This window comes from Pseudomonas sp. FW305-20, from assembly GCF_058788075.1.
Genome location: NZ_JBYTAJ010000042.1, coordinates 1 through 48137 on the forward strand (window position 1 = coordinate 1; position 48137 = coordinate 48137).

General features: G+C 59.4%; 38 protein-coding genes and 1 riboswitch. Of the genes, 11 read left to right on the forward strand and 27 right to left on the reverse strand.

Going from position 1 to position 48137, the window contains the following annotated elements; translation table 11 throughout:
• Positions 1 to 83 precede the first annotated feature (83 nt).
• The gene (gene thiC, locus AC3WP4_RS25460; protein WP_102615336.1) at positions 84 to 1973 is read right to left on the reverse strand and encodes a phosphomethylpyrimidine synthase ThiC; all 1890 of its coding nucleotides are present in this window, start codon (positions 1971 to 1973) and stop codon (positions 84 to 86) included.
• 163 nt (positions 1974 to 2136) lie between these two features.
• Positions 2137 to 2242, reverse strand: a riboswitch (TPP riboswitch).
• Between the two features lie 192 nt (positions 2243 to 2434).
• Here thiC and AC3WP4_RS25465 point away from each other — a divergent pair.
• The gene (locus tag AC3WP4_RS25465; RefSeq protein ID WP_074873130.1) at positions 2435 to 3874 is read left to right on the forward strand and encodes a TolC family outer membrane protein; all 1440 of its coding nucleotides are present in this window, start codon (positions 2435 to 2437) and stop codon (positions 3872 to 3874) included.
• 56 nt (positions 3875 to 3930) lie between these two features.
• On the opposite strand, the gene waaA is transcribed toward AC3WP4_RS25465, so the two are convergent.
• Positions 3931 to 5211, reverse strand: a complete 1281-nt coding sequence (gene waaA, locus AC3WP4_RS25470) for a lipid IV(A) 3-deoxy-D-manno-octulosonic acid transferase (protein WP_102615337.1) — start codon at positions 5209 to 5211, stop codon at positions 3931 to 3933.
• Positions 5212 to 5222: 11 nt separating this feature from the next.
• Positions 5223 to 6125 carry a LysR family transcriptional regulator gene (locus tag AC3WP4_RS25475; protein ID WP_102615338.1) on the reverse strand — a complete coding sequence of 301 codons (903 nt, stop codon included), beginning with the start codon at positions 6123 to 6125 and terminating at the stop codon, positions 5223 to 5225.
• Between the two features lie 103 nt (positions 6126 to 6228).
• Here AC3WP4_RS25475 and AC3WP4_RS25480 point away from each other — a divergent pair, with 103 nt between their 5' ends.
• The 4 genes from AC3WP4_RS25480 (at position 6229) to AC3WP4_RS25495 (ending at position 9745) form a co-directional block, all read left to right on the forward strand.
• Positions 6229 to 6561, forward strand: a complete 333-nt coding sequence (locus tag AC3WP4_RS25480; protein ID WP_008027887.1) for a DMT family transporter — start codon at positions 6229 to 6231, stop codon at positions 6559 to 6561.
• Between the two features lie 198 nt (positions 6562 to 6759).
• The gene (locus AC3WP4_RS25485) at positions 6760 to 7935 is read left to right on the forward strand and encodes an NAD(P)/FAD-dependent oxidoreductase (RefSeq protein WP_074873120.1); all 1176 of its coding nucleotides are present in this window, start codon (positions 6760 to 6762) and stop codon (positions 7933 to 7935) included.
• Entirely contained in the window at positions 7932 to 8744 is an 813-nt protein-coding gene (locus tag AC3WP4_RS25490) for an aldo/keto reductase (RefSeq protein WP_102615340.1), read from the forward strand. Before AC3WP4_RS25485 ends, AC3WP4_RS25490 begins: the two co-directional genes overlap by 4 nt.
• Positions 8745 to 8776: 32 nt before the next feature.
• On the forward strand, positions 8777 to 9745 hold the full coding sequence (locus AC3WP4_RS25495) for a metal ABC transporter ATPase (RefSeq protein WP_074873114.1): 969 nt from the start codon (positions 8777 to 8779) through the stop codon (positions 9743 to 9745).
• Between the two features lie 112 nt (positions 9746 to 9857).
• Here the strand turns inward: AC3WP4_RS25495 and hldE are convergent, their stop codons facing one another.
• The gene (gene hldE / locus AC3WP4_RS25500; protein ID WP_074873111.1) at positions 9858 to 11282 is read right to left on the reverse strand and encodes a bifunctional D-glycero-beta-D-manno-heptose-7-phosphate kinase/D-glycero-beta-D-manno-heptose 1-phosphate adenylyltransferase HldE; all 1425 of its coding nucleotides are present in this window, start codon (positions 11280 to 11282) and stop codon (positions 9858 to 9860) included.
• Positions 11283 to 11517: 235 nt separating this feature from the next.
• Entirely contained in the window at positions 11518 to 13317 is a 1800-nt protein-coding gene (gene msbA, locus AC3WP4_RS25505; RefSeq protein WP_074873108.1) for a lipid A export permease/ATP-binding protein MsbA, read from the reverse strand.
• Positions 13318 to 13432: 115 nt separating this feature from the next.
• On the opposite strand from msbA, the gene AC3WP4_RS25510 reads away from it, so the two are divergent.
• Positions 13433 to 14074: a BUD32 family EKC/KEOPS complex subunit gene (locus AC3WP4_RS25510; RefSeq protein WP_074873105.1), complete on the forward strand. Its 642-nt coding sequence runs from the start codon at positions 13433 to 13435 to the stop codon at positions 14072 to 14074.
• Positions 14075 to 14116: 42 nt separating this feature from the next.
• On the opposite strand, the gene AC3WP4_RS25515 is transcribed toward AC3WP4_RS25510, so the two are convergent.
• From AC3WP4_RS25515 to glnE, 16 genes are all read right to left on the reverse strand, one after another.
• Positions 14117 to 15265 carry an O-antigen ligase family protein gene (locus AC3WP4_RS25515; RefSeq protein ID WP_083383348.1) on the reverse strand — a complete coding sequence of 383 codons (1149 nt, stop codon included), beginning with the start codon at positions 15263 to 15265 and terminating at the stop codon, positions 14117 to 14119.
• Between the two features lie 4 nt (positions 15266 to 15269).
• On the reverse strand, positions 15270 to 16037 hold the full coding sequence (locus AC3WP4_RS25520) for a glycosyltransferase family A protein (RefSeq protein WP_074873099.1): 768 nt from the start codon (positions 16035 to 16037) through the stop codon (positions 15270 to 15272).
• Between the two features lie 39 nt (positions 16038 to 16076).
• Positions 16077 to 17033, reverse strand: a complete 957-nt coding sequence (locus tag AC3WP4_RS25525; protein WP_074873096.1) for a glycosyltransferase family protein — start codon at positions 17031 to 17033, stop codon at positions 16077 to 16079.
• On the reverse strand, positions 17030 to 18460 hold the full coding sequence (locus AC3WP4_RS25530; RefSeq protein WP_102616453.1) for a PIG-L deacetylase family protein: 1431 nt from the start codon (positions 18458 to 18460) through the stop codon (positions 17030 to 17032). The genes AC3WP4_RS25525 and AC3WP4_RS25530 overlap by 4 nt, the downstream gene beginning before the upstream one ends.
• Positions 18461 to 18468: 8 nt before the next feature.
• Positions 18469 to 19365, reverse strand: a complete 897-nt coding sequence (locus AC3WP4_RS25535) for an antimicrobial resistance protein Mig-14 (protein WP_074873090.1) — start codon at positions 19363 to 19365, stop codon at positions 18469 to 18471.
• Positions 19365 to 20495 (reverse strand): glycosyltransferase, encoded by a 1131-nt coding sequence (locus AC3WP4_RS25540; protein ID WP_074873088.1) that lies wholly within the window; start codon positions 20493 to 20495, stop codon positions 19365 to 19367. Before AC3WP4_RS25540 ends, AC3WP4_RS25535 begins: the two co-directional genes overlap by 1 nt.
• Positions 20479 to 22236 carry a carbamoyltransferase family protein gene (locus AC3WP4_RS25545; protein ID WP_074873084.1) on the reverse strand — a complete coding sequence of 586 codons (1758 nt, stop codon included), beginning with the start codon at positions 22234 to 22236 and terminating at the stop codon, positions 20479 to 20481. Before AC3WP4_RS25545 ends, AC3WP4_RS25540 begins: the two co-directional genes overlap by 17 nt.
• A 176-nt stretch (positions 22237 to 22412) precedes the next feature.
• Positions 22413 to 22745 carry a YceK/YidQ family lipoprotein gene (locus tag AC3WP4_RS25550; RefSeq protein ID WP_074873081.1) on the reverse strand — a complete coding sequence of 111 codons (333 nt, stop codon included), beginning with the start codon at positions 22743 to 22745 and terminating at the stop codon, positions 22413 to 22415.
• Between the two features lie 221 nt (positions 22746 to 22966).
• Positions 22967 to 24418, reverse strand: a complete 1452-nt coding sequence (locus AC3WP4_RS25555) for a lipopolysaccharide kinase InaA family protein (RefSeq protein WP_102616452.1) — start codon at positions 24416 to 24418, stop codon at positions 22967 to 22969.
• A complete protein-coding gene (locus AC3WP4_RS25560; protein ID WP_074873074.1) occupies positions 24418 to 25170 on the reverse strand; it encodes a lipopolysaccharide kinase InaA family protein in 753 nt (250 codons plus the stop codon). The genes AC3WP4_RS25555 and AC3WP4_RS25560 overlap by 1 nt, the downstream gene beginning before the upstream one ends.
• Positions 25167 to 25901 (reverse strand): lipopolysaccharide kinase InaA family protein, encoded by a 735-nt coding sequence (locus AC3WP4_RS25565; RefSeq protein WP_102616451.1) that lies wholly within the window; start codon positions 25899 to 25901, stop codon positions 25167 to 25169. Before AC3WP4_RS25565 ends, AC3WP4_RS25560 begins: the two co-directional genes overlap by 4 nt.
• Positions 25901 to 26707, reverse strand: a complete 807-nt coding sequence (gene rfaP, locus AC3WP4_RS25570) for a lipopolysaccharide core heptose(I) kinase RfaP (RefSeq protein WP_102616450.1) — start codon at positions 26705 to 26707, stop codon at positions 25901 to 25903. The genes AC3WP4_RS25565 and rfaP overlap by 1 nt, the downstream gene beginning before the upstream one ends.
• The gene (locus tag AC3WP4_RS25575) at positions 26707 to 27828 is read right to left on the reverse strand and encodes a glycosyltransferase family 4 protein (RefSeq protein ID WP_102616449.1); all 1122 of its coding nucleotides are present in this window, start codon (positions 27826 to 27828) and stop codon (positions 26707 to 26709) included. Before AC3WP4_RS25575 ends, rfaP begins: the two co-directional genes overlap by 1 nt.
• Positions 27828 to 28889, reverse strand: a complete 1062-nt coding sequence (gene waaC / locus AC3WP4_RS25580) for a lipopolysaccharide heptosyltransferase I (RefSeq protein WP_074873062.1) — start codon at positions 28887 to 28889, stop codon at positions 27828 to 27830. Before waaC ends, AC3WP4_RS25575 begins: the two co-directional genes overlap by 1 nt.
• A gap of 1 nt (position 28890) precedes the next feature.
• Positions 28891 to 29925, reverse strand: coding sequence for a lipopolysaccharide heptosyltransferase II (waaF, locus tag AC3WP4_RS25585; protein ID WP_074873060.1), 1035 nt, complete (start codon positions 29923 to 29925; stop codon positions 28891 to 28893).
• Positions 29926 to 30240: 315 nt separating this feature from the next.
• Entirely contained in the window at positions 30241 to 33180 is a 2940-nt protein-coding gene (gene glnE, locus AC3WP4_RS25590) for a bifunctional [glutamate--ammonia ligase]-adenylyl-L-tyrosine phosphorylase/[glutamate--ammonia-ligase] adenylyltransferase (RefSeq protein ID WP_102616448.1), read from the reverse strand.
• 383 nt (positions 33181 to 33563) lie between these two features.
• On the opposite strand from glnE, the gene aceE reads away from it, so the two are divergent.
• The 5 genes from aceE to msrA all read left to right on the forward strand — a co-directional run bounded on the left by aceE (position 33564) and on the right by msrA (position 43873).
• Complete coding sequence (gene aceE / locus AC3WP4_RS25595) at positions 33564 to 36209, forward strand: pyruvate dehydrogenase (acetyl-transferring), homodimeric type (RefSeq protein ID WP_074873054.1); 2646 nt, start codon at positions 33564 to 33566, stop codon at positions 36207 to 36209.
• An 11-nt stretch (positions 36210 to 36220) separates the two neighbouring features.
• Positions 36221 to 38176 (forward strand): dihydrolipoyllysine-residue acetyltransferase, encoded by a 1956-nt coding sequence (gene aceF / locus AC3WP4_RS25600; RefSeq protein ID WP_102616447.1) that lies wholly within the window; start codon positions 36221 to 36223, stop codon positions 38174 to 38176.
• 483 nt (positions 38177 to 38659) lie between these two features.
• Positions 38660 to 40054 (forward strand): alkaline phosphatase D family protein, encoded by a 1395-nt coding sequence (locus AC3WP4_RS25605; protein ID WP_102616446.1) that lies wholly within the window; start codon positions 38660 to 38662, stop codon positions 40052 to 40054.
• A 289-nt stretch (positions 40055 to 40343) separates the two neighbouring features.
• Complete coding sequence (locus tag AC3WP4_RS25610) at positions 40344 to 43040, forward strand: putative bifunctional diguanylate cyclase/phosphodiesterase (RefSeq protein WP_074873041.1); 2697 nt, start codon at positions 40344 to 40346, stop codon at positions 43038 to 43040.
• Between the two features lie 185 nt (positions 43041 to 43225).
• On the forward strand, positions 43226 to 43873 hold the full coding sequence (gene msrA / locus AC3WP4_RS25615) for a peptide-methionine (S)-S-oxide reductase MsrA (protein WP_074873040.1): 648 nt from the start codon (positions 43226 to 43228) through the stop codon (positions 43871 to 43873).
• A 127-nt stretch (positions 43874 to 44000) separates the two neighbouring features.
• Here the strand turns inward: msrA and AC3WP4_RS25620 are convergent, their stop codons facing one another.
• The 6 genes from AC3WP4_RS25620 to AC3WP4_RS25645 all read right to left on the reverse strand — a co-directional run.
• A complete protein-coding gene (locus AC3WP4_RS25620) occupies positions 44001 to 44840 on the reverse strand; it encodes a 23S rRNA (adenine(2030)-N(6))-methyltransferase RlmJ (protein WP_076028900.1) in 840 nt (279 codons plus the stop codon).
• Between the two features lie 309 nt (positions 44841 to 45149).
• On the reverse strand, positions 45150 to 45473 hold the full coding sequence (locus AC3WP4_RS25625; protein WP_102616445.1) for a hypothetical protein: 324 nt from the start codon (positions 45471 to 45473) through the stop codon (positions 45150 to 45152).
• 475 nt (positions 45474 to 45948) lie between these two features.
• On the reverse strand, positions 45949 to 46365 hold the full coding sequence (locus tag AC3WP4_RS25630; RefSeq protein ID WP_076028902.1) for a hypothetical protein: 417 nt from the start codon (positions 46363 to 46365) through the stop codon (positions 45949 to 45951).
• A complete protein-coding gene (locus tag AC3WP4_RS25635; RefSeq protein WP_076028903.1) occupies positions 46365 to 46562 on the reverse strand; it encodes a hypothetical protein in 198 nt (65 codons plus the stop codon). Before AC3WP4_RS25635 ends, AC3WP4_RS25630 begins: the two co-directional genes overlap by 1 nt.
• Before the next feature lie 296 nt (positions 46563 to 46858).
• The gene (locus tag AC3WP4_RS25640) at positions 46859 to 47269 is read right to left on the reverse strand and encodes a hypothetical protein (RefSeq protein WP_076028904.1); all 411 of its coding nucleotides are present in this window, start codon (positions 47267 to 47269) and stop codon (positions 46859 to 46861) included.
• Between the two features lie 8 nt (positions 47270 to 47277).
• Positions 47278 to 48137: RHS repeat domain-containing protein (locus tag AC3WP4_RS25645; RefSeq protein ID WP_173860495.1), on the reverse strand; the 860-nt coding region annotated here is incomplete at its 5' end.

The window sequence follows — 48137 nt, forward strand, 5'->3', positions numbered from 1 at the left end:
CCTCTAGGGACGCTCCGCGTCCAGTGACGCGGAGCGTCACGGGCTGCATTCCCACGCAGAGCGTGGGAACGATCAGTACAGGATCAAACCTTCTTGTACAGCTGACTGCCTTCCTGCTTGAACCGCTCGGCCTGTTCCGCCAATCCCTGGGCGACTTCGGCGTCGACGGTTTCGATGCGCTGGTTGGCCGCATATTCGCGGACTTCCTGAGTGATCTTCATCGAGCAGAATTTCGGTCCGCACATGGAGCAGAAGTGCGCGACCTTGGCCGAATCCTTCGGCAGGGTCTCATCGTGATACGAACGAGCGGTGTCCGGATCGAGGCCCAGGTTGAACTGGTCTTCCCAGCGGAATTCGAAACGCGCCTTGCTCAAGGCGTTGTCGCGGATCTGCGCGCCCGGATGGCCCTTGGCAAGGTCGGCGGCGTGCGCGGCGATCTTGTAGGTGATGATCCCGGTCTTCACGTCATCCTTGTTCGGCAGACCCAAGTGTTCCTTCGGCGTCACGTAGCAGAGCATGGCGCAACCGAACCAGCCGATCATCGCCGCACCGATACCCGAGGTGATGTGGTCGTAGCCTGGCGCAATGTCCGTGGTCAGCGGGCCGAGGGTATAGAACGGCGCCTCGTCGCAGCATTCCAGCTGCTTGTCCATGTTCTCTTTGATCAACTGCATCGGCACGTGGCCCGGGCCTTCGATCATGCACTGTACGTCGTGTTTCCAGGCGATCTTGGTCAGCTCGCCGAGGGTTTCCAGCTCACCGAATTGCGCCGCGTCGTTGGCGTCGGCAATCGAGCCCGGACGCAGGCCATCGCCCAGCGAGAAGCTGACGTCGTAGGCCTTCATGATTTCGCAGATGTCTTCGAAATGGGTGTAGAGGAAGTTCTCTTTGTGGTGCGCCAGGCACCACTTGGCCATGATCGAACCGCCACGGGAAACGATACCGGTCACGCGTTTGGCGGTCAGCGGCACGTAGCGCAACAGTACGCCGGCGTGGATGGTGAAGTAGTCGACGCCCTGCTCGGCCTGTTCGATCAGCGTGTCGCGGAACAGCTCCCAGGTCAGGTCTTCGGCAGCGCCGCCGACTTTTTCCAACGCTTGATAGATCGGCACGGTACCGATCGGCACCGGCGAGTTACGGATGATCCACTCGCGGGTTTCGTGAATGTGTTTGCCGGTGGACAGGTCCATGACAGTGTCCGAACCCCAGCGAATGCCCCAGGTCAGTTTCGCCACTTCTTCTTCGATGGACGAACCCAAGGCGCTGTTGCCGATGTTGCCGTTGATCTTCACCAGGAAGTTACGGCCGATGATCATCGGTTCCAGTTCGGTGTGGTTGATGTTGGCTGGAATGATCGCGCGACCGCGGGCGATCTCTTCACGGACGAATTCAGGGGTGATGATTTTCGGCACGCTGGCGCCAAAGCTGTAACCGGCGTGTTGCTGGTCCAGCAGGCCAGCGGCGCGAGCCACTTCAAGCTTCATGTTTTCGCGGATGGCGACGTATTCCATCTCGGCGGTGATGATGCCTTTGCGCGCGTAGTGCATCTGGCTGACGTTGGCGCCGGCCTTGGCGCGGCGCGGGTTGTTCACGTGAGCGAAACGCAGCTTGGTCAGCTCTTCATCAGCGAGGCGTTCCTGGCCGAAGTTGGAACTCAGGCCTGGCAGGCGCTCGGTGTCGCCACGGGATTCGATCCACGGCGAACGCACATCGGCGAGGCCTTTGCGTACGTCGATGACGACGTTGGGGTCGGTGTACGGGCCCGAAGTGTCGTACACAACGACCGGCGCGTTGACCTCACCGCCGAAGTCGGTCGGGGTTACATCAAGGCTGATTTCGCGCATCGGCACGAGGATGTCCGGGCGGGAGCCCTGAACGTAGATTTTTTGCGAGCGGGTAAACGGCTGAACCGATTGCTGATCGACTTGGGCCGAATCACTCAGGTTCGTAGTGTTTTTTAGTTTTATCGTCATCACGGGCTCTCCAGACACATCCAGGCAGTGGATTTTTGTCGGAGCGAACCTGTAAACGAATGGACGCACGTGCGCTGGGGAAACCAGCTGTGCTGTGCTCAGTGCTCGAGGGGTGTTCGATTGTCGAACAACATCCCGGACGAAGCACAAGAGGACTCGCCGGGTGACGAGAAATCTTGTTCCCTACGCAGGCGCTAACCTGATCAGGTTCAACGGGATCCGAAATTATTCGATCTCAGCCTCATAGCAAGGCACCCCGACAAGAACCCGGCCAGTCTAGACACAACCGGCAAAGAACGCCAACACCGCGGTAAACACCGTGATGAATGGCGCAATTACAGGATTGTTGCGGTCGTTGCGCACAACTACACTCGCTACGCCATACCGCGCCTTGACGCTGTATGAGCCGCGCCGTAGCCTTGGCGCTCAAATTATCAGCGTAATTTTTTAGGGATGGCCTCATGCTGCGCAAACTCTCACTGGCCGTTGCCGTGTCTTGTGCTTCCAATGGAATGGCCTGGGCAGCAGAAGCGCCCTTATCGACCAAAACCGATCTGGTCAGCGTCTACCAGGAAGCGGTGGACAATAACGCCGACCTTGCTGCCGCCATCGCCCAATATGGCGCCCAGAAAGAAGTCGTGCCCCAGGCTCGCGCCGGGCTGCTGCCGAACCTCTCTGGCGGTGCCGAAGTGGCTAACGTGCGCACGTCGATCGATCAGCCTGCGTCCACCTTTACCCGCAATGCTCATTCGTATCAGGCAACGCTGGCGCAACCGCTGTTCCGGGCCGATCGCTGGTTCCAGTTCCAGGCTGCCAAGGACGTTAATGAACAGGCCGCCTTGCAACTCTCGGCGACCCAGCAAAACCTGATCCTGCAGACCGCCGAAAGCTACTTCAACGTATTGCGCACCCAGGACAACCTGGCCTCGACCAAGGCCGAGGAAGCCGCATTCAAGCGCCAGCTCGATCAATCCAACGAGCGCTTCGATGTCGGCCTGTCGGACAAGACCGACGTGCTGCAATCCCAGGCCAGTTACGACACCGCGCGGGCCAACCGGATCGTCGCGCAGCGTCAGGTGGATGATGCGTTCGAAGCCCTGATCACCCTGACCAACCGTCAGTACAACTCGATTCAGGGCATTGTCCACACCCTGCCGATTCTGCCGCCATCACCGAACGACGCCAAATCCTGGGTCGATACGGCGGCCAGGCAGAACCTCAATCTGTTGGCCAGCAACTACGCCGTTAGCGCCGCCGAAGAAACCCTCAAGCAGCGCAAGGCCGGCCACGCGCCGACCCTGGACGCCGTGGCGAAGTACGAGAAAGGCGATAACGATGCCCTGGGCTTCAGCAACCCGAATGTCTTCGGCTCGCCCTACAAGGGCGACGTTGACCAGACCACCGTGGGCCTGCAACTGAATATCCCGATCTACAGCGGCGGCCTGATCAATTCCCAGGTGCGCCAATCGTATGCACAGCTGGATCAGTCCGAACAGCAACGTGAAGCCCTGCGCCGGCAAATCGTCGAAAGCACCCGCAACCTGCACCGCGCGGTGAACACCGACGTCGAGCAGGTGCAGGCGCGCAAGCAGTCGATCATCTCCAACCAGAGCGCGGTGGAAGCGACCGAAATCGGTTATCAGGTGGGCACACGGAACATCGTCGACGTACTGGATGCCCAGCGTCAGCTGTACACCTCGGTGCGCGACTACAACAACACGCGCTACGACTACATCCTCGACAACCTGCGCTTGAAACAGGCCGCGGGCACGTTGAACCCGGGGGACTTGCAGGACCTGGCGCGTTATCTGAAGGCTGATTACAACCCGGATAAAGACTTCTTGCCGCCGGACCTGGCGAAGGCTGCGGCGGAGCAACTCAAAGCCAATCCAACGCAGTAAAGGTAAACCTGTGGCGAGGGGGCTTGCCCCCTCTCCACAATGGATCAGCGACAGATTCAGGACTTGTCGATCAACCGCCCCAACCCATCCAGCAATCGCTGCAACGCGCCCTGATTGGTGCGCATCACTTTCAACCCCGCCTGCGCCATCCGTTGCGCATCGCTCGGCAATTCGAACAGCCGCTGCACCGCCAGCGCCAGACCTTCGGCATCCTCCACTTCCTGCAACGCCCCGGCGCTGCGCAACTGCGCGGCGATTTCGAGGAAATTGAACAGGTGTGGCCCGCTCAACACCGGTTTGGCCAGAGCCGCCGGCTCCAGCAGGTTGTGCCCGCCGTTCGGCACCAGACTGCCGCCGACAAACGCGCTGTCGGCCAAGGCATACAGAAACAGCAACTCACCCATGGTGTCGCCCACCAGCACCGACGTTTGCGCGGTGACCGGGTCGCCAGTGGAGCGACGCACCGTGGCGAAACCCTGTTGCCGACATAGCTCGAACACCGTGTTGAAACGTTCTGGATGGCGCGGCACCAGAATCAGCAACGCATCGGGATGATTGGCCAGCAACTGACGATGAGCCGCCAGCACCACTTCGTCTTCGCCTTCGTGCGTACTGGCCGCAATCCACACCGCGCGCTCCTGCGCCTGCCATTGCGCACGCAACTCGGCGGCACGCTCAAGCAGTGCCGGGTCGATGGTCAGGTCGAACTTGATCGAGCCGGTCACTTCGACGGTTTCCGGGCGCGCACCCAAATCGCGGAAGCGCTGGGCCTCGGCTTCGGTCTGCACCGCGAACAGGCTCATCTCGGCGAGCATCGGCTGGGTCAGTTTGCCGAAGCGGCCATAACCCTTGGCGGAACGCTCGGACAGTCGCGCATTGGCCAGGGCCACGGGAATCCCGCGCCTGGCGCACTGATGGATATGGTTCGGCCAGAGCTCGGTTTCCATGATCACCGCCAGTTTCGGCTGGACCCGATCAAGGAATCGCTTTGCTGCGCAAGGCAAGTCATAAGGCAAATAGCAGTGCTGGATGCGCGGTTCATTGGCGAACAGCGCGTGGATGCGCTCCGAACCGGTCGGGGTCATGCAGGTCACGGTAATGGGCAACTGGGGATAACGTTGCAGCAAGGCGCGAATCATCGGCGCCGCGGCAATGCTTTCGCCCACCGACACCGCGTGCACCCAGATGCCGCCCATTTTCATCGTCGGTAACCCGAGGGAGAAACGTTCGCCAATGCGCTTGGCATACGCCGGCGCCTTGCGCGCCCGCAGCCACAGCCGAATCGCTACCAATGGCAGCCCCAGGTAAAACAGCGCGGTGTAGAGAGTTCTATTCATGGCGGCGGAGTTTATCGGCTTTTTTCACCGATCGTCTGCAAGTGCACGGCAAAACGTTCCGCCAGCCAACGAGCTGCCGGCCCCAGAGGCTCATCGCGGCGCCAGACCAGCTCCACCACCAGCGCTGGCGGGGTCCATTCGCTGTCCAGTTCGACCATCAGATCCTGATACGCCGGGTACTGCACCACATGGCGCGGCAGCCAGGCCCAGCCGAGGCCGCGCACCAGCCACTCAGCCATCACGTAGAAACTGTCGGCCCGCCAGACTTGCGGGCTGGCGGGTTCGCTGCCGGGATAGACACTCGACTGCGTGGACATCAGCAACTGTCGATGCTGCGCCAGTTGCTGGCAATCGACCCGGGCCTGTTGCGCCAGTGGGTGGCCGACGCCGCACACCGTGACCATTTCAACGCTGCCCAACACCCGGCGCTCGAGCGCTTCGGGAATCTGGTCGTGATAGAACAGCAACCCCAGATCGGCCCGACGCTCCACCAGTTTGCGCGCGACATCGCCTTGGGCCGCACTGGTCAGTTGCACTTCAAGGCTGGGAAATTGTTCAGCCAGGGCTTCGAAGCTTTCGATGATCGGCTGATAAGGCATCGCCTCATCCTGGGCCACACGCAAACGCGCCTCCTGGCCGCGCATCATCGCCAGCGCCCGACCGTTAAGGCGTTCGCATTGGCGCAGCACTTCCCGCGCCTCATCCAGCAATGCGTTACCGGCCTCGGTGAGTTTCGGCTGGCGGCCGCTGCTACGGTCGAACAGGCTGACGCCCAGGTCCTCTTCCAGCAGCGCAATCGAACTGCTGACTGCCGACTGCGCCTTGCGTTGATCCCGCGCTACCGCAGAAAACGAACGCTGCTCCGCTACGCTGACAAACAGCCGCAGCTGCTCCAGATTCCATTGCGTGTTCATGGCTCAACCCATCTTCAAAACAGATAGGTAATGACTTTACCGCATCTGGGGAATCTCTAAAATGCCGACCTCAGAAAGCAACACTTCACACGAGGATGCACCCATGACCGCTTACTACTACCTGGCCATTGCCATCTGCGCCGAAGTGATCGCCACCGTTTCGATGAAAGCGGTCAAAGGCTTCAGCACCCCGCTGCCGCTGATTCTGGTTATCGTCGGTTATGGCATCGCGTTCTGGATGCTCACGTTGGTGGTGCGCAGCGTTCCGGTCGGCGTGGCTTATGCGGTATGGGCCGGCATGGGAATCGTGATGGTCAGTGTCGCGGCGCTGTTTATCTACGGACAGAAGCTGGATGTGCCGGCGATGCTGGGGATGGCGCTGATCGTATTGGGCGTCGTAGTGATCCAACTCTTCTCCAAAACCGCTGGGCACTAAGCCCGCACCCAATCCACTGTGGGAGTGAGCCTGCTCGCGATAGCGGCAGAGCATTCAACATCAATGTTGATTGACCCACCGCTATCGCGAGCAGGCTCGCTCCCACAGGGTTTTGCATTCGCCGTGTTGATCGCCAGCAAAACCTCCAATCTTCGAGTCTGTATACTGCGCCCTCGTCTTGAACACTGAGGTCGCTGCATGCCATCCGTTATTTCCACCGACGTTCTGATTGTCGGCGCTGGTGTCGCCGGCCTCTGGCTGAATGCGCGCCTGCGCCGCCAGGGTTTTTCGACCGTGCTGGTGGAAAGCGCCAGCCTCGGTGGAGGGCAAAGCGTGAAATCCCAAGGCATCATCCATGGCGGCGCCAAGTACGCCTTGCATGGCGCCCTGACCGGCGCCTCGGAAGCCATCGCCGACATGCCTCGGCGCTGGCGCGAAGCCCTGGCCGGTGACGGCGAACTGGACCTGAGCGGCGTGCGCCTGCTGTCCGAAGCCCATTACCTGTGGTCCCCCGGCACGATCGCCGGCAATCTCACCAGTTTCTTCGCCAGCAAAGCGGTGCGCGGCCGCGTCGATCAGGTCAAGGGCGAGCAACTGCCGCCCGCCCTGCAAGACAAGCGTTTCAAGGGCAAGGTCTATCGTCTGGCCGAATTGGTGATCGACGTGCCGAGCCTGATCCGGCGCCTGGCCGATCTGGCGGGTGATGGCCTGCTCGCCGGCCAGAACATCGAACCGTTGCTGGAGGATGGAAAACTGGTCGGCCTGAAGGTCGACGAGCGCGAGATTCGCGCCCAGCGCATCGTCTTGAGCGCCGGTGCCGGGACGGCAGCGCTGCTCGAAGCCCTGGGCTTGAGCCAACCTGCCATGCAACGCCGGCCGTTGCACATGATCATCGCCAAAGGTCCGGGCCTCAAACCACTGTATGCCCACTGCCTGGGCGGCGGCACCAAGCCGCGCATTACCGTGACCACCCATCCTGCCGCCGATGGTCAATGGGTCTGGTATCTGGGCGGTGACATCGCTGAAGCCGAAGGGGTCGCCCGCGAACCCGCCGAGCAAATCGCCACCGCGCAAAAAGAATTGGGCCAGTTGCTGCCATGGATCGACCTGAGCACAGCGCAATGGGCCACCCTTCGGGTGGATCGCGCCGAGCCACTGCAATCGGGACTGACCCGTCCCGACAATGCATTCCTTGCCGAAGAAGGCCGGCTGCTGGTCGGCTGGCCGACCAAACTGGCGTTGGCTCCGGACTTTGCTGATCGCGTCATCGCTTCCTTGCAGCGCGACGGCATCCAGCCAAGCCATCCGGCGCCGCTGCCCGAGCTGCCAAAACCGCCGATGGGCGTCCCTGCCTGGGAGCAACTGCTGCCATGAGCCAACCGACCTTGCACGATCTGCATCGCCCGCTGGGCAGCACCGGCCTGCTGGTTTCCCCCCTGGGCCTGGGCACGGTAAAACTCGGCCGCGACCAAGGCGTTAAATATCCCAGCGGTTTTCAGATTCCCGATGACGACGAAGCGCGCATGCTGCTCAAACTGGCGCGCGACCTGGGCATCAACCTGATCGACACTGCTCCGGCTTATGGCCGTAGCGAAGAACGCCTCGGCCCATTGCTGCGGGGTCAGCGTCAGGATTGGGTGATTGTCAGCAAGGTCGGCGAAGAGTTTGCCGATGGCCAGTCCCATCACGACTTCAGCGCCGCCCACACCCGGATGTCGGTGGAACGTAGCCTGCAACGCCTGGAAACGGACTTCATCGACCTGGTGCTGGTGCACTCCGACGGCAACGACCTGGCGATCCTCAACGACAGTGAAGTCTATGCGACCCTCGCGGCGCTCAAGAGCGAAGGCAAGATTCGCGGCTTCGGTTTTTCCGGCAAAACCGTCGAAGGCGGTTTGAAGGCTCTGGAACAAGGTGATTGCGCGATGGTCACCTACAATCTGAACGAACAGAACGAGAAGCCGGTCATTGACTATGCTGCTGCTCACGGCAAAGCCATTCTCGTCAAAAAAGCCCTCGCCAGCGGTCATGTTTGCCTGAGCCCGGGGGTGGACCCGGTTCGCGCCAGCTTCGAGTTGTTGTTTGAACACCCGGGTGTCGCCAGTGCTATTGTCGGGACCATCAATCCGCTGCACCTCGCCCATAACGTTGCGACCGTTGCCCAGGTCCTTCGTAGAAACTGATGCCGCCCACGCGGCCTTAAGCAGGAGCCGACATGCCGCGTACGCTCATAAGAAAGAACCCGAGCAACTTCAAGACCCTGCCGTTATTCGTCGAAGCGACTCCCGAAGGCCTGAGTTATCAAAGCGTCGGGATGCCGCTCAATTTCTCCCAGACGCTGCAACGTCGCCGCCCGGTGACGGTCGCCGACACTCAGCGGTTTTCGCTGGAGCTGGCCAACCTCGGGGTCTCGGTGCGCCTGACCCTGCATTGGCAGAACCGCGATTACTGGGTGTTGGTTCGTCAGCGTCGGCAAGACCGCGGCGATGTAGTGCTCAAGCTGATCTCCGGTTACGTGCCCGCCCATGAACTGAACCTGCCACTGCACACCGCGATTCAGGAAATTGCCGAAGAGTGCCTGCTGGAAACCCCGGAAGGCTGGCTCGGCGGGCGTTTCAACGACACGTGGCTGCCGGCGCCCTACTCGTCCGCGCTGCATTACCGTGAAGCCTTGCCGTTTCGCCTGACGCCGCTGTCCGGTTCAGCGCGGCCGGTGCGTTGCGCCAAGATGCAGCTGATCGAACGACCGCGGGCTTATGTCCATTTGCCAACGGCCTCGCTGCAATTGATTTATGACTTGCGCCTGGACGTCCCCAAGGAGGCCAAATCCCTGAGCCTGTTCCATGTCGACGAACGACTGGAAGGCGATCAACTGGTGGCCCGCCTCGATCGCAAACGTCCCGATTTGTATTTGATGCCGCTGCAGGACGGTCAACCGATGGCCGAGCTCTACACCCTGAAAAAGGATCAGCTGTACCCGGCGAGTACTCGCGGGTTGTACCTGGCAGAGAGTTTTGCCCAGCAGGAAGGCTGGCTGGTGAGGGATGAACGGATTCGCTGGAAGGATTGGGTGCGGCAACAGGGCTTGAGCCCGCCGGGGAAAGATTCAGGTTTGGCGCGGTTGCGTGGGAAGGCCAAGCTATTACTGAAAAGAATCGTACCGCGTAAAAAAGTCAGCTCCTGATTGATCGTTCCCACGCTCTGCGTGGGAATGCCTCAATGGACGCTCTGCGTCCGCTTTGGGACGCGGAGCGTCCCGGGCTGCATTCCCACGCAGAGCGTGGGAACGATCAGTGTTACTCGGACTTGCGGATCTTCTCGACAATCGCGGTAGTCGAGCTGTTTTCCACCAGCCCCAGCACTTTCACCGTTCCGCCGTAAGCGGTCACGATGTCTGCGCCGACGACCTGCTCGATCCCATAGTCCCCGCCCTTGACCAGCACATCCGGCTTGACCTCGCGCAGCAGGTTTTCCGGGGTGCCTTCAGCGAAGCTGATCACCCAATCCACGGCGCCCAGACCTGCCAGAACAGCCATGCGACGGTCGACGCTGTTGATCGGACGACCCGGACCTTTCAGTCGGCTGACCGACGCATCGTCGTTGACCGCCACGATCAGGCGATCACCCTGGGCCCGCGCCTGTTCGAGGTAGGTCACGTGGCCGGCGTGCAGAATGTCGAAGCAGCCGTTGGTGAAGACGATCTTCTCTTTATGCGCACGCGCATCATCGACGGCCAGTAACAGTTGCTCCAGGCCAAGCACACCGCGCTCCGAACCTTCTTCACGCTGGATCGCGCGACGCAGTTCCGGCGCGCTGATGGCTGCCGTACCGAGTTTGCCGACCACGATGCCCGCCGCCAGGTTGGCCAGGGCCACCGCGTGAGGCAGTTCTTCGCCAGCGGCAATGGCGGCGGCGAGGGTGGAAATCACCGTGTCGCCGGCACCGGTCACATCGAACACTTCACGGGCACGGGCCGGCAGGTGCAGCGCCGGATGATCCGGCCGCAACAGGGTCATGCCGTGTTCGCCGCGGGTCACCAGCAACGCGCCGAGGTCGAGGTCGTGCATCAGCTGCGCGCCCTTGCTCACCAGCTCGTGCTCATCGGCGCAACCACCTACGATGGTTTCGAATTCGCTGAGGTTCGGGGTGATCAGGCTTGCACCCCGGTAGATCGAGAAATCCTTGCCCTTGGGGTCGGCCAGCACCGGAATGCCACGGGCACGGGCGGCCTGGATCAGCACCTGATGGTTTTTTAGCGCGCCTTTGCCGTAGTCGGACAGCACCAGCACTTTGATGCCTTCGAGCAATTCGTCGACTTGCTCGCCCAACGCCAGCGCGTCGGTGGCGAAAGGTTCTTCGAAGTCGATACGCAGCAGTTGCTGGTGACGGCTCATGACCCGCAGCTTGACGATGGTCGGCTGGTGCGCAATGCGCTGGAACACCGCTCGCACGCCAGCGCCCTTGAGGCTGTTGGCCAGGCTGTCGGCGGCTTCATCGTCACCGGTCACGCCGAGCAGCGAGGCCGGGGCGCCGAGGGCGGCAATGTTCAACGCAACGTTGGCGGCACCGCCCGGGCGGTCCTCGATTTGCTCGACCTTGACTACCGGTACCGGCGCCTCAGGGGAAATCCGTGAGGTACCACCATGCCAGTAACGGTCGAGCATGACATCGCCGACCACCAAGACAGGGGCTTGATCGAATCGCGGCATGGACAACTTCATGGAGCAACCCACATACAAAATGAACAGGGGCGCGATATTAACACAGGGTTGGCGTGGGCTTGTGTGACGGCTGCAATGGGAGGGTTCGGCAGATGTTTCTGATCATTTATTGATCAGAAAACCGGACAATCGACAAGTTTGGTCAAGGAAGGTAAAGGTCTGGATACAAACCGCCGGGCGCATTGCACGCCGGGTGTGCGAAAGGGGTGAGCCAGGCTCACCCCTTTTTGTGGGGTCAGGCGATGTCGCCAACCGGGGCATCGAGGCCCATCGCATGCAGGCGCGAGTAGTAGCCGTTTTGCGCCAGCAGTTGAGCGTGGGTGCCGCGCTCGACGATTTCACCATGATCCATGACCAGGATCAGGTCGGCTTTCTCGATGGTCGACAACCGGTGAGCGATCACCAGCGTGGTGCGACCTTTCATGACCTGATCCAGTGCCGCCTGAATGTGTCGCTCGGACTCGGTATCGAGTGCCGACGTAGCCTCGTCGAGAATCAGCAACGGTGCATTCTTCAACAAGGCCCGGGCAATCGCCAGGCGCTGACGCTGGCCACCGGACAACAACACGCCGTTTTCGCCGACCTGGGTGTCCAGGCCTTGCGGCATTTCCGAGATGAAGTCCATCGCGTAAGCATCCGTGGCGGCCTTTTCAATGTCGGCACGTGGGGCGCCGGCCAGGTCACCGTAGGCGATGTTGTTGGCGATGGTGTCGTTGAACAGGGTCACATGCTGCGTCACCTGTGCCACGTGTCGACGCAGATTACGCAGGCGATAGTCTTCGATTTCCACGTCATCGAGCATGATTTCGCCGGTTTCGTGGTGATAGAAACGCGGGATCAGGCTGGCCAGGGTCGACTTGCCGCTACCCGAACGACCGACCAGGGCGATCATTTGCCCCGGTGCTGCCGTGAAGCTGATGTTCTTCAGCACTTCACGCTCGGTCCCTGGATAGGTGAAGCTCAGGTTGCGCACTTCCAGGTGGCCGCTGACGCGATCACGCTCGACGGTACCCAGGTCAACCTCTGGCTCGACGTCCAGTTGCTCGAAAATGCTCTCGGCGCCGGCAACGCCTTTCTGGATGGTCGAGCTGACTTCCGACAGTTGCCGAATCGGCTTGGGCAACAGGCCCGCTGCGGTGATGTAGGCCACCAAATCACCGGCGGTGGCATCGCCGCGCAGGAACAGCACCAGGAACATCAGCACCGCCATGGCGGTGTAGATCACCAATTGCAGCATGGGCGTGTAGACCGCACCGGTCTTGGTCATGCGCAGTTGCTTGTCGGTGTTGCCCTGGCTGGCTTCGGCGAAACGACGCTCTTCATAGCTTTCGCCACCGAAGCTGCGCACCACGCGATAGCCCTGGATGGTTTCTGAGGCGACGTGAGTCACATCGCCCATCGCCACCTGGATTTTCTTGCTCTGCTTGCGGAATTTTTTGCTGGTGCTGCTCACCATCACTGCGATGATCGGCAGGATTGCCAGCATTACCAACGTCAGCTTCCAGTTCATCCACAGCAGGTAAGCAAACAGGAACACCACGGTCAGGCCTTCACGAATGACCACTTTGATGGCGTCCGTGGCAGCACCGGTGACCATGGTCACGTTAAAGGTGATGCGCGAAATCAGGTGCCCGGAGTTATGAGTGTCGAAATAACGGTTGGGCAATACCAGCAACTTGTTGAACAGCTCGACCCGCAAGTCGTGGACCAGCCCCAGCGATACTTTGGCCAGGTAGTAATTGCCCAGGAAAGAGCCCAGTCCTTGCCAGGCGGCGATCAGGATGATCAGCAGCGGCACGGCCATCAGCAACTGCAAATCTTGCAGATAGGGAACAGTCGGGAAGAGCACGGCTTCGGGGTTGCTCAAGCCATCGACGAAATATTTGAGAATCCCTGCGAGCATGGGCTGCGTCGAGGCAAAAATCACAAAGCCGACGATACTGATGGCAAACATGCCCCAGTACGGGCGCACATACGACAGCAGGCGCAGGTAAATCTTCAAGCTCGACGGCGCAGGCAAATCAGGGCTGGTCATGAGAACCCGTTGTATGAGAAAAGAGCCCGCGAGTGTAACACAGGCCATTTTAGTCGCTGAGCTGCGGTAACATGGCCGGCTATCCATGCCTCACGGCGCCCAACCCGGAGTATTGATGCAAGCGCTTGATCACACCCGATATCTCGCCCTGCGCGAGGGAGCACAAGTCCTTGAAGCGGATGGTTCGGGGGACAAGGTTCTGCGGTTGACGGACGGTTCAATACTCAAACTGTTTCGCCGCAAACGCCTGCTGACGTCGGCCGCGTGGTACCCGTACGCCAAACGCTTTGCCGACAACTGCGATGCATTGCGTGAACGGCACATCCCCTGCCCCACGATTCGTCAGGTTTACCGTATTGCGAGTATCGAGCGCGATGCGGTGCACTACGATCCGCTGCCGGGCCAGACCCTGCGTCAGCTGCTGGACATCCAGGGCGATGCCGATCCGTTGCGAGGCCAATTGGGGGTCTTCATGGCCACCTTGCATGAGCGGGGGATTTACTTTCGCTCGGCGCACCTGGGCAACATCGTACTCACACCCGAACATCAGCTGGGTCTGATCGACATCGCCGACCTGCGGGTGTATCGCCGTCCGCTGCGCAAGACGCTGCGGCTGCGCAACTTCAAGCATATGGTGCGTTACCCGCAAGATCGCCAATGGCTGCTCGACAGTCGCGGCGAAGTCTTCATGCAGCATTATGGCCAGACCCAGAGCATCTGCTCCAAGGAAGAGCTGAGCGTCGCACTGCAAAAATGATCTGACGGCCTTCGCCTCCGGGGAGGAAGCGAAGGCCAGGCATTACGCCAGCGCAGGTTGTCGCGTCTTCAGCACTCGAGAGAGGATCATCGCGGCGGGCAGCAGCACCAGTGGCCACAATTCGTCAGGGTTACCGATCAGCAAACTGCCATCGAAATTCAGCATCACCAGCGCACACGCCAGGTACATTCCCCACGCGTCGCGCAGACGCCAGGCCTGCCAAAGGCTTGCGACCATCAGCGCGACGAACAACGCCAGCGCGACCCCGCCGCTGTACAGCCCCAGCGCTACGAAAATGTTGTGTGGATGCTGAATCGGCATAGAGCCATCGAGCACCTGGGCGGTATGAAAGTTGATGCCGCAGCCCAGCGTCCAGCCACAGTGGCGCCACTCGCCGACCATGATCTGGAAGATTTCGATACGGTACGAATCGCCTCGAGTCCAGAGGGACTGGTACCAGGCTTCGTTGTGCACCATCAGGAACAACAGGCCTGAAACAACCGCGCCAATCGCCACCGCAGTGCCAACCAGCCGCGGCTTGAGATAAATACCGTAAAGCAACCAGATGCCAAACAGGAACACAGCCCCCACGAACGCAGTACGCGTCTGCAGGACGAAGGCTACCGCGAACACCGACAACACGATGGCCAGGCCACCCTCGATATACTTTCGCTCCTTGAGCCAGATTGGCAGCGCCAGCGCCAACGCACAAAACAGCCAGATGCTGGCGTAGATGACATTCTCCAGGCGTGCCGGAAGTATCGCCACCCGGCTACCGACGGCGAACTCACCGGTTGCCCATCCGTAGAGCGCACTGCCGAAAATGTACAACGTCAGAATCCAGAACTGAGCGCGAATAAAAGCTGCGCTGCGGAAAAACTGCGGATCGGTGAGGGCTGCGGCCACCATCACGAACATCAGTACATAGAAGACGTGTTTGTAGAATTGCAACTGCCCGGCAATCGTCGCAGGTACCAGAAACCACAGAATGAACGCTAGCCAGCCCCATGCCATTGGCTCCTTGAGCAAGCCCGCACCGCGCTCCTTGATCAGGAAGACCAGGCCCGGCAATGCCATCAGGACGTAGAACAGGTTGTTGGTCCACTTCGACGACCAGCCCACCACAAAGCTCAACAGAAACAGGCAAAGCACTGCGCCGAAATAGGTCAAGGTGTTCTTTGCTGGCTTCATGCCGCTAAATTCCATGGAGCACCCAACCTATTGCCAGACCCAAGATAAGAGCTGCAATCAGCTTCAGCCGATCGAGACGTTTACGCCGTAACTTGTTCTCCCGCTCCTTCGGAACCACTACATGCTCTCCGAAGCCGGTGTGCAGTACCGCGTCGTTTTCCAGAATCAACGCATAGCGGTTCTCGCCAGCGTACAGGCGCGACAGGTCTTTCTCCCCGGAGAAACCGGAATACGGTGCATGCATCAAGTAATCCGCACGACGGCGCAGCCCTGGATTAAAGGAAAAACCTTGCCACTCGGCTTTTTGCGAGCCCAGTACGTAGAAAGGAATGCCATGGCTGACTTTGCGTTCGTTCAGGAACACATAAGGACTGTGAACCATCAGGTCATGATTGAAGCTGCGCAACCACACTTGCAGTGCCTGGGGATCTTCTTCCAGCAGGCATTGGGACTCTTCGATGAACCCTTCGCGATAGAAGTCCCAGTCATCTTCACAGTGGAAAATCCACGATGTCTGCACCTGGGCATAAGCGGCATCGATGGATCGCAACTGCCCCAGGCGTGGCTGGTTGATGAAGAACTGGGTGTGCGCTCTCCAGTGTTCCGGAATACAGGCCTCTACGGCGCTGTCGCCGGAGTCCTCGGTAATGAACACCTTACGAATGGGAGCCGTGTTGAACCGGTCAAACGTCTCGAGCGTACGCTTCAACAGATCGAAGCGACCGCAACTAGTGATTACTACCGAAATGTCGCTAGTCTCGCTGAACAGCATTTATTTGCACCGCACCATAGGTTGTTTAATCGCCCGGCTTCACAGCCCCAGCGACAAGCGTAATTTTTCTTTCCAGCCCAGCGGAACATGCTCGCGCAACGGCGCACGCAGGGCGTCGACGATCGCATGTCCTACCGCCCGGAACGTGTAATGCTGCTCTACCAAAGCCTGCCCGGCCAATGAAATGGTCTCGGTCAGCTGTGGGGACTGGCGCAACACCGCCAGTTTTTCCCTGAGTTCGTCGCGGGTTCGATAGAGCACGATGTTGTGCATATCGACAAACCCCAGCGCGCGATTCTCTGCTTCCCCTTGATCGTAAGCAAACAGCACACAACCACAGGCCATGGCCTCGAAGTTCTTGATCATGTATTCGCCCATGCCGACGTCGGCACTCACGAAGTAACGGATCCGACTCAACGTCTCGCAGTATTCCTCGCCCGACTTGGTGCGCGTGATCAGCAGGTTCTCCACTTCGGCCACGGACTCGAGCATGGCCTTGCGCCCGGCATACGCCACGCTGTTGAGGCTGCCGACGAAACCCAGCTCGATATCACGTTCACGCTGGCAGTTTTGCAACAACGCCTGATCGTAGCCCTTGGGCACGAAATGCGCGTCAAACCCTTCCTCACGCAAGCGCTGGCTGACCATGAAGCCCGAGCTGATCACCCGCACCCAGGGCAGCTTGCGGTAATGGGCGCTGAACTTGCCGGTGTACTTGCACGGGATGTAGTTCTGGTACGCATCGTGTTCCAGAATAACCAGATTGGGCAGGGTCTGGATGAACCTCACCTGTCTGATTTCTTTTTTGAAGCGCAGGAAAAACACTATCCGGTCGTAGCGGGTCACATCGACATGCTTGCGGAAATATCCACGCAGGTCGTCCTGCTCCGCGCTGGTCAGCTCGCGCTTGTCGCAGTCGCAGTGCTCGGCGATACCGTCGTACAGTCGATCGAGGATCGCTCGCTGCTCTTTCTGCACCAGAAACAGAACTTTCAATTGGTCTCTCTCTTTCCAGACAGCTCTTGGACCCAGAATAATTCGTGGCGTCGCACCGCTTTACGGAAGAACTCGTTTTCGCCGAAAGCCGGCCAGCGACGGGCCGCCAGACAACGTTGGATCGCCCGACGAAGTAGACGCTTGAGGGGAAGTCGGGGCTGAAGGTCGTGCATCATGCCCAACGACATAGCCTTGTGCCACTGCTTTTCAGCCGACAGACAAAGCGCCCAGGGCCGCAACGGTTCGTGATTACTGATCTGTGGCGGCAGGGTCACACCGGTCCCGGCATCACCCATTGGCCAGCGATCGTTGTCGTGAAGATGATTGGCGTAATGCAATAAGGTGCCGGGCTGCCAGGCTGTACCGTTCAGTGCCTGCATTACCGCCTGCTGTGAGCATAGATGGTCTGGGTGCGGGTCGAAACGCGGATGTGGCAAAACGATGACCTCAGGCTGAATACGCTCGATCAACTCACTCAGGTCGGCCAGCAGATTGTTCCAGGACGGTATGCCATCGACGTCACTGCCCAGGGCAAACGGATTGAACCGTCGAAAAAATCGGGTATCGCCCAGCTGTGCCTCACGGGAGACCACGGCCTCGGTCGGCGCGCTTTGCATGACGGGCAATTGCAGGCAAAAATAGCCCAACTGAATGCAGCGTTCCTGAGGTACACCACCCCACAGCGGCACGCTGAGGCTGTCCCAGGCACGAAGCGAGCCTTTCAACCGGGACGCTTCGACGCCATCGAGCCCCATCTGCTGATAGTGCCCGGCCTCGATTTCACCGGCAGTCAGGGTCACGATCCAGCTTTGACTGGCGCTGCTGTACAGGCCGAATGCGGCCAACTCGGCATCGTCGGCATGGGGTGCGATCACCATCACCCGTTGACGGCTGTAATCCGGATGCTCGAACGCCCTGAGCACCGGCTCACCCAGCAGTCGGCAGAACCGCCCGCGCAGGCGTAGCTCACCTTGCGACAGAACCTGCGCCTGACCACTGAGGTTGAGGTAACGCAGGCCGTTCACACCCCGCTCGAACGTTTGTCGGTCCGGGTTATCTCCCCCCGACAACTCGACCACGGGATCGATGAAGCGTCCCAGCCAAGTGCTTTTTATCCGTAGCGCCAGGATCAGCGTGGCGTCGTCGACCAGCATGACCCCGTCGTCCAGGCGCAAACGTTCACCGTCAAGATGAACCTTGGGCTGTTGGGTGTACGGTGGAAAGCTGTACTGATAATCGTCATTGGGCGAATAGAACAAATGGTCGGCGAACCAGGCCTCATGAGCAATCCAGCCTAGAACCGCGAGCACCAGCGGCAGCCACCAGGCCACCAGCACACCCACGGCAATCAAAAGCACCAGCGCGATGAGCAGACCGATGCGTTTGTTGCGCCGATGGCGCTTGAGCAATTGCTGTTTGCGGTTCATGGGCTGGCTCATACGGTGAACACCGGCACAGGATTGCACCAGCGATCCTTGTATTCACGGTCGGCGCGACCGAAAGAAAAGCGCAACGGTTTGCCCAACGCCCGGGCATGCTCCCAGGCGCTTTGCGTATTGATAAAGCTCAGCACGCTGCCCGGACTGAATTCGCGGGTTTCGGGATCGACGCCGCCATTGATGTACTCGACGCTGATCCACTGCGGTGTCTCGACACGGTAGACCAATTGAATCGCGATGGGCGCATCGTTGAGAAAAATCACCGAGCCGATCAGCAAGTCACGCAGCAACTCGATGACCTCCGCCATGCGCTCGGCCCCCGTCGCCGGGAACCCCCAGCGACGCTGGAACAGGTCGCAATAGATCGCCGCCAGTTCACTGCTGGAAAACTCCGCGACCGGCCGAACCACTCCGCCCGCTTCTTCCAGCAATCGCAATTCACGACGCTGGTTGTAGCGAAACTTCTTCGACAGTTCTTCGGGTGTGCGGGCCATCGCCAGCTGTTCAGCCTGCAACTTGATGCCGGTAAAACGGCCTTCGTTCAGCGCCGACAGGTAGCGTCCACGATGACGCAGCGGCGCTTGCGCATCGGCAGCGGCCGGCAGGATGAACTCGGCATTACCGAGGTCGAACAGGCCTTTTTTACCGCAGCGCTTGAGCACGTCCTTGGACAAGGCGAGATCGCGACCCCAAGTCGGGATCGCGGCTTTGACTTCACCGTTTTGCTCCCAGGCCAGGTAGCGCACAGGAATGTCGGCCAGCTGCGAAAGCCGCTCGACCACCATGGGATGAGTGGCGACACTGCCGCCATATCGTTGCCAGGCCTGGGCATATGTCGAGGCGTCGACTACCGCCCAGCCACGTTCGCGCCAGCCTTGAAATCGGTTGAGCATCAGGCCCTCGACGCCAGTTCGGTAACGTGCGGCAAACGCCAGAAGGCATCGCGTACCGCGCGGTCGGAGAAGCGCTCACGCAAGCGATCGAGCATCAGCTCGGCACACTGGTGACGCTGCTGCTCATCCATCGCGGCCAGATGTTGCAGCCCTTGAGCCAAGTGTTCGGCATCGCCCAGCGGGAACAGGATACCGACGCCCTCGACCACTTCCTTCGCCCCGCCACATGCCGTAGCGAGCAACGGCACACCGGCAGCCATCGCCTCCAGCAGCACCATGCCGAACGGTTCGTGATCGGAACTCAGTGCAAACACATCGAAGGCACGGAAATAGCGTCGGGCTTCAGGCACCTGACCGAGAAACAACACGCGGTCGCCGATACCCAACTCACGGGCCAGGGCCTTGAGGTCCTGTTCCAGTCGACCGGCACCGAGAATCACCAATTGACTGCTGGCCGGCAAACCCGGCAACGCCGCAGCAAAACCGTGCAGCAGCGTAGTCTGATCCTTGTCCGGGTGCAGCCGCCCGACATTGCCGACAACCCAGGCATCCGGCGCCAGGCCAAGGGTTTCCCGGGCCTCGCGAACCGACACCTGACTGTCCTGCAAGGTCTGCACATCGATACGGTTATAGAGCGTCTGAATCCGCGCCGCCGGCCACTTCGTCAGGCACTGGCGCATGTCGTCGCGTACGGCATCCGAAACCCCGAGCAGGCTCAGGCGCTTGCGGAAAATATTGGCGAAGAGTTTGCGAGTACCGCGCTTGTAATCGTCAAACGCGTGATGCACGCCAATCACTGGCAACGACGTGCCGAGCAAGGCGATATAAACAGGCTTGAAACGGTGAGCGATGCAAAAACTGAAATTGCGCGAGGCGGCGATCTTGCGCAGGTCGCTGATGGCGCCCAGCTTCAGGCCACGAATGGCCTTGGAGCTGTATTCCATGAACAGCACCTCATCGGAAGCGCAGCCCGCGGCGACTTCGGCATCGGCGGCCCCGGTCAGAAACACCGTGGTCACGCGATAACCGGTCCCCGCGAACAGGCTGGCGTACTGCCGGGCGCAGTCTAGAAACGGCCCGTCATAGCCGTGACAGAACTGCAGCACATGGCGTTCAGCCGAGCGTGTCATATGCGTCCGCGCCCTCTTTGACCACCAGGATGTCTTCCATGATCAGGTACTGCAGATCGGAACCGAAGAACATGTTCAGGGCGTCCGTCGGCGAGCAGATCATCGGTTCGCCACGACGGTTGAGCGAGGTGTTCAGCGACACGCCGTTACCGGTCAGCACTTCCAGCGCCTTCATCATGTCGTAGTAGCGCGGGTTGTATTCGCGCTTGAGCACCTGGGCCCGGGACGTACCGTCTTCGTGGACGACTTCCGGCACACGGGTCTTCCACTCTTCCGCCACTTCAAAGGTGAAGGTCATGAACGGCGCCGGGTGATCGATCTTGATCATCTGCGGTGCAACGGTGTCGAGCATCGACGGGCAGAAAGGCCTCCAGCGCTCGCGGAACTTGATCTGGTGGTTGATGCGGTCAGCCACGCCAACGGCGCTCGGGCAACCGATGATCGAACGACCGCCCAAGGCGCGCGGACCGAACTCCATGCGACCCTGGAACCAGGCCACCGGGTTGCCATCGACCATGATCTTGGCGATGTTTTCCGGCATGTTCTCAAGCTTGCGCCATACCGGCTTGCTCGGGTGACGGGCGCACGCGGCGAGCACGTCTTCGTTGGTGTACGACGGGCCGAGGTAGACGTGTTCCATCTTCTCGACCGGCACACCACGGGCATGGGACACATAGGCCGCCGCGCCTACCGCGGTGCCGGCATCGCCGGACGCAGGCTGCACGAACAGTTCTTTAACGTCATCGCGGGCGATGATTTTCTGGTTCAGCTTGACGTTCAACGCACAGCCACCAGCGTAGGCCAGCTTGCCGGTTTCCTTGAGCACGTCGCCCAGGTAGTGGTCGATCATCTGCAGCGAGATTTTTTCGAACAGCGCTTGAATGCTCGCTGCGTAGTGGATGTACGGCTCGTCGGCGATATCACCTTCGCGCTTCGGGCCCAGCCACTCGATCAGCTTCGGCGAGAAGTAGTAACCTTTGCCTTTTTCCTTGTAACGACGCAGGCCGATGACGTTGGCGTAGTCGGTGTTGATCACCAGCTCGCCGTTTTCGAACGAAGCCAGGCGCGAGAAATCGTATTTGCTGGCGTCGCCGTACGGCGCCATGCCCATGACCTTGAACTCACCGTCGAGCATATCGAAACCGAGAAACTCGGTGATCGCGCCATACAGGCCGCCGAGGGAATCCGGATCAAAGAATTCCTTGATCTTGTGGATCTTGCCATTCTCGCCGTAACCGAAGAAGGTCGTGGCGTACTCACCCTTGCCGTCGATCCCCAGGATCGCGGTTTTCTCTTTGAAACCGGAGCAGTGATAAGCGCTGGAGGCGTGGGCCAGGTGGTGCTCGACCGGCTCGATCTTGATTTTCTTCGGATCGAAGCCCAGTTGCTCGAGGCACCAGACAATCTTGTTGCGATAACGCTTGTAGCGACGGTTGCCCATCAGGATCGCGTCAAGAGCGCGATCCGGGGCGTACCAGTAACGCTTGGCGTACTGCCAGCGAGCCTTGCCGAACAGGCTGATCGGCGCGAACGGAATCGCTACCACATCAACGTCGGATGGCTTGATACCGGCCTGCTCGAGGCAGAACTTCGCCGACTCGTAAGGCATGCGGTTCTTTGCATGTTTATCGCGCACAAAGCGCTCTTCCTCAGCTGCCGCGACCAGCTTGCCGTCGATGTACAGGGCTGCGGAAGGATCATGGCTAAGGGCGCCGGACAGGCCAAGAATCGTCAATGCCACAGGGGTCTAGCCTCTTTAGTCTGCATGCAGGCGCAAGGCGCCTCAAAGATTAATGTGCCCTCGCAAAGGGCGAGTGGCAGCTAAAGGGCGGGATTATAGCGTAAACATGGCGGGAATGACCCAGCGCATATTGCCCCCGTGAAGATGGCTCGGGCGATAGCAGGCGGCATTGCTCATCAGCGGCCTGCTCGCCAATAGATGCTGATATTGCCGTCAGTAGCCTGGCGGTAAACCGTATAAGGCAGGAGGACGGTATCGAAAACACCCGACAGGGTGAAATCCACCAATACGAACGGCAAGAGAATTCCCGTGGGATCAGGCGCTGCATTCAATACGCAAAAGTCGAACGCCAGACCACTGTAGATACGCGGGATGGACTGGCAGTAGGTCTTCTGCTTTCTAAGACTGCGAGCCGCGTCTTCTTCATCTTGCAGCACTGTAACAGCGGTCCCGCAGCCTGATAAAACCAGTGCAAAAGCGCTCAGCAACAGCGTTATTTTTATTGTCAAAATCTGCCCTCCGTGAACGTCAGGCAAACTAGCATTGCGGCTATTCAGGGCACAGTTCACGGGTTCTGCAGATCATGTAGGACATTTCATAAGAACCTGTCCCTTAATCTCGGGGGACTGTTCTGGCCCCATCGCGAGCAGGCTCGCTCCTACAGGGGATCTGTGTCGCCGGAGATCCAGTGTGAGAGCGAGCCTGCTCGCGATAGGACCGAAGGTCCGATTCAGGCAGCGCTAGAGATATCTTTGGGAAGACGCTGATCGATGATCTGATACAGCGCGCTGCTCTCAGGCCAGTTACGCATGAACCGCGCCCGATCCCGCGCATACGCCGGGGCGAAGCTGTTGAGCGAGGCATGCTGACACATCGAATCCAGATCGATCAGCGCCCAGCGATCGTCCTGCCAGAACAGGTTATGCCCCTTGAAATCCCCGTGACTGATCCGCTCGCCAATCAGCTCGGCAAACAAATGATCCAGCGCCAACAACTCGGCTTCCGGTGCCTCACCGCTTTCAACATAAGGCGCAAAGCGCTCGATGATGTCCGGCCCCGGCAAATACTCGGTCACCAGATAAGCCCGACTGCGCAGCCAGAGAAAACGTTTCTCCAGCAACGCCAACGGCTTGGGCGTGGCGATGCCGAGAAACGCCAGGCGATTGCCTTCGCGCCAGGAGTGCCAGGCACGGCTCGGGCGCCAGAAGCGTTTGAGCCAATGGGCAAAACCTTTGATGTTGTAGCGCTTGATTACCAGCGTGCGGCCGCCCACCTCGACCTTGCCGACGCTCGCCGCGCCGCCGGTCTTGTACAAATGGCCCTGATCGAGCAACACATCGGCCTGGGCCAGTACCGGCAGCATCGCCGCTTCTTCCTCGCGGCGAATCGCCCGCAAGCCGAACGCTCCGCGCTGGACACTGAACAGCGTGCAGTCGCGGCCGACCTTGATCAGGAAGTCCTTCAGGCGCCAGCTGCGCACCTTGTTGATCTGCTTCTGCAACGCTTCCATCGGCAAGGCATGCTCGCCGTTGCTCAGCAGGTAATACACCAGCAGCTCTTCGGTGAAAGGCTCCAGCGTCTTGGGCAATTGGGCGAAAAACACCCCGAGGTTTTCCAGGACTTTCTGTCGCGAGAGCGGCTGGCCAGGGGTTTCGGAGCAGACGCCGCCGCCATCGATCAAATACAACCGGCCGCGCTGGCGCAAAAGGTTGTCCAGGTGCAGGTCTTCCTGCCAGAGCCCCTTGCGATGCATTTGGCCGATGGCGCCCAACGCCTCGGCCAGCACAGCCCCTTGCATATCCGCCAGCACCGGCAAATGCTCGACCTGTTTCCAGGTTTCACCGAGGCTTTCGGCGCCCTCGATGAACTCGAACAGCAGCCAACCGCCCTCGCCGTCCTTCAGGCCATCCGCCAGCAACAACGGCGTGGTCAACCCCTGAGCCGCCAGCAACCGCACGCCGTCCAGTTCACGCTGGAAATGCCGCGCCGCTTTGCTGCCGACCAATAACTTGGCCAACACCGGGCGCCCGCGCCAGACGCCGGCACCGACATAACGCTGCCCCGGCAACACCCGCAGCAGACTCAGCAGCTGCAACTCGGCAGGGCCGGCAGCATCGGCCAGTGGAATGTTCAGCGGCAGGCGCGGGCTGCGTCCTGCGTTTTTCAGCTCAGACAAACGCATCAGCGCGTCTCCTTATGAGTGCGCCGCGCGATCAGGCGCGCAAGCCAGGCGTCGATCAACGAACTGTCTTGCGATTGATCCAGATAGGCGGCCAGCAGCTCACGCAACTGCGCTTCGCTCCACTCAGGCGCCCGACGCAGCAACGGCTCCAGGTCTTTGGCCCGATCACGCAGGCCAAACAGCAACGGCCGGGTCTTTTCCAGGTCGATCAGTTGGGCCAGGTAACCATCGCCAGTGGCCTGGAGAAAAATGTGCTTGGGGTAGAAGCAACCGTGAACCTGACGCGCGCCGTGCAGGCGCCGGGCCAATAGGCCACAGGCCTGAAGAATGGCCGAATGCTGCGCCGAACTCAGGTCCGACCAGCGCTGCAACAGCGAATCCAGGTCATCCCAACCGTCCAGGGCACGGGTCAGCAGAATCGCCCGAACTTCGCCGTCGACTTTACGCTCACCGAAAAACGCCGCTTTCAATGCTGGAATTCCGAGCTTTTCATAGCGACTGATATTGCGAAATTCACGGGCAAAGCTCGGCTCGCCAAAGGGCGCATGCAAGGTGCGCATCTGGTAGTTGCTCTGGCGCTTGAGGTAGTAGCCGTGACCTTCCAGATTCAGCCGAAACACGCTGCTCCAGCCGCCGCGAGCGGTGTTGGGCTCGTCCACAGCGTCGAGCTGCTTGGCCCAGAGTGCATCGAAGGTGCCGAGGCCGTGACGCTCAAGCAGCGCACGGTCTTCAGCGGCCAGAAAATCAGTCATTCGCGTCCCTCGAAAAATCTCACCACGTGCCGAATCCGTTTTTTGTCGGCGGCATTCAGCCGATCACACTGGCGGTATTGCAGATAAAAGCGCAGGCGCTGGGTAGCCGACAACTGATACTTGGCGACCTTGTCCAGACAGGCCAGGTCCTTGGTGATCCGGTATTTGAGCCAGAAGCCGCGCCAGAAATCGCCGTTGGGGCAGTCGATCAAAAACAGCCGGGGCTCATTGTCGATCAGCAGGTTGCGCCACTTCAAATCGTTATGGGTGAAGCGGTGGTCGTGCATGGTCCGGGTATAAACCGCCAGCTGCCGGCTGACATTGTCGACCCAGGCGCGGTCCGCCAGTTTCGGATCACGCCGCTCGGCCAGCGCCGACAAGTCTTCGGTATTGGGCAGTTCACGGGTGATCATCGCCCCGCGATCGTACGCCGCACCGCGACGCTCCAGGCCCCAGGCCACCACTTCAGCGGTAGGAATGCCCCACTTGGCGAAGCGCTTGAGGTTCTGCCACTCGGCCTTCACCCGAGGCTTGCCCAGGTAACGGCGCAGGCCTTTGCCCGCACCCACGTAGCGTTTGACGTAATAGTTGACGCCATTGCGCTGGACGCGAATGACCTCGGACAACGGGTCGCGGGTCAAGCGCTCGCCCTGAAGCGAAAACACGGCCTCAAGGCTGCCGAAATCTTCTGCCAGATCGCTGTACTCAGGCTCCAGTGTCCAACCCGCCATCAGAGCGCATCCCCGTATCGCTGTTTACGGTCGTAGAGTTTGTTGGCCTTGCCTTCGAGCCAGGCGAGCAACCCGGCCTCGTCACCCAGGATCTGGCGCAGGGGCCGCTGAAAATAGCCCTTGAGGAAACGCAATTTGTCGCGGCGGGTCAGGCCAATGTCCAGCGCCGAAAAATACAGCGCCGCCAGGTCCTTGTTGCGCCAGCGCCGGGTAATCGTCGGGCGGGTCTGGGCGCGGTGCAGGTCGATCACCGAGAGCCTGAAATCGTCGGCCGTCACCGGTTTGTCGGTGTGCAGCAGAAAGTGGCAGATGTAGCAGTCGCGATGGTTGACCCCGGCCCGGTGCATCATCCCGGTCATGCGCGCGACTTCGGCGATCAGCGCTCGCTTGAGTCTTGGCTCGGGCGAGTGCTTGGCCCAGTCAATGCTGAAGTCTTCGAGGCTGACAGTGGGCGCCAGCTCTTCGGTGATGATGAACGAATGCTGGTCCGCCGGGTTGCTGCCCTTCTCGCCGTAAGCCACGGCGGTCATGGTCGGCACACCGACTTCTTGCAGGCGCTGGATGGCCTTCCATTCCTGGCCGGCACCGAGCACCGGCAACTTGGCGGTGAGCAGGTTCTTGAAGATTTCGCCCCAGCCAATGCCACGGTGGATCTTCACGAAAAAACCACTGCCGTTGACTTCGGTACGCAGGGTCCGGCGCGCTTCAAGTTCGCGGTATACCTCGCCCCGGAGGCTCTCGACTTCGGCGAACGGGTCGCGTCCGGCCCAGAGGCTCTTGAACGGTTCAGCCAGCATCAACTTCATTAAGCGTGCTCCGCCAGAATCACATCGGCCGCGTGCTGCGGCATGCTGTAGAGGTCGGCCGTCGCGGCGAAGGCCAGACCGTTGCGGCTCCAGGCCGCCCGTGCATTTTCGTCATTCAACATGCCGGTCAGGTATTGCGTCAGCTGCGCCTGATCGAAAGGCTCGTCCAGCACCAGACCGGCGTCGGCCTCGGCGATGTAATGGGCGTAACCACACACCGCGCTCACCAGCACCGGCAACCCGGCCACCAGGGCTTCGAGCAACACAGTCCCGGTGTTTTCGTTGTACGCCGGGTGAATCAACAGATCGGCGCCGAGCAGAAAACGCGGGATGTCGCTGCGACCCTTGAGGAACGTCACGTTATCGCCGAGCCCCAGTGTGGCGCTCTGCATCTGGAACAATTTGGGGTCGTCCTGGCCAATTACAAACAGCCGGGTGCGTTTCTTCAGATCGGCGGGCAATGCGGCCAGCGCCTTGAGGCTGCGATCCACGCCTTTGGTCTTGAACCCGGAGCCGATTTGCACCAGCAGCAAATCGTCCTCTTTCAGGTTGAATTCGCGACGGAATTCGGCACGGATCTCGGCGGCATTGGCCGGTGCACGACGGTCCTGAGAGATACCCGGCGGCAGCAGATGGAAGCGCTCAAGCGGCGTGTCGTAATGCTTGATGAACAGCGGCTGCTGGACTTCGGAAATAATCAGCACTTCGGTCTTGGCGTCCTTGGCGAACACCGCGCGCTCGTACTCGGCGAAGTGCCGGTAGCGGCCCCAACGGCGGTACAGCGAGTTGCGCAGGTTCTGCGCCTTGTCTTCGAAGCAGCCGTCGGCGGCGTAGTAGACGTCCAGGCCGGGCATCTTGTTGAAACCGATCAGGCGGTCCACCGGACGCTTGGCCAGATCCGCTTCCATCCACTCGGTGAGTTTTTCGTTGCGACGATGATTGAAGAACGCCTTGACCGGCGCCACCAACACTTCGAAGCCCGGTGGAATGTCGCCTTCCCAGATCAGCGTGTAGACCCGAATCTGATGGCCGCGCTGCTGACATTCCAGGGCGATACGCATGAAATCGCGCTGCAAGCCCCCGAATGGAAAGTACTTGTACAAGACGAATGCCAATTGCATCAGCGCAGCTCCTCAGCCAGTAACAACGTGCTCAGTCGGGTCGCGACACGCTCGGGATTCAGACGCGTGAAGCACAGGGGCCACTCGCGCTTAAGGTCAAACTGACGGGCATCTTCGGCCGTCGGTTGATACGTACATTTCTTTTGCATACACGGCGCACAGGGGAAATCGCTGGCCATGTGGATCTGCGCTTTACCGTAGGCGCCGGTCAGGCCCGGGTTGGTCGGGCCGAACAGCGACAGCGTCGGCACGTCCAGCGCTGCGGCGAGGTGACCGAGACCGGTGTCCACCGCCACGCAGGCTTGCGCGCCGGCCAGCACTTTGCCGACACCCGCCAGGTTCAGCTTGGGCAGCACTTCGACGTGCCGCATGTCTTTGGCGATGCGCTCGGCCCGGGCTTTCTCGATCGGATTACCCCACGGCAGCTTCACCGCGACACCGAGATAGCCGACACGCTCTGCCAACTCGCGCCAGTAGGCTTCAGGCCAGTGTTTGGTGTCCCACGTGGTGCCGTGCAGGAATACCACGTATGGATTCTTGCGCGGCAGCTCCACCAGTCGCTCGATGTTCAGGCCGTAATCGCCCAAGCCTTTTGGCAGGTCGTAACCCAGGGCCACGGCGAACAGCTGACGCACTCGCTCTACCGCGTGTTGCCCACGGGCCACGGCCAGACGCCGGGAATAGAAGCGGGCGGCAATCGGCTCGCGGGCCGAGTTTTTATCCAGCCCGGCCACCGGGGCTTTGGCGTATCGGGTCAGCAAGGCGCTTTTGAGCAGGCCCTGGGCATCGATCACCAAATCATATTTGTTGGCGCGAACGCTTTGCTTGAAGCGTTTCCATTCGCCACTCTTGATGGTCTGCCAGATGTTTTTGCGCCAGCGACGGATCGCCACCGGAATCACCTTGCCCACGGCCGGGTGCCAGGTCGGGATTTCGGCGAAGCCCTCTTCCACCACCCAGTCGAACTGGATGCCGGGGATCGCCCGTGCCGCGTCGGTCAGCGCCGGCAACGCGTGAATCACGTCGCCCAGCGAAGAAGTCTTGATCAGCAGTACCCGCAAACTATTTGACCTCGACCACAGTGCCCTGCAAACGCTGCAAGGCTTCGTTCACCGCTTGCGGCATGAGTTGGCGCAGGCAGTTGTAATGACCGAAACGACACGTGCGATCGAAGCAGGGGCTGCATTCGATGCCCAGGCGCACGATCTCGACGTGCTCGGCCAATGGCGGCGTGAAACCCGGCGATGTCGAGCCGTAAATCGCCACCAACGGGCGATTCAACGCAGCGGCGACGTGCATCAGGCCGGAGTCGTTGGACACCACCGCGTCGGCGCAGGACATCAGGTCGATGGCTTCGGCCAGGGAAGTGCCGCCGCTGAGGTTCACCGACTCTTCACGCAAACCGGGAATCAGCCGCGAGCGGATGTCTTCGCCGACGGCGTGATCGTTCTTCGAACCGAACAGCCAGACTTGCCAGCCTTCGCGGATTTTCGCTTCGGCGACCTTGGCATAGTGCTCGGACGGCCAGCGCTTGGCCTCGCCAAACTCGGCGCCGGGGCACAGCACCAACACCGGACGGTCGAGAGCCAGGCCGAACTTGGCCAATGCCGCTTCGCGAGTGACCGGGTCAATCTGCAGGCTCGGCCGTGGATACGGGGTCGGCAGTTCGGAACCCGGCTCGTAAGCCAGGGCCATGAAGCGTTCGATCATCAGCGGGTAACGTTCTTTGTCCAGCGTGCGCACGTCATTGAGCAGGCCGTAGCGGAATTCGCCACGCCAGCCGGTGCGTTTCGGGATGCCGGCGAAGAACGGCACCAATGCCGACTTCAGGGAATTGGGCAGCAGGATCGCCTGGTCGTACTGGCCGGCCAGGGATTTGCCGATGCGCCGACGCGTCGCCAACTCCAAAGCACCGTGACCGAGCGGAAAGCTCAAGGCCTGGCGTACTTCGGGCATGCGCTCAAGAATCGGCCGGCTCCACTCGGGGGCCAGCACGTCGATTTCGCATTGCGGGTGGCGCTGCTTGAGGCACTGAAACAGTGTCTGCGCCATCACCATGTCACCGACCCAACTGGGCCCAACGATCAGAATTTTCATGTGGTTTCCATAAACGAACCGGGGAGGCATACGCCCCCCCGCCTCGATAATCCAGCACCTGCGGGGTGAACCGTCAGGTCATTTGGACGAGCTGATTGGGGCTCGTCGGATCAATTTAATACACATTCATGTCAGTCAGCATAAACCTCTGTGGCGAGGGAGCTTGCTCCCGCTGGGCTGCGCAGCAGCCCCAAAATTTGCCACTGCATTCTCATGACAGACTGCACAAGCTGATTTGGGAGCGCTTCGCACTCCAGCGGGAGCAAGCTCCCTCGCCACAAAAACCCGCTCCCACATTTGAATCTCGTCGCCTGCTCAGCTTAGCCCCAGCTCGCGCCAGATCCGCACTACCTGCCGCCTTTCGTCCACGAACTGGTCGCCCGGTATCACCCCGGCGTCCTTCTGCAAGGCCTGCCGGTGAGCGGCTGAACGATAGGCTTTATAGGCCTCGCGCAACAGGCTGGCGTCTTCGGCGGGCATCAGCCCTTCCTCCTCCAGCCCTTCCAGAATGCGGATGTTGTCAGTCCAGCGCAGCAATGGCGGGTGCGATTCGGACCACGCCAGGGCCGCGTATTGCACCATAAATTCAATATCGACGATACCTCCGGCGTCCTGCTTGAGATCGAACGGCGCCGTGGCCTCGAAGGCATTTGCCCCGGTGCCCGCCGCAGTACTCTTGCTGCCAAGGTTATCGCGCATTTTGGCGCGCATCTCGCTGACCTCTTGGCGCAACGTCGCCAGGTCACGCGGCTTGCCCAATACCGCCGCGCGGACTTTCTCGAATGCCTGGCCGACGTCCGGGCTGCCCACCAATACCCGCGCCCGCACCAACGCCTGGTGTTCCCAGGTCCAGGCTTCATTTTCCTGATACCGGGCAAACGCTCCGAGCGAACTCACCAGCAACCCCGACGCGCCGGACGGCCGCAGTCGCATGTCCACTTCATACAGCTGACCGGAGTTGGTCTGGGCCGTGAGCAAGTGAATGATCCGCTGCCCCAGCCGGGTGAAAAATTGCGCGCCGTCGATAGGTTTCGGCCCGTCGGTTTCCGCCTGCGGATCGCCATCGTGGATGAACACCAGGTCCAGGTCGGAACCATGCCCCAATTCCAGGCCGCCGACTTTCCCGTAACCGACAATGATGAAGCCGGGATCGCACAAAGTGCCGTCGGTACGCAGCGGCGTACCGTACTTGGCCACGGTCTGGCGCCAGGCCAGGGCCAGCACTTGCTCGAGGATCGCTTCGGCGAGCCAGGTCAGGTAATCGCTGACTTTCATCAACGGTAGGCTGCCAGCGATTTCCGAAGCGGCGACGCGCAAGCGGTGCGCCAGTTTGAAATGTCGCAGGGCTTCCATTTGCTGTTCGAGGTCGTCTTCGGGAATCCGCGTCAAACGCTCGCGCAACTCGGCGGCCAATTCCGGTGCCAGCGGCGGCTTGAACAGCCGGCCTTCGTTGAGCAATTCGTCGAGCAGCAGCGGGAAGCGGGTGATCTGTTCAGCGATCCACGGGCTCGCGGCGCACAGGGTCAACAAACGTCGCAGCGCGCCGGGGTTTTCGGTCAGCAACACCAGGTACGCGGAACGACGGGCCACAGCTTCCACCAGCGGCAAGACTCTTTCCAGCACCAGATCCGGATTGGCGTGCTCCACGGCCTGCGCCAGCAACCGCGGAATAAAGGCATCGAGGCGCTCGCGACCCAAGCGCTGCATCGCGCGCAATTGCGGACTGCCGCGCAAACCGGCCAACGCTTTCAAAGCTTTGGTGGCATCAGCGAAACCGCCCTCTTGCAACTGACGGCAAGCGGCCTCTTCATCCTGAGCCTCTTCCCACAGCGGCAGCCATTCGCCGCCGACCACCACTTCGCTTTCGGTGCCTTCCTCTTCGTCGGGATCGGCGATCACCTGACCAAAGTGCCAGGCCACGCGGCCACGCCAATACATAAGCTGTTCGTGGAAAGCGGCCCAATCGGCGAAGCCCAACATAAAAGCGATGCGCGCCTGATCCTGCGCGCCGTCCGGCAGCATTTGGGTCTGGCGGTCGGCAATCGCCTGGATCGCATGCTCGGTGTACCGCAGGAATTCGTAGCCTTCGCGCAGTTCGCTGACCACCGCTGGCGGCAAGTAACCCTGACCTTCCAGCGTGCTCAGTACTTTTAATAGAGGCCGCTGCTGCAAGCTCAGGTCGCGGCCGCCGTGGATCAGCTGGAAGGCCTGGGCGATAAATTCGACTTCACGAATACCACCGGAACCGAGTTTGATGTTGTCGGCCATGCCCTTGCGCCGCACTTCCTGCTGGATCAGCTGCTTCATGGTGCGCAGCGCTTCGATCGCAGAGAAGTCGAGGTATCGCCGGTAAACGAACGGCCGCAGCATCTCTTGCAATTGCGCGCCGGCCACTTGATCGCCAGCCACCACCCGCGACTTGATCATCGCGTAGCGTTCCCAGTCGCGGCCCTGATCCTGGTAATACTGCTCCAGCGCGTTGAAGCTCAACACCAATGCGCCGGCCGAACCGTAAGGCCGCAGGCGCATGTCGACGCGGAATACAAAACCGTCGACGGTCATCGGGTCCAGGGCCTTGATCAGGCGCTGGCCGAGACGAATAAAAAATTCCTGGTTATCCAGCGAGCGTTTGACGCCGACGGTTTCGCCCCCCTCGGGATAGGCGAAGATCAGGTCGATGTCCGACGACAGGTTGAGCTCCACCGCACCGAGCTTGCCCATGCCGAGAATGACCATTTGCTGTGGCTCGCCGCTGCGCCGGCCAGTCGGCACGCCGAACTGCTGGCAGTGCCGCGAGTACAACCACTGATAGGCCTGATCGATGCTGGCATCGGCCATGTCCGAGAGGTCGCGGCAGGTCTGGATTAGATCGCACTGACGTGTCAGGTCGCGCCAGATGATCCGCACCTGATGACGGCTACGCTGACGGCGCAGGGCGCGACCGAGCTCATCGTCGGTGTCCGCTGCATTCACCGCGGCCGCAATCTGTGCGCACAACTCGCCGGGCGCAAAGCTTCGATCCAGCTCACCGGACTGCACCAGTTCCAGCAACATCAACGGGTCGCGGACACTTTGTTCAATCACGAAGTCGCTGGCAGCGGTGACGCGGGCGAATTGCGCCCAGCGTTCAGGCGTCCAGCCGGCCAGGCCATGGTCGTCGTCGAGGCCGGCGACGGCCGTGCGGAACGACTGTTCGGCACGGGTGATAAACGGCAGGAGGATGCCGGGCAGTTCGGCAAGCGAAGGGAGGCTCATGGTCTATCCTTGATCGGCGTGTAGAGGGCTGCATGTAGTGATTCGCGAGAATGCACTACCTGATCGACTGTCGAACAAAGGTTAGAAATAGCTGAAATTTCTTTATTTTTGGCAGACAGCATCAAGCTTTCACCTTTTCTGGTTGGCAAAAGACCAACCTTAACGATTATTCTCACAACGCAGCTGGAGGCCACAAGCCGCTCATCTGTAGTTTTACTACTCGTATATACATTCGAAAGGCTGAAATGCCCGATGATTTGTAGTAAAACTACACGCCGCCGGAACAACCTCTCGGCAATCCAAGAATTTATATCGTCTGCCCACAAGGCCAGTCGCAAACTCAGGCAACCGATTCTGGAAGCCTTTCCGCCCTGGAGCAAGCCATGCAAGACCTCGATCCCGTCGAAACCCAGGAATGGCTGGACGCCCTGGAATCGGTTCTCGACAAAGAAGGCGAAGACCGCGCTCACTATCTGATGACCCGTATGGGCGAACTCGCAACCCGTAGCGGTTCGCAATTGCCTTACGCCATCACCACGCCATACCGCAACACGATCCCCGTTACCCACGAAGCACGCATGCCTGGCGACCTGTTCATGGAACGCCGCATTCGCTCGTTGGTACGCTGGAACGCGATGGCCATGGTGATGCGTACGAACCTGAAAGATTCTGACCTGGGCGGTCACATCTCCAGCTTCGCCTCCAGCGCAACCCTGTATGACATCGGCTTCAACTACTTCTTCCAGGCCCCGACCGACGAACACGGCGGCGACCTGATCTACTTCCAGGGCCACACCTCGCCAGGCGTTTACGCCCGCGCATTCATGGAAGGCCGCATCACCGAAGACCAGATGAACAACTTCCGCCAGGAAGTGGACGGTCAGGGCCTGTCGTCCTATCCGCACCCTTGGCTGATGCCTGATTTCTGGCAGTTCCCTACCGTATCCATGGGTCTGGGCCCGATCCAGGCGATCTACCAGGCACGCTTCATGAAGTACCTGGAAGCCCGTGGTTTCATCCCGGAAGGCAAGCAAAAAGTCTGGTGCTTCCTGGGCGACGGCGAGTGCGACGAGCCGGAATCCCTGGGCGCGATCTCGCTGGCTGGCCGCGAAAAGCTAGACAACCTGATCTTCGTTATCAACTGCAACCTGCAGCGCCTTGATGGCCCGGTTCGCGGCAACGGCAAGATCATCCAGGAACTCGAAGGCGTGTTCCGCGGTGCTCAGTGGAACGTGACCAAAGTCATCTGGGGCCGCTTCTGGGATCCACTGTTGGCCAAAGACGTCGACGGCATCCTGCAACGCCGCATGGACGAAGTCATCGACGGCGAGTACCAGAACTACAAAGCCAAAGATGGCGCGTTCGTGCGTGAACACTTCTTCAACTCGCCAGAACTCAAGGCGATGGTTGAAGACTTGTCCGACGACGAGATCTGGAAACTCAACCGTGGCGGCCACGACCCGTACAAGGTCTACGCGGCGTACCACGAAGCGGTCAACCACAAAGAACAACCGACCGTCATCCTGGCCAAGACCATCAAAGGTTATGGCACCGGTGCCGGCGAAGCGAAGAACACCGCGCACAACACCAAGAAAGTGGATGTTGAAAGCCTGAAGCTGTTCCGCGATCGTTTCGACATCCCGGTAAAAGACGAAGAGCTGGAAAACCTGCCGTTCTTCAAGCCAGAGCCAAACAGCGCCGAAGCCCGCTACCTGAGCGAGCGCCGCACTGCACTGGGCGGTTTCGTGCCACAGCGCCGCGCCAAGAGCTTCGACATCCCGACGCCACCACTGGATACCCTCAAGGCAATCCTGGACGGCTCGGGCGACCGTGAAATCTCCACCACCATGGCTTTCGTGCGGATCCTCGCGCAGCTGGTCAAGGACAAGGAAATCGGTTCGCGCATCGTTCCGATCATCCCGGACGAAGCCCGTACCTTCGGTATGGAAGGCATGTTCCGTCAGTTGGGCATCTACTCCTCCGTCGGCCAGCTCTACGAGCCAGTCGATAAAGACCAGGTGATGTTCTACAAGGAAGACAAGAAGGGCCAGATCCTCGAAGAAGGCATCAACGAAGCGGGCGCCATGAGCTCCTTCATCGCAGCCGGTACTTCGTACTCCAGCCATAACCAGCCAATGCTGCCGTTCTACATCTTCTACTCGATGTTCGGCTTCCAGCGTATCGGCGACCTCGCCTGGGCCGCTGGCGACAGCCGCACCCGTGGCTTCCTGATCGGCGGCACCGCCGGCCGGACCACGCTGAACGGCGAAGGCCTGCAACACGAAGACGGTCACAGCCACATCCTGGCTGCCACCATCCCGAACTGCCGCACCTTTGATCCAACCTACGGCTACGAGCTGGCGGTGATCATCCAGGACGGCATGAAGAAAATGACCGAAGAGCAGCAGGACGTTTTCTACTACATCACCGTGATGAACGAGTCCTACCAGCAGCCAGCCATGCCGGCCGGTGTCGAGGAAGGCATCATCAAGGGCATGTACCTGCTCGAGGAAGACACCCGCGAAGCGGCGCACCACGTTCAGCTGATGGGCTCCGGCACCATCCTGCGTGAAGTTCGCGAAGCGGCGAAAATCCTGCGTGAACAGTTCAACGTCGGCGCTGACGTGTGGAGCGTTACCAGCTTCAACGAACTGCGTCGCGATGGCCTGGCCGTAGAGCGCAGCAACCGTCTGCACCCGGGTCAGAAGCCTAAACTGAGCTATGTCGAAGAGTGCCTGAACGGCCGTCAAGGTCCGGTCATCGCGTCTACCGACTACATGAAGCTGTTCGCTGAGCAAATTCGTCAGTGGGTCCCGTCCAAGGAATTCAAAGTCCTGGGCACCGACGGTTTCGGCCGCAGTGACAGCCGCAAGAAGCTGCGTCACTTCTTCGAAGTCGACCGTCATTTCGTGGTGTTGGCAGCCCTGGAAGCCTTGGCTGACCGTGGTGATATCGAGCCTAAAGTGGTGGCTGAAGCCATCGCCAAGTTCGGGATCAACCCGGAAAAACGCAACCCACTGGACTGCTGAGGAGACACTCTGTGAGCGAACTCATTCGCGTACCTGACATCGGCAGCGGTGAAGGTGAAGTAATCGAACTATTTGTGAAGGTCGGCGACCGTGTGGAAGCCGACCAGAGCATCCTGACGCTTGAGTCGGACAAGGCGAGCATGGAAATTCCTGCGCCCAAGGCCGGCATCGTCAAAAGCATCAAAGTGAAGCTGGGCGATCGCCTGAAAGAAGGCGACGAACTGCTGGAGCTGGAAGTCGAAGGTGCCGCTGCTGCGGCCCCTGCGGCTGCCGCTGCGCAGGCGCCAAAGGCTGAAGCGAAACCGGCTGCTGCTCCGGCAGCTGCCGCGCCAGCCGCAGCTCCGGCTGCCGCCAGCGTCCAGCAAGTGCACGTGCCGGACATCGGTTCGTCGGGCAAGGCCCAGATCATCGAGATCCAGGTCAAGGTCGGCGACACCGTCGCGGCTGATCAGTCGCTGATCACCCTGGAATCCGACAAGGCCAGCATGGAAATCCCATCGCCTGCCGCTGGCGTGGTCAAGAGCATCAGCGTCAAGCTCAACGACGAAGTCGGCACTGGCGACCTGATTCTGGACCTGGAAGTGGCGGGTGCTGCGGCCCCTGCTGCTGCCGCGCCAGCCCAGGCTGCTGCGCCTGCTCCGGCCGCCGCTGCTGCTCCAGCCGCCGCGCCTGCTGCACCGGTTGCCGACAGCGTTCAGGACATTCATGTCCCGGACATCGGTTCGTCGGGCAAGGCCAAGATCATCGAAGTCCTGGTCAAGGCTGGCGACACCGTCACCGCCGACCAGTCGCTGATCACCCTGGAATCCGACAAGGCCAGCATGGAAATCCCATCGCCTGCCGCTGGCGTGGTGGAAAGCGTTTCGGTCAAGCTGGATGACGAAGTCGGTACCGGCGACCTGATCCTCAAGCTGAAAGTCAAAGGCGCTGCGCCTGCTGCTGCCCCGGCAACCGCCGCTGCTGCTCCTAGTGCTCCAGCTCCAGCCGCCGCTGCTCCTGCTGCTCCGGCACCGGCAGCACCAGCTGCTGCACCGGCCAAGCCAGGCGCCAAGGTTCACGCGGGCCCGGCAGTACGCCAACTGGCTCGCGAGTTCGGCGTCGAGCTGAACGCTGTTGGCGCCAGTGGTCCGCACGGTCGCATCCTGAAAGAAGACGTGCAGGTTTACGTCAAAGCCATGATGCAGAAAGCCAAGGAAGCACCGGCCGCTGCTGCTGGCGCAACCGGCGGCGCGGGCATCCCGCCGATTCCGGTCGTGGACTTCAGCCGCTTCGGTGAGACCGAGGAAGTGCCGATGACCCGCCTGATGCAGATCGGCGCGTCGAGCCTGCACCGCAGCTGGCTGAACATTCCGCACGTGACTCAGTTCGATTCGGCTGATATCACCGACCTGGAAGCGTTCCGTATCGCTCAGAAAGCCGTTGCAGAGAAGGCTGGCGTCAAGCTGACCATCCTGCCGCTGCTGCTCAAATCCTGCGCGCACCTGCTCAAGGAACTGCCGGACTTCAACAGTTCGCTGGCACCAAGCGGCAAGGCGATCATCCGCAAGAAGTACGTGAACATCGGCTTCGCCGTCGACACCCCTGAAGGCCTGCTGGTACCGGTCATCAAGAACGTCGACCAGAAGAGCCTGTTGCAACTGGCAGCCGAAGCCGCCGTGCTGGCCGCCAAAGCCCGCGACAAAAAGCTCACCGCTGACGACATGCAAGGCGCCTGCTTCACCATTTCCAGCCTCGGCCACATTGGCGGCACCGGCTTCACGCCGATCGTCAACGCGCCGGAAGTGGCGATCCTCGGTGTTTCCAAGGCAACCATCCAGCCAGTCTGGGACGGCAAAGCCTTCCAGCCGAAACTGATGCTGCCGCTGTCGCTGTCCTACGATCACCGTGTGATCAACGGCGCCGCTGCTGCACGCTTCACCAAGCGTCTGAGCGATCTGCTGGCGGACATCCGCACGATCCTGCTGTAACACCGATCGGCCCTCCTTCATCGGAGGGCCCGTCGCGTTCCACGTTTTCCGAGCGCCACGCTCGTACCTCAACCCCGCCAGTTTGGCGGGGCTTTTTTTGCCCTCAAGAAAACCATCCCCATTCAGCATTCCAGGTAGCAGCTGTCGAGCTTGCGAGGCTGCGTTCGGCTGCGAAGCAGTCGTCAGATCAGAACTTGCGGTGCATCAGGTAGACCGCGTTAGCCGGTTTCACGACGGCTACGCCGCCGAACGCAGCCTCGCAGGCTCGGCAGCTGCTACAGGCCGCATTAGGGCTGAACTGACTGGCATTGGGCCCTCTCCCGAGTTTTATTCCTACATTCACGGCTTACGCCGCCTACAACTCGAGTCCACTTCCGCCCGATATTTTTCGCAAGCCAATAACTAATCTTAGTTGGTAGCCCCCCAATAGATTCTTCTACAACTTAATCTGCTTAGTTAGCATTACTTCGAATGGATTCGAACATGTTCAAACCAACTGTCGGCCCTATTATTGGCCACACAACAACTAACCACGTCCGCATTTTCTTGCGCGGCGAACTTCAAAACACTGCACCAGTATTTGCAGGCATTCGTTATCGACGAACAGGCGAAGAGCGCTGGTCCCAAGGTGTATTTGCAAAGTTGACGATCTTGCGGGATATGTCCGACGTAATTGCACTCAACGAACTTGCCACCGACACCGAGTACGAATACCAGGCAGGCTGGTTCAGCCCCATGAGCCCGGTGCATACCGTGGAAACGGTTCAGGAACTGCCGCTGCAATGGCCGCGCGTCATCTACCGGTTTCGCACACTATCCAGCAAGGCCGCGATTCCACGGGCCTATATCGTCGGTTCCTGTCGCTACCTGCGCATGACCGCTGGCATCCCGTCTGCACCGTATCTGGGCGACAGGATTTTCGCCTCGATCACCCATCTGGCGCAGCAGGCCGAACCGCCCATCAGCGCCATGTTGATGACCGGCGATCAAATCTATGTCGATGACCTGAACGTCATTGCTCCCGACCGGGAATACAAGGCAATACTCAGTAAGTACCGTGCAGCTTTTTCCCAACCCAATATTGCAAAATTAATGTCCGGCGTCCCGACTTACATGATCCTCGACGATCATGAAATCGAAGACAACTGGCCCGCCAACGAAAGTAAGGCAGATGCCTACTTATACAAAAATGCCATCGCGGCGTATGAGTTGTATCAAGCCAGTCATAGCCCCACACATGAACTTCTTGCCAGCGGGCAAGTAAACAAGCAACTGCAACACTATTGGTATCAATTCGCCGAAGGCGATATCGAATGGTTTGTCACTGACAGTCGAACCCGACGCAACCTGTCGGCCAATGATCGACGCATCCTTGACGAAGAGCAGGAACAAGCCTTGTGCAAATGGTTGATTCACAGCCCGGCCAGGGTCAAGTTCGTGGTCACCAGCGTAATGTTCTACCCCGACCGCAAGCTTCACGGTGATGACGCCTGGAAAGCTTTCCCGGAACAACGGCTACGACTGCTGGAGACCATTCGTACGCACCGAATAAAGAACGTCTTCTTCGTGTCCGGCGATGTCCATGGCTCCCTGACCAGTCGCCTGACCCACAGCGAAGACCCGGACTTCGCGGTGCACACTATCGTCTCCTCGCCTTTGTGCAACAGCAAACTGCTGCCGTATGCCAAGGCATCCACTTTCATCCTCGGCCAACCATTGGCGCGAACAGCCGCTGGCGACTATCAGCATGAACTGACCAGCCAGGTGGTCAGCCAGGACAACTTTGCCCATCTGGTCGTTGATCAGGAGAAGGTTCAGGTCAACTATCACGACCGGGACGGCCAGCTGCTGCAATCGGTAGGCATTCCTTTGCGTTAAACCAAACCTGTGGCGAGGGAGCTTGCTCCCGCTTGAGTGCGCAGCGCTCACAAGATTTTTGGGCCGCTGCGCAACCCAGCGCGAGCAAGCTCGCTCGCCACAGTGCTCCAAACGATTACTTTTAGCCATCCATTGGAGAAATCCTCTCTCCTGCCGACATATTCTTATAGCACTTGGCCTTCATGTCTCTTGTCAGTCACTGTCGCAATGATGCAACCTTGCCGCAGTTAACAGTACAGAGGGCGGAAGCCCGGCGCGATCAGCCTATTCGAAGTGAGTTCCCCTCCATATGAAGAGCCAACCCGATGCCGCCAGCCGTATGGTGGCCGAGGTAGTGACGCAGTTGCCTGTGCCCTCGCGGCTCGGCATGCTGCGTTTCGAACGGCTGAATGAAGCGAGCTGGGCGCTGCTGTTTCTCGATCCCAATTGCGAACGACAGTTCGGCCTGCCGGCTGTGGAGCTCTGTGCTCTGGTCGGCTCGCCCTACGCCAGCCTGATGGAGCCCGAAGCGCGCTATCAGCTGCATGACGCGGTTCAGCAACAACTCACCGAAAGCCCGCATTACCTGATCCGCTACACACTGCACACCGCCGCAGGTTCCTTGAACCTGCTAGAACTGGGCGAAGCCTACAAACAACACAATCGACACCTGCTACGCGGCTACCTGTTGGTAATCGACGGCTTGTTCGAGGGTGAGCAACTGCTGCCGGCCCTGGACCTGGAAACCCAGAACTCCCGCCTGCAAATCGCCCTGGAACTCAATCAGCGCGCCCAGCAGGAACAGCTTCTGCACCTGGACCGGGTGCGCGCCCAGCAAGACTTGATCCTGCTGCTGACCCGCCAGCGCTATAGCAGTAACAACTCCCTGAAAGAAGCCGCCGAACTGATCACTCGCAGCGCCTGTGACATTTACGAAATCGACTGCGCCAGCCTGTGGAACCTCGAAGGTTCACAGCTCGTGCCGATTTCGGCCTATCACCGCGCCAGCCAGGAATACCTGCTGCCGGAGCCGATGGACGTCAGTCTCTTCCCTGATTACCTGGATGCCTTGCAGACCGGCCGCGCCATCGACGCCCACAACGCCATGCGCGACCCGCGTACCCGGCAAATGGCCGAACACATGCGTCCGCGCGATGTGAATGCGATGCTCGACGCCAGCATTCGCGTCGATGGCCAAGTGGTCGGCGTACTCTGCCTGGAACAGACCGGTACGCCCCGCGCCTGGCAATCGGACGAAATTGCGTTCGCCGGAGAGTTGGCGGATCAGTTCGCCCAAGTCATCAACAACCACAACCGCCGCACTGCTACCAGCGCCCTGCACCTGTTCCAGCGTGCGGTAGAGCAAAGCGCCAACGCCTTTTTGCTGGTCAATTGCGATGGCGTGGTGGAATACGTCAACCCCAGCTTCACGGCGATCACCCAGTACACCACCGAAGAAGTCCACGGCCAGCGGCTGTCGGAACTGCCGGCACTGGAAAACCTCAGCGAGTTGCTGTTCGACGCGCCCTCGGCGCTGGCCAAGAGCAACAGCTGGCAGGGTGAGTTCAAAAGCCGCCGTAAAAACCTCGAACCCTACTGGGGCCAGTTGTCGATTTCCAAGGTTTACGGCGACAACCGCGAGCTGACGCATTACATCGGCATCTATGAAGACATCACCCAGACCAAGCTCGCTCAGCAGCGCATCGAGCGTCTGGCTTACACCGACAACCTGACCAACCTCGGCAACCGCCCCTCCTTTATCCGCAACCTCGACGAACGTTTCGCCCGAGACAGCGATACACCGATCAGCTTGTTGCTGGTGGACATCGACAACTTCAAGCGGATCAACGACAGCCTCGGCCACCAGACCGGCGACAAACTGCTGATCAGCCTGGCCCGGCGTCTGCGCAACAGCCTGAGCCCGAGCGGCAGCCTGGCGCGGTTCGCCAGTAACGAATTCGCCGTGCTGCTGGACGACACCGACCTGCGTGCGGGTCAACAGATTGCCAATCAACTGCTGGCGACCCTCGACAAGCCGATGTTCGTCGACAACCAGCTGATCAGCGTCACCGGCTCCGTAGGCCTGGCCTGCGCGCCGTTGCACGGCCGCGATCCGCAAACCCTGATGCGCAACGCCGGCCTCGCCCTGCACAAGGCCAAGGCCAACGGCAAACATCAGGTCCAGGTGTTCACCGAAGCGCTGAACGCCGAAGCGAGCTACAAACTGTTCGTCGAAAACAACCTGCGCCGCGCCCTGACCCAGAACGAGCTGGACGTGTTCTACCAGCCCAAGCTCTGCCTGCGCAGCGGTCGCCTGCTGGGGATGGAAGCGCTGCTGCGCTGGAACCATCCGGAAAAAGGCATGATCCGCCCGGACCAGTTCATCAGCGTCGCCGAAGAAACCGGCCTGATCATTCCGATTGGCAAATGGATCGCCCGCCAGGCCTGCCGCATGAGCAAAGACCTGACCGCCGCAGGCCTGGGCAATCTTCAGGTGGCCATCAACCTGTCGCCCAAGCAGTTCTCCGATCCGGACCTGGTATCGTCCATCGCCAACATCCTCAAGGAAGAAGCGCTACCGGCAAACCTGCTGGAACTCGAACTCACCGAAGGCCTGCTGCTGGAAGCCACCGAAGACACCCACTTGCAGCTCGATCAGCTCAAGCGCCTGGGCCTGACCTTGGCCATGGATGACTTCGGCACCGGTTACTCATCGCTCAGCTACCTGAAAAAATTCCCGATCGACATCATCAAGATCGATCGCAGCTTCATCCACGAAATCCCGGACAACCAGGACGACATGGAAATCACCTCCGCGGTGATTGCCATGGCCCACAACCTGAAACTCAAGGTCGTGGCTGAAGGCATCGAGACCGCCGAGCAGTTGGCTTTCCTGCGCCGCCACCGCTGCGACGTCGGCCAGGGTTACCTGTTCGACCGACCGATCCCCGGCGTAGAGCTGATCGAAAAGCTCAAACGCTACCCGCGTGGCCCGCTATCGCTGTAACACAACAGCACCCTGTGGGAGTGAGCCTGCTCGCGATAGCGGTGTATCAGCGACAACGATGCAGACTGCCACGACGCCATCGCGAGCAGGCTCATTCCCACATTTTGACTAGTGATTAACTTGGCATCATTGGGCACACTGGCGGTCTGTGTATTTACATTCAAACCTGACTGAGAGGACTGATCATGGTTCTGCGCTCGGAAATCCTGGTGAACAAAAACGTGCTCCCGACTAAAGAACAAGCTCTGCCCGGCCGTGAAACCCCAATGACCGTGCCGGAAAAACACTTCGTCCACGACGCCCCGCTGCTGGGCCCATTCGCGATGGACGTGGATTTCGCGATCTTCGGCCTCGGCTGCTTCTGGGGCGCAGAGCGCAAGTTCTGGCAGCGCGAAGGTGTGGTCAGTACGGCGGTGGGTTATGCCGGCGGCTTTACGCCGAACCCGACGTATGAAGAAGTCTGCTCGGGCCTGACCGGCCACAGCGAAGTGGTACTGGTGGTCTACGAGCCGGCAAAAGTCAGCTATGAAGAGCTGCTGAAAATGTTCTGGGAATTGCACAACCCGACTCAGGGCATGCGCCAGGGCAATGACATCGGTACTCAGTACCGCTCGGTGATCTACGCCACCAACCCTGCTCAACTGGCGGCGGCCGAACACAGCAAGCAAGTGTTCCAGGCTGAGCTGACCAAGGCTGGCAAAGGCACCATCACCACTGAAATCGAAGAAGCCCCGACGTTCTACTTTGCCGAGGCGTACCACCAGCAATACCTGGCGAAAAACCCTGAAGGGTATTGCGGGATTGGCGGTACCGGCGTGACTTGCCCGATCTGACTTTCGGGCCCTGATCGTTCCCACGCTCTGCGTGGGAATGCAGCCCGGGACGCTCCGCGTCCCTACCGAAGTGGAAGCGGAGCGTCCGTTGAGGCATTCCCACGCAGAGCGTGGGAACGATCACTGGTCAACTTTCAGCAATCAACCAATCCATCTGCCAACCACCCTGGGTCTGCCCCAACTTCTTGGACAACCACGGCAGCAACTCACGCAATTCCTCTTCCAGCCCCCACGGCGGATTCGCAATCGCCAGCCCCGAACCGTTCAGGCTGTTCGGCGTATCCAGCGGATGCACCAGCAACTCGACCCGCAACAACTTCGGTGCGCCCGTACCCGCCAAGTCCTGATAAAAACGCCGCAACAGGCGCTGGTCCTTCACCGGGTACCAGATCGCCGCCACGGTTTGGCGCATCCGGCCAATCGCCTCTTTCAGCGACGCCGCACAGCGCTGCATCTCATCCAGCTGCTCGAACGGCGGATCGATCAACATCACCGCCCGCTTCTCCTGCACCGGCAACATCGCACGCGGCACATGCCAGCCTTCGCCCAGATGCACCTTGACCCGACGGTCGCCAGCCATGTTGTCCTTGAGCAACACACCATCTTCCGGGTGCTTCTCGTTGAGCATCACCCGATCCTGCGGCCGCGTCAGCCGCCGCGCCAACTCCGGCGACCCCGGGTAATAGCGCAACTGGCCATCCGGGTTCATCTCGTGCAGCACCTTCATGTAATCAGCGGTCAACGCCGGCAGATCCGGCTGATCCCACAAACGCGCAATACCTTCCAGGTATTCACCGGTACGGCTCGCCTGATCGCCCTGCAGGTCATACAGACCAATGCCGGCGTGAGTGTCGAGATAGGCAAACGGCTGCTCCTTGCGCGACATCAAAGCGATGATGCGGGTCAAAGTCAGGTGTTTGAACACATCGGCGTGATTGCCGGCATGGAAGGCGTGACGATAATTCATGGCTGCTCCTGCGAAGGGCGGGAAGTTTACCTTGTACGGGGCTGGACGTCAGGGCCTCACAGCCGAGCGGACAGTTGCAGCACGCATAAAGGGGAAAACACACCTCAGCTAGGCCGTAACACGATCTGTAGCAGCTGGCGAAGCCTGCGTTCGGCTGCGCAGCAGTCGTAAACCCTGCCTGCACGGTGCACCTGAAACACCGCAAGCTCTGATTTTACGACTGCTGCGCAGCCGAATGCAGGCTTCGCCAGCTGCTACAAAAACGTGCGTATCAACTTAACTGAACAGCATCAGCGAAAACCCCCGGCGCTACTCCGAAGACCGAGCCTTCAATCGTCGTCCCAACACATCCAGCACATCACACCCATCCCGCAACGGAATGGCACAGAGCAAAGCAAAATCACTGAGAAGGAAGGACTGACACTCGATCGAACCGCGCATGGACAAGTTCTCCATCACTTGGGTGACGGCACGAATTCGGAAGTTGGCAGCGTCATACAAAACATCCCGCGGCGCTTGGGTGTCGACGAACAGGGTCGGCATGTCGTCGCAATTGCTGGTGAGTACCATGAAGCGGCTTTGGGGATGGGGGGTTGGTTTTTCATAGGGGGGATCGGGATGAAGTGTTTTCATTTTTTGAGACCTTGGTGGATAAATTCAAGCTACCAACGGCCTTTCCTACGGGCTTGGGTGGCAGCCGTGCGCGGGAGTAGGAAACTGAGGATCCACCAAACTCAGCCACGCCGAAGCGTGTCCCACGCACAGCCGCCGCGAACGATCTTACGGACACAAATAAAGTGCCGCAATCAAACGACAGCGTTGACGCGCGGTGAATTTCCAAGGGTTCCTACACCCTGCCACTGCATTTGCAGCGACAGCCAAAGACTATCCATGGAGCTCACTTCGCACCAGTTCATGGAAACCGCTACGAGTTGAAGGAAACTTCCGACGATCTTGCCCAGAAAATTCGCTACCCTTCACATCGTGCATGGTCAAATAAGCAAGCACCAACAAATTAAAAAGCCGAGAAAACACTCACTTATTATTGACAATAATTCTCAAACACTACAGCCAAGCATTAAATTTATCTCTCGGTTAAGTACTACCCTCACCAAGTTGAAAAATCCTCCTGACTCGCTTTATACAGATCATCAACCCACGCTTCGGATAACTTGAGGTACACATCTTCAAAAAACGCCCGCGGATTTTTCATTTCGTTCCACCCAGGAGGGAGCAAGGAGGGGGACATCGGATCATGTTCCAAAATCTCAGAAAAAACACTTGAGTCACCATCAAGAGCCTCTCCCAACACAAAAAACAAAACAAATTTGTGCCGATAACTCAACGCAGCGAAACGCTTGACAATAAACCGAGATATTAAGAACTCTCTATCTGAAGGACAATCAGGATCGTACGCCGACAACTCAACCCCAAGACTCTCCTCGCGATCATATATATCGAACCCGCCGAGAAAATGCCCTAGGCTTGGGTTGTATGGAGCATTCAGATACGGATGCATCAGCATTAGATTTTCTCTATCGGATAAAGCGCTATAGGCTGCAGTGTCTCAAAGTCGAATTTCATCTCAAAGGCATTCATCTGAGGAATGAAACGCGGATTTGTTGGATCTAAAGGATTAGGCTCATATCCCTGACCTACGTTTTCAGCCTCCATTCTTACTAACAAATTTCCTTTACTATCCTCCCCAGTAAAACGAGACATTTTTCTAGTCTCCCTTGTCATCGCTTCATTATAAGCATTCAGCTGCGCTCTATAGCTTATAAACTTAGAGCTCGGAACGGCTCTCCACCTTTCGCTCTCACCATGAAGTTCGCAGCTAGTGGTTTGTTGCTGAACAGCAGGACCCGAACCATTCGCCCAATTCTTATACATAGTTCGCAGTGTAGAAATCAATTTTTTAATAGGTATTAATAACATCATTTTTCAAAAGCCGACCATAACTGAACACAATAGAATACGGGCCAGAAGCAACTAAACTAAAAAATCACTAAAACTCTTTACCAACTCGCTGGGTCTTCAAGATTGGCCTTTTGAAAATCCTCTTTCCACTCGATAGTTGCCAAACGATAAATATCTTCAAAAAAAGCTCTCGTATTTTCCATTTCATCCCACCCACAGGGAAATGAGGAGTACGCCTCTGGGTCGTACTTAAAAAGCGACTGAAAGTCGTAGTTTTTATCCTCAAGCGCCTTTTCCAAACACTTGTAAAGTAAAAAGCGGTGTCGATAGGTACGATTTCTAACCAGACAATACTTGAGTATTAGCTCCTCTCTGTCCGACGGGTCATTCGGATTAAATTTCTCCAACTCCTCTCCAAGTGTTTCTTCACGATCATAAATATCGAAGCAGCCCAAAAAATATGAAGGTGTAGGTATATATGGCTGCTGAGTATCAGGATCAATAAACATAATCTTCCTCACTTGATCGGATATAACGTAAAAGGAACGCCAGCATCATCAAACTTCATTTCAAAACCGTCCAATTTAATAAGCCTTGGATTTTCCTTTGACCTAGTGTTTGGTATATATCCCTCCCCGGCACCCGGAAGCCTCATTCTAACGATGTTATTATCCTCTCCGTCCTTCCCCGTAAATCGAGACAGCCCTCGCTCAGTCCTCGTTGTTGCAAGAGTGTAAGCCTCGAGCATCAACTCCCAACTGCTAAATCTGGAACTTGGATTACCACGTTGGTGCCTAGGTCTTCTACCAGTTATCGGATCCGTACCATCAATAGCACGCTGCTTCCACTTAGCATCTGGTACCGCTGGACTATGTTTTCCAACCATATGCATGCCTTGACTGTCGTTTAATCTTTTAACTTCTTTCTTGGCAAGCTCCGCAGCACTCAGCTTGGGCTTCGGCAGCGCCGGCTCACCCTCATCCACCCTAGCGCCAGTCGTATCATCCGGCGCCCCACACCCAAGCTTATTAGGCGGCGGACAACTCCCGCTCAACCCCAACGGATCAACCCATCCCGTCGGATTCGGCGTGTACTGGTACTGGTTCAGCCCACCCGCCAACTTGATCGGATCGGGCGTCAGGTACCGGCCCACCTCCGGATCATAGTACCGATGCCGGTTGTAATGCAGGCCGCTCTCGGCGTCGAAGTACTGCCCTTGAAAGCGCAACGGCTGCTCGAGTTGTTCTCCTCCACCGAACGCCAGGCGAGTGACTTGGCCGTAGGCGTTGTACGTCGCCGACCAGACGATGTCGCCGCTGTAATCGGTGAGTTCTTGCGGTGTGCCAAGGTGGTCGAGTTGGTAGTAGAACGGGCAAG

Bases quoted from the DNA above. Each gene is read 5' to 3' on its own strand.
- AC3WP4_RS25565 (WP_102616451.1), bottom strand. From the start codon at position 25,901: ATGGCGGGTTGGACACTGGAGCCTGAGTACAGCGATCTGGCAGAAGAT.
- hldE (WP_074873111.1), bottom strand. From the start codon at position 11,282: ATGAAGTTGTCCATGCCGCGATTCGATCAAGCCCCTGTCTTGGTGGTC.
- AC3WP4_RS25475 (WP_102615338.1), bottom strand. From the start codon at position 6,125: ATGAACACGCAATGGAATCTGGAGCAGCTGCGGCTGTTTGTCAGCGTA.
- AC3WP4_RS25560 (WP_074873074.1), bottom strand. From the start codon at position 25,170: ATGACTGATTTTCTGGCCGCTGAAGACCGTGCGCTGCTTGAGCGTCAC.
- AC3WP4_RS25530 (WP_102616453.1), bottom strand. From the start codon at position 18,460: ATGAACCGCAAACAGCAATTGCTCAAGCGCCATCGGCGCAACAAACGC.
- AC3WP4_RS25555 (WP_102616452.1), bottom strand. From the start codon at position 24,418: ATGCGTTTGTCTGAGCTGAAAAACGCAGGACGCAGCCCGCGCCTGCCG.
- AC3WP4_RS25540 (WP_074873088.1), bottom strand. From the start codon at position 20,495: ATGACACGCTCGGCTGAACGCCATGTGCTGCAGTTCTGTCACGGCTAT.
- aceE (WP_074873054.1), top strand. From the start codon at position 33,564: ATGCAAGACCTCGATCCCGTCGAAACCCAGGAATGGCTGGACGCCCTG.
- AC3WP4_RS25520 (WP_074873099.1), bottom strand. From the start codon at position 16,037: ATGCTGTTCAGCGAGACTAGCGACATTTCGGTAGTAATCACTAGTTGC.
- AC3WP4_RS25535 (WP_074873090.1), bottom strand. From the start codon at position 19,365: ATGCTCAACCGATTTCAAGGCTGGCGCGAACGTGGCTGGGCGGTAGTC.
- AC3WP4_RS25640 (WP_076028904.1), bottom strand. From the start codon at position 47,269: ATGTTTATTGATCCTGATACTCAGCAGCCATATATACCTACACCTTCA.
- AC3WP4_RS25605 (WP_102616446.1), top strand. From the start codon at position 38,660: ATGTTCAAACCAACTGTCGGCCCTATTATTGGCCACACAACAACTAAC.
- AC3WP4_RS25635 (WP_076028903.1), bottom strand. From the start codon at position 46,562: ATGTCTCGTTTTACTGGGGAGGATAGTAAAGGAAATTTGTTAGTAAGA.
- AC3WP4_RS25620 (WP_076028900.1), bottom strand. From the start codon at position 44,840: ATGAATTATCGTCACGCCTTCCATGCCGGCAATCACGCCGATGTGTTC.
- msrA (WP_074873040.1), top strand. From the start codon at position 43,226: ATGGTTCTGCGCTCGGAAATCCTGGTGAACAAAAACGTGCTCCCGACT.
- msbA (WP_074873108.1), bottom strand. From the start codon at position 13,317: ATGACCAGCCCTGATTTGCCTGCGCCGTCGAGCTTGAAGATTTACCTG.
- AC3WP4_RS25465 (WP_074873130.1), top strand. From the start codon at position 2,435: ATGCTGCGCAAACTCTCACTGGCCGTTGCCGTGTCTTGTGCTTCCAAT.
- glnE (WP_102616448.1), bottom strand. From the start codon at position 33,180: ATGAGCCTCCCTTCGCTTGCCGAACTGCCCGGCATCCTCCTGCCGTTT.
- thiC (WP_102615336.1), bottom strand. From the start codon at position 1,973: ATGACGATAAAACTAAAAAACACTACGAACCTGAGTGATTCGGCCCAA.
- AC3WP4_RS25485 (WP_074873120.1), top strand. From the start codon at position 6,760: ATGCCATCCGTTATTTCCACCGACGTTCTGATTGTCGGCGCTGGTGTC.
- AC3WP4_RS25575 (WP_102616449.1), bottom strand. From the start codon at position 27,828: ATGCAATTGGCATTCGTCTTGTACAAGTACTTTCCATTCGGGGGCTTG.
- waaA (WP_102615337.1), bottom strand. From the start codon at position 5,211: ATGAATAGAACTCTCTACACCGCGCTGTTTTACCTGGGGCTGCCATTG.
- AC3WP4_RS25630 (WP_076028902.1), bottom strand. From the start codon at position 46,365: ATGCTGATGCATCCGTATCTGAATGCTCCATACAACCCAAGCCTAGGG.
- AC3WP4_RS25510 (WP_074873105.1), top strand. From the start codon at position 13,433: ATGCAAGCGCTTGATCACACCCGATATCTCGCCCTGCGCGAGGGAGCA.
- waaF (WP_074873060.1), bottom strand. From the start codon at position 29,925: ATGAAAATTCTGATCGTTGGGCCCAGTTGGGTCGGTGACATGGTGATG.
- AC3WP4_RS25610 (WP_074873041.1), top strand. From the start codon at position 40,344: ATGAAGAGCCAACCCGATGCCGCCAGCCGTATGGTGGCCGAGGTAGTG.
- AC3WP4_RS25495 (WP_074873114.1), top strand. From the start codon at position 8,777: ATGCCGCGTACGCTCATAAGAAAGAACCCGAGCAACTTCAAGACCCTG.
- rfaP (WP_102616450.1), bottom strand. From the start codon at position 26,707: ATGAAGTTGATGCTGGCTGAACCGTTCAAGAGCCTCTGGGCCGGACGC.
- AC3WP4_RS25490 (WP_102615340.1), top strand. From the start codon at position 7,932: ATGAGCCAACCGACCTTGCACGATCTGCATCGCCCGCTGGGCAGCACC.
- AC3WP4_RS25625 (WP_102616445.1), bottom strand. From the start codon at position 45,473: ATGAAAACACTTCATCCCGATCCCCCCTATGAAAAACCAACCCCCCAT.
- AC3WP4_RS25480 (WP_008027887.1), top strand. From the start codon at position 6,229: ATGACCGCTTACTACTACCTGGCCATTGCCATCTGCGCCGAAGTGATC.
- AC3WP4_RS25515 (WP_083383348.1), bottom strand. From the start codon at position 15,265: ATGAAGCCAGCAAAGAACACCTTGACCTATTTCGGCGCAGTGCTTTGC.